General features: G+C 71.7%; 51 protein-coding genes, 7 tRNA genes and 3 pseudogenes (1 of these 61 cut by a window edge). 15 read left to right on the top strand and 46 right to left on the bottom strand.

From position 1 onward, the window contains the following. The 9 genes from aroB to ABZV94_RS16215 form a co-directional block, all read right to left on the bottom strand. On the bottom strand, positions 1–590 hold the 5' portion of the coding sequence (aroB, locus tag ABZV94_RS16255) for a 3-dehydroquinate synthase (RefSeq protein WP_356340921.1). The gene continues 502 nt to the left of window position 1, outside the view; 590 of the gene's 1,092 nt are visible here — the first part of the coding sequence; the start codon lies at positions 588–590; its stop codon lies beyond the left edge, outside the window. Continuing rightward, positions 587–1,069 carry a shikimate kinase gene (locus ABZV94_RS16250; protein ID WP_356340923.1) on the bottom strand — a complete coding sequence of 161 codons (483 nt, stop codon included), beginning with the start codon at positions 1,067–1,069 and terminating at the stop codon, positions 587–589. The genes aroB and ABZV94_RS16250 overlap by 4 nt, the downstream gene beginning before the upstream one ends. Before the next feature lie 32 nt (positions 1,070–1,101). Then, positions 1,102–2,286 carry a chorismate synthase gene (aroC, locus tag ABZV94_RS16245; protein ID WP_356340920.1) on the bottom strand — a complete coding sequence of 395 codons (1,185 nt, stop codon included), beginning with the start codon at positions 2,284–2,286 and terminating at the stop codon, positions 1,102–1,104. A 165-nt stretch (positions 2,287–2,451) separates the two neighbouring features. Continuing rightward, a complete protein-coding gene (locus ABZV94_RS16240) occupies positions 2,452–3,279 on the bottom strand; it encodes a shikimate dehydrogenase (protein ID WP_356340919.1) in 828 nt (275 codons plus the stop codon). Then, complete coding sequence (gene mltG, locus ABZV94_RS16235; RefSeq protein WP_356340918.1) at positions 3,279–4,955, bottom strand: endolytic transglycosylase MltG; 1,677 nt, start codon at positions 4,953–4,955, stop codon at positions 3,279–3,281. The genes ABZV94_RS16240 and mltG overlap by 1 nt, the downstream gene beginning before the upstream one ends. 121 nt (positions 4,956–5,076) lie before the next feature. Further along, on the bottom strand, positions 5,077–5,541 hold the full coding sequence (gene ruvX, locus ABZV94_RS16230; RefSeq protein ID WP_171158151.1) for a Holliday junction resolvase RuvX: 465 nt from the start codon (positions 5,539–5,541) through the stop codon (positions 5,077–5,079). Positions 5,542–5,554: 13 nt separating this feature from the next. Further along, positions 5,555–8,227: an alanine--tRNA ligase gene (gene alaS, locus ABZV94_RS16225; RefSeq protein ID WP_356340917.1), complete on the bottom strand. Its 2,673-nt coding sequence runs from the start codon at positions 8,225–8,227 to the stop codon at positions 5,555–5,557. Next, positions 8,227–8,574 (bottom strand): hypothetical protein, encoded by a 348-nt coding sequence (locus tag ABZV94_RS16220; RefSeq protein ID WP_356340915.1) that lies wholly within the window; start codon positions 8,572–8,574, stop codon positions 8,227–8,229. Before ABZV94_RS16220 ends, alaS begins: the two co-directional genes overlap by 1 nt. A 16-nt stretch (positions 8,575–8,590) precedes the next feature. Further along, positions 8,591–9,019 (bottom strand): DUF948 domain-containing protein, encoded by a 429-nt coding sequence (locus ABZV94_RS16215; RefSeq protein WP_014671537.1) that lies wholly within the window; start codon positions 9,017–9,019, stop codon positions 8,591–8,593. A gap of 162 nt (positions 9,020–9,181) precedes the next feature. Here ABZV94_RS16215 and ABZV94_RS16210 point away from each other — a divergent pair, with 162 nt between their 5' ends. After that, positions 9,182–11,353 (top strand): regulator, encoded by a 2,172-nt coding sequence (locus tag ABZV94_RS16210; RefSeq protein WP_356340914.1) that lies wholly within the window; start codon positions 9,182–9,184, stop codon positions 11,351–11,353. A gap of 21 nt (positions 11,354–11,374) precedes the next feature. On the opposite strand, the gene rpsD is transcribed toward ABZV94_RS16210, so the two are convergent. The 5 genes from rpsD to ABZV94_RS16185 all read right to left on the bottom strand — a co-directional run bounded on the left by rpsD (position 11,375) and on the right by ABZV94_RS16185 (position 16,563). Further along, a complete protein-coding gene (gene rpsD / locus ABZV94_RS16205) occupies positions 11,375–11,989 on the bottom strand; it encodes a 30S ribosomal protein S4 (protein ID WP_228618885.1) in 615 nt (204 codons plus the stop codon). Between the two features lie 306 nt (positions 11,990–12,295). Further along, positions 12,296–13,651: a replication-associated recombination protein A gene (locus ABZV94_RS16200; protein ID WP_356340913.1), complete on the bottom strand. Its 1,356-nt coding sequence runs from the start codon at positions 13,649–13,651 to the stop codon at positions 12,296–12,298. 43 nt (positions 13,652–13,694) lie between these two features. Further along, the gene (locus ABZV94_RS16195; RefSeq protein ID WP_356340911.1) at positions 13,695–14,351 is read right to left on the bottom strand and encodes a vitamin K epoxide reductase family protein; all 657 of its coding nucleotides are present in this window, start codon (positions 14,349–14,351) and stop codon (positions 13,695–13,697) included. A gap of 219 nt (positions 14,352–14,570) precedes the next feature. Beyond that, the gene (gene hisS, locus ABZV94_RS16190; protein WP_356340910.1) at positions 14,571–15,833 is read right to left on the bottom strand and encodes a histidine--tRNA ligase; all 1,263 of its coding nucleotides are present in this window, start codon (positions 15,831–15,833) and stop codon (positions 14,571–14,573) included. 13 nt (positions 15,834–15,846) lie between these two features. Continuing rightward, entirely contained in the window at positions 15,847–16,563 is a 717-nt protein-coding gene (locus tag ABZV94_RS16185; RefSeq protein ID WP_356340909.1) for an MBL fold metallo-hydrolase, read from the bottom strand. 169 nt (positions 16,564–16,732) lie between these two features. Between ABZV94_RS16185 and ABZV94_RS16180 the strand changes: the two genes are divergently transcribed. Both ABZV94_RS16180 and ABZV94_RS16175 read left to right on the top strand, forming a co-directional pair. Beyond that, positions 16,733–17,557: a peptidylprolyl isomerase gene (locus ABZV94_RS16180; RefSeq protein WP_356340907.1), complete on the top strand. Its 825-nt coding sequence runs from the start codon at positions 16,733–16,735 to the stop codon at positions 17,555–17,557. Positions 17,558–17,734: 177 nt separating this feature from the next. Continuing rightward, complete coding sequence (locus ABZV94_RS16175) at positions 17,735–18,964, top strand: DUF349 domain-containing protein (protein WP_356340906.1); 1,230 nt, start codon at positions 17,735–17,737, stop codon at positions 18,962–18,964. Between the two features lie 79 nt (positions 18,965–19,043). On the opposite strand, the gene ABZV94_RS16170 is transcribed toward ABZV94_RS16175, so the two are convergent. The 15 genes and pseudogenes from ABZV94_RS16170 to pgsA form a co-directional block, all read right to left on the bottom strand. Then, positions 19,044–21,626: a bifunctional (p)ppGpp synthetase/guanosine-3',5'-bis(diphosphate) 3'-pyrophosphohydrolase gene (locus ABZV94_RS16170; RefSeq protein ID WP_356340904.1), complete on the bottom strand. Its 2,583-nt coding sequence runs from the start codon at positions 21,624–21,626 to the stop codon at positions 19,044–19,046. A gap of 316 nt (positions 21,627–21,942) precedes the next feature. Next, positions 21,943–22,482: an adenine phosphoribosyltransferase gene (locus ABZV94_RS16165; RefSeq protein ID WP_356340903.1), complete on the bottom strand. Its 540-nt coding sequence runs from the start codon at positions 22,480–22,482 to the stop codon at positions 21,943–21,945. Further along, positions 22,479–23,591 (bottom strand): protein translocase subunit SecF, encoded by a 1,113-nt coding sequence (secF, locus tag ABZV94_RS16160; RefSeq protein WP_356340902.1) that lies wholly within the window; start codon positions 23,589–23,591, stop codon positions 22,479–22,481. The genes ABZV94_RS16165 and secF overlap by 4 nt, the downstream gene beginning before the upstream one ends. A gap of 3 nt (positions 23,592–23,594) precedes the next feature. Continuing rightward, complete coding sequence (gene secD / locus ABZV94_RS16155; protein WP_356340900.1) at positions 23,595–25,385, bottom strand: protein translocase subunit SecD; 1,791 nt, start codon at positions 25,383–25,385, stop codon at positions 23,595–23,597. A 142-nt stretch (positions 25,386–25,527) separates the two neighbouring features. Then, complete coding sequence (yajC, locus tag ABZV94_RS16150; RefSeq protein WP_356340899.1) at positions 25,528–26,031, bottom strand: preprotein translocase subunit YajC; 504 nt, start codon at positions 26,029–26,031, stop codon at positions 25,528–25,530. Positions 26,032–26,209: 178 nt separating this feature from the next. Continuing rightward, positions 26,210–27,304 carry a Holliday junction branch migration DNA helicase RuvB gene (ruvB, locus tag ABZV94_RS16145; RefSeq protein WP_356340897.1) on the bottom strand — a complete coding sequence of 365 codons (1,095 nt, stop codon included), beginning with the start codon at positions 27,302–27,304 and terminating at the stop codon, positions 26,210–26,212. Positions 27,305–27,329: 25 nt separating this feature from the next. Further along, the gene (gene ruvA / locus ABZV94_RS16140; RefSeq protein ID WP_356340896.1) at positions 27,330–27,935 is read right to left on the bottom strand and encodes a Holliday junction branch migration protein RuvA; all 606 of its coding nucleotides are present in this window, start codon (positions 27,933–27,935) and stop codon (positions 27,330–27,332) included. Continuing rightward, entirely contained in the window at positions 27,932–28,471 is a 540-nt protein-coding gene (gene ruvC / locus ABZV94_RS16135) for a crossover junction endodeoxyribonuclease RuvC (RefSeq protein ID WP_356340895.1), read from the bottom strand. The genes ruvA and ruvC overlap by 4 nt, the downstream gene beginning before the upstream one ends. 121 nt (positions 28,472–28,592) lie before the next feature. Next, positions 28,593–29,345: a YebC/PmpR family DNA-binding transcriptional regulator gene (locus ABZV94_RS16130; RefSeq protein ID WP_014671555.1), complete on the bottom strand. Its 753-nt coding sequence runs from the start codon at positions 29,343–29,345 to the stop codon at positions 28,593–28,595. 65 nt (positions 29,346–29,410) lie between these two features. After that, positions 29,411–30,010, bottom strand: coding sequence for a pyridoxal 5'-phosphate synthase glutaminase subunit PdxT (pdxT, locus tag ABZV94_RS16125; RefSeq protein WP_356340893.1), 600 nt, complete (start codon positions 30,008–30,010; stop codon positions 29,411–29,413). Between the two features lie 13 nt (positions 30,011–30,023). Continuing rightward, the gene (gene pdxS, locus ABZV94_RS16120) at positions 30,024–30,929 is read right to left on the bottom strand and encodes a pyridoxal 5'-phosphate synthase lyase subunit PdxS (protein WP_356340891.1); all 906 of its coding nucleotides are present in this window, start codon (positions 30,927–30,929) and stop codon (positions 30,024–30,026) included. Positions 30,930–31,044: 115 nt separating this feature from the next. Next, positions 31,045–31,587 (bottom strand): hypothetical protein, encoded by a 543-nt coding sequence (locus tag ABZV94_RS16115; RefSeq protein WP_356340890.1) that lies wholly within the window; start codon positions 31,585–31,587, stop codon positions 31,045–31,047. A gap of 158 nt (positions 31,588–31,745) precedes the next feature. Further along, positions 31,746–32,909: a glycosyltransferase family 4 protein gene (locus ABZV94_RS16110; RefSeq protein WP_356340888.1), complete on the bottom strand. Its 1,164-nt coding sequence runs from the start codon at positions 32,907–32,909 to the stop codon at positions 31,746–31,748. Continuing rightward, complete coding sequence (locus tag ABZV94_RS16105) at positions 32,906–33,814, bottom strand: phosphatidylinositol mannoside acyltransferase (RefSeq protein ID WP_356340886.1); 909 nt, start codon at positions 33,812–33,814, stop codon at positions 32,906–32,908. The genes ABZV94_RS16110 and ABZV94_RS16105 overlap by 4 nt, the downstream gene beginning before the upstream one ends. Continuing rightward, positions 33,811–34,531: pseudogene (pgsA, locus tag ABZV94_RS16100) on the bottom strand (phosphatidylinositol phosphate synthase). Before pgsA ends, ABZV94_RS16105 begins: the two are co-directional and overlap by 4 nt. Positions 34,532–34,809: 278 nt before the next feature. Between pgsA and ABZV94_RS16095 the strand changes: the two are divergent. After that, entirely contained in the window at positions 34,810–37,011 is a 2,202-nt protein-coding gene (locus ABZV94_RS16095) for an elongation factor G-like protein EF-G2 (protein WP_356340885.1), read from the top strand. Between the two features lie 210 nt (positions 37,012–37,221). After that, positions 37,222–38,868 carry a hypothetical protein gene (locus ABZV94_RS16090; RefSeq protein ID WP_356340883.1) on the top strand — a complete coding sequence of 549 codons (1,647 nt, stop codon included), beginning with the start codon at positions 37,222–37,224 and terminating at the stop codon, positions 38,866–38,868. A gap of 129 nt (positions 38,869–38,997) precedes the next feature. Here the strand turns inward: ABZV94_RS16090 and ABZV94_RS16085 are convergent, their stop codons facing one another. Continuing rightward, positions 38,998–39,561 (bottom strand): HIT domain-containing protein, encoded by a 564-nt coding sequence (locus ABZV94_RS16085; RefSeq protein WP_356340881.1) that lies wholly within the window; start codon positions 39,559–39,561, stop codon positions 38,998–39,000. 67 nt (positions 39,562–39,628) lie between these two features. On the opposite strand from ABZV94_RS16085, the gene ABZV94_RS16080 reads away from it, so the two are divergent. Next, positions 39,629–40,303 (top strand): ion channel, encoded by a 675-nt coding sequence (locus ABZV94_RS16080; RefSeq protein ID WP_356340880.1) that lies wholly within the window; start codon positions 39,629–39,631, stop codon positions 40,301–40,303. A 35-nt stretch (positions 40,304–40,338) separates the two neighbouring features. On the opposite strand, the gene thrS is transcribed toward ABZV94_RS16080, so the two are convergent. The 3 genes from thrS to ABZV94_RS16065 form a co-directional block, all read right to left on the bottom strand. Next, on the bottom strand, positions 40,339–42,315 hold the full coding sequence (thrS, locus tag ABZV94_RS16075; protein ID WP_356340878.1) for a threonine--tRNA ligase: 1,977 nt from the start codon (positions 42,313–42,315) through the stop codon (positions 40,339–40,341). 113 nt (positions 42,316–42,428) lie between these two features. Further along, complete coding sequence (locus tag ABZV94_RS16070; RefSeq protein WP_356340877.1) at positions 42,429–43,646, bottom strand: hypothetical protein; 1,218 nt, start codon at positions 43,644–43,646, stop codon at positions 42,429–42,431. Then, positions 43,643–44,209, bottom strand: a complete 567-nt coding sequence (locus tag ABZV94_RS16065) for a DUF4365 domain-containing protein (protein ID WP_356340876.1) — start codon at positions 44,207–44,209, stop codon at positions 43,643–43,645. The genes ABZV94_RS16070 and ABZV94_RS16065 overlap by 4 nt, the downstream gene beginning before the upstream one ends. A gap of 168 nt (positions 44,210–44,377) precedes the next feature. Here ABZV94_RS16065 and ABZV94_RS16060 point away from each other — a divergent pair, with 168 nt between their 5' ends. Beyond that, complete coding sequence (locus ABZV94_RS16060) at positions 44,378–45,103, top strand: 3'-5' exonuclease (protein WP_356340874.1); 726 nt, start codon at positions 44,378–44,380, stop codon at positions 45,101–45,103. 55 nt (positions 45,104–45,158) lie between these two features. Here ABZV94_RS16060 and ABZV94_RS16055 read toward each other — a convergent pair. The 6 genes and pseudogenes from ABZV94_RS16055 to ABZV94_RS16030 form a co-directional block, all read right to left on the bottom strand. Next, a tRNA-Val gene (locus ABZV94_RS16055) sits at positions 45,159–45,230 on the bottom strand. A gap of 39 nt (positions 45,231–45,269) precedes the next feature. Next, on the bottom strand, positions 45,270–45,716 hold the full coding sequence (locus ABZV94_RS16050) for an SRPBCC family protein (RefSeq protein ID WP_356340873.1): 447 nt from the start codon (positions 45,714–45,716) through the stop codon (positions 45,270–45,272). A gap of 230 nt (positions 45,717–45,946) precedes the next feature. Next, positions 45,947–46,329, bottom strand: a pseudogene (locus tag ABZV94_RS16045) (extracellular solute-binding protein); the annotation flags it as partial. 143 nt (positions 46,330–46,472) lie between these two features. After that, positions 46,473–47,178 (bottom strand): annotated as a pseudogene (locus tag ABZV94_RS16040) (alpha/beta hydrolase); the annotation flags it as partial. Between the two features lie 362 nt (positions 47,179–47,540). Next, a tRNA-Val gene (locus tag ABZV94_RS16035) sits at positions 47,541–47,612 on the bottom strand. Positions 47,613–47,696: 84 nt separating this feature from the next. Next, complete coding sequence (locus ABZV94_RS16030; protein WP_356340872.1) at positions 47,697–48,173, bottom strand: TIGR02611 family protein; 477 nt, start codon at positions 48,171–48,173, stop codon at positions 47,697–47,699. A 191-nt stretch (positions 48,174–48,364) separates the two neighbouring features. Between ABZV94_RS16030 and ABZV94_RS16025 the strand changes: the two genes are divergently transcribed. Further along, positions 48,365–48,778, top strand: coding sequence for an SsgA family sporulation/cell division regulator (locus ABZV94_RS16025; protein WP_004002642.1), 414 nt, complete (start codon positions 48,365–48,367; stop codon positions 48,776–48,778). 319 nt (positions 48,779–49,097) lie between these two features. Beyond that, the gene (locus ABZV94_RS16020; RefSeq protein ID WP_356340870.1) at positions 49,098–49,658 is read left to right on the top strand and encodes a CGNR zinc finger domain-containing protein; all 561 of its coding nucleotides are present in this window, start codon (positions 49,098–49,100) and stop codon (positions 49,656–49,658) included. Positions 49,659–49,756: 98 nt separating this feature from the next. Here ABZV94_RS16020 and ABZV94_RS16015 read toward each other — a convergent pair whose 3' ends face one another. Both ABZV94_RS16015 and ABZV94_RS16010 read right to left on the bottom strand, forming a co-directional pair. Next, positions 49,757–49,960: a hypothetical protein gene (locus ABZV94_RS16015; protein ID WP_356340925.1), complete on the bottom strand. Its 204-nt coding sequence runs from the start codon at positions 49,958–49,960 to the stop codon at positions 49,757–49,759. Positions 49,961–50,064: 104 nt separating this feature from the next. Then, positions 50,065–50,517, bottom strand: coding sequence for a hypothetical protein (locus ABZV94_RS16010; RefSeq protein WP_356340869.1), 453 nt, complete (start codon positions 50,515–50,517; stop codon positions 50,065–50,067). 234 nt (positions 50,518–50,751) lie between these two features. Between ABZV94_RS16010 and ABZV94_RS16005 the strand changes: the two genes are divergently transcribed. Further along, positions 50,752–51,276: a DsbA family protein gene (locus ABZV94_RS16005; protein ID WP_356340867.1), complete on the top strand. Its 525-nt coding sequence runs from the start codon at positions 50,752–50,754 to the stop codon at positions 51,274–51,276. Positions 51,277–51,389: 113 nt separating this feature from the next. On the opposite strand, the gene ABZV94_RS16000 is transcribed toward ABZV94_RS16005, so the two are convergent. The 3 genes from ABZV94_RS16000 to ABZV94_RS15990 are packed head-to-tail and all read right to left on the bottom strand — an operon-like array spanning position 51,390 to position 54,138. After that, positions 51,390–52,214, bottom strand: a complete 825-nt coding sequence (locus ABZV94_RS16000) for a GNAT family N-acetyltransferase (RefSeq protein ID WP_356340866.1) — start codon at positions 52,212–52,214, stop codon at positions 51,390–51,392. A 50-nt stretch (positions 52,215–52,264) separates the two neighbouring features. Then, positions 52,265–53,086 carry an aminodeoxychorismate lyase gene (locus tag ABZV94_RS15995; RefSeq protein WP_356340864.1) on the bottom strand — a complete coding sequence of 274 codons (822 nt, stop codon included), beginning with the start codon at positions 53,084–53,086 and terminating at the stop codon, positions 52,265–52,267. Further along, positions 53,083–54,138, bottom strand: a complete 1,056-nt coding sequence (locus ABZV94_RS15990; protein WP_356340862.1) for a chorismate-binding protein — start codon at positions 54,136–54,138, stop codon at positions 53,083–53,085. The genes ABZV94_RS15995 and ABZV94_RS15990 overlap by 4 nt, the downstream gene beginning before the upstream one ends. A gap of 178 nt (positions 54,139–54,316) precedes the next feature. On the opposite strand from ABZV94_RS15990, the gene ABZV94_RS15985 reads away from it, so the two are divergent. The 5 genes from ABZV94_RS15985 to ABZV94_RS15965 all read left to right on the top strand — a co-directional run bounded on the left by ABZV94_RS15985 (position 54,317) and on the right by ABZV94_RS15965 (position 54,787). Further along, a tRNA-Gly gene (locus tag ABZV94_RS15985) sits at positions 54,317–54,389 on the top strand. Positions 54,390–54,427: 38 nt separating this feature from the next. Further along, positions 54,428–54,501, top strand: a tRNA-Cys gene (locus ABZV94_RS15980). 1 nt (position 54,502) lies between these two features. Continuing rightward, a tRNA-Val gene (locus ABZV94_RS15975) sits at positions 54,503–54,574 on the top strand. Between the two features lie 40 nt (positions 54,575–54,614). Next, positions 54,615–54,686: transfer RNA gene (locus ABZV94_RS15970), tRNA-Val, on the top strand. A 29-nt stretch (positions 54,687–54,715) separates the two neighbouring features. After that, positions 54,716–54,787, top strand: a tRNA-Val gene (locus ABZV94_RS15965). A 65-nt stretch (positions 54,788–54,852) separates the two neighbouring features. Here ABZV94_RS15965 and ABZV94_RS15960 read toward each other — a convergent pair. Then, on the bottom strand, positions 54,853–55,146 hold the full coding sequence (locus ABZV94_RS15960) for a zf-TFIIB domain-containing protein (RefSeq protein WP_356340861.1): 294 nt from the start codon (positions 55,144–55,146) through the stop codon (positions 54,853–54,855). A gap of 80 nt (positions 55,147–55,226) precedes the next feature. Then, positions 55,227–55,810: phosphotransferase (locus ABZV94_RS15955; protein WP_356340859.1), on the bottom strand; the 584-nt coding region annotated here is incomplete at its 5' end.

The raw sequence follows: 55,810 nt of genomic DNA, 5'->3' as shown, positions 1-55,810 counted from the left end.
TCGGCGATGAACCCCGCCTTGATGATCTCGGCCAGTCCGGAGACGTAGTCGTGCACCGGGAGGGAGTCCAGCGCGGCCAGGTCGCACAGCACACCGGCCGGCGGGTGGAAGGCACCGACCAGGTTCTTGCCCTCGGCGGTGTTGATACCGGTCTTGCCGCCGACCGCCGCGTCGACCATGGCCAGCACGGTCGTCGGGACGGCGATCCAGCGCACCCCGCGCAGCCAGGTCGCGGCGACGAATCCGGCCAGGTCGGTGGTGGCGCCGCCGCCGACGCCGACGATCACGTCGGTGCGGGTGAAGCCGCACTGGCCCAGCGCCTTCCAGCAGTAGGCGGCGACCTCGGCGGTCTTGGCCTCCTCCGCGTTGGGCACCTGGATCGCCACGGCCTCGTAGCCCTGCCCGGCCAGGTCGGCGCGCAGCGCCTCCCCGGTCTCGTCCAGCGCCTCCGGGTGGATCACGGCGACCCGCTTGGCCCGCGTGCCGATCAGCCCGGCCAGCTCGCCCAGGAGCTGCCGGCCCACCAGCACCTCGTAGGAGTCGGTGCCCGCGGTGCCGGCGACCTGGATCCGGGTGACTGCCTCGCTCATACCTGCTTCAACTCCAGTGCGTCCAGCGCCGCCTGCGCGACCTCTTCGGGGGTGCGGCCGTCCGTCGCGACGACGGCGGTGGCGACCTCCTCGTACAGGTGCCGGCGCGCCTCCATCAGCTCCCGCCACTGCTTGCGCGGGTTGACCGCGAGCAGCGGGCGGGCCACGTTCAGACCGGTGCGCTTGACGGCCTCCTCGACCTCCATGGAGAGGTAGAGCACCCGCTGCCCGGCCAGCGACGCGCGCGTGTCCGCGTCCAGGACGGCCCCGCCGCCCAGCGCGACGACGCCCCGGTGCTCGGCCAGCGCGGCCCGCACGGCGGCCTTCTCCAGAGCTCGGAAGGCGGCCTCGCCCTCGTCCACGAAGATCTCGGCGATGGTGCGGCCCTCGGCCGCCACGATGTCGTCGTCGGTGTCCCGGTAGCCGACGCCGAGGCGTTCGGCGAGCAGCCGGCCGACGGTGGACTTGCCCACGCCCATCGGCCCGACCAGGACGACCGCCGGCACGCCGCTCACCGGATGGCCAGGTTGTCGAGGTACGACCGGACGTTGCGGCGGGTCTCCGCGACGGAGTCACCGCCGAACTTCTCGGCGACCGCGTCCGCGAGGACGAGCGCCACCATGGCCTCGGCGACGATGCCGGCCGCCGGGACGGCGGAGACGTCGGAGCGCTGGTGGTGGGCCTGGGCGGGCTCGCCGGTGGTGACGTCCACCGTCCGCAGCGCGCGCGGCACGGTGGCGATCGGCTTCATCGCGGCGCGCACCCGCAGCAGCTCACCCGTGCTGAGGCCGCCCTCGGTGCCGCCCGCACGGCCGGAGACGCGCCGGATGCCCTCCGGCGTGCCCACGATCTCGTCGTGGGCCTGGGATCCGGGCACGCGGGCCAGTTCGAAGCCGTCGCCGATCTCGACGCCCTTGATCGCCTGGATGCCCATGAGCGCGCCGGCGAGGCGGGCGTCCAGCTTGCGGTCCCAGTGCACGTGCGAGCCGAGGCCGACCGGGACCCCGTAGGCCAGCACCTCGACCACGCCGCCCAGGGTGTCGCCGTCCTTGTGGGCCTGGTCGACCTCGGCGACCATCGCCTTCGAGGTGTCCGCGTCCAGGCAGCGCAGCGGGTCGGCGTCGAGCTTCTCGACGTCGGCCGGGGTGGGGTAGACGCCCTTCGGGGCCTTCACGGAGCACAGCTCGACCACGTGGGAGACGATCTCGATGCCGGTCGTCTCCTTCAGGTACGACCGGGCGACCGCGCCCAGCGCCACCCGGGCCGCCGTCTCGCGGGCCGAGGCGCGCTCCAGAATGGGGCGGGCCTCGTCGAAGCCGTACTTCTGCATGCCCGCCAGGTCGGCGTGGCCGGGGCGGGGGCGGGTCAGCGGGGCGTTGCGGGCCAGGCCCGCCAGCACCTCGGGGTCGACCGGGTCGGCGGCCATGACCTGCTCCCACTTCGGCCATTCGGTGTTGCCCACCATGATCGCCACCGGGGAGCCCAGGGTCAGTCCGTGCCGGACTCCGCCGAGGAACGTGACCTCGTCCCGCTCGAACTTCATCCGGGCACCGCGGCCATAGCCGAGCCGCCGCCGCGCCAGGTGGTCCGCCACCATCTCCGTGGTGATCGGCACGCCGGCGGGAAGACCCTCCAGCGTCGCGACAAGTGCGGGACCGTGGGACTCCCCCGCGGTCAGCCAACGCAGCCTGCTCAACGGTGCTCCTCAGTGCTCGCGCCCGGTACTGCCCGGCGTACACGCGTCCTCGCGTACGGCGACGGCGCTGCCGGGTGCGCGACCCCGGTGCGCCACCTCCGATCCTCCCATGTCCGGGGCCGGTGTCCGGTCGCCGGTCCAGCAGGCGGACGCGACGGTGGCGGTTCAGCGGGCGGCGAGCGCCTTCTCGCCGGCGTGGCGCATGGCCTCCAGCGGGGCCGGGGAGCGGCCGGTGAACCGCTCGACCTGGAGGACGGCCTGGTGGACCAGCAGGTCGAGGCCGCTGACCACGGCACCGCCGAACATGGACCAGCGGGCCGCCAGCTCGGTGGGCCAGGGGTCGTAGAGCACGTCGAAGAGGGTGGCGGGGCGTTCGGGGACGGCGACGGCGAGGGCGTCGGTGGTACCGGCCGGCGTGGTGGCGATCACCAGCGGGGCGCGCAGGGCCTCGGCCGCGTCCGCCCAGTCCGCCGTGCGCACGTCCACGTCCAGCCGCTCGCCCCACCGCCGCATCTCGGCGGCGCGGGCCTCGCTGCGGACGTAGGCGACGACCTCCCCGGTGCAGACCCGGGACAGCGCGGCGAGCGCGGAGGAGGCGGTGGCGCCGGCGCCGAGAACGGCGGCGGAGCCGACCTGTTCGATGCCGTGCTCGCGCAGGGCGGCCACCATGCCCGGGATGTCGGTGTTGTCGCCGAGCCGGCGGCCGTCCTCGGTGAAGACGAGCGTGTTGACCGCGTCGACGGACGCGGCCGTGTCGCTGATCTCGTCCAGCAGCGGGATGACCGCCCGCTTGAGCGGCATGGTCAGCGACAGCCCCGCCCACTCCGGCCCGAGCCCGTCGAGGAAGCCGGGCAGTTCGGCCTCGCCGACCTCGAAGCGCTCGTACGACCAGTCGGTGAGACCGAGTTCGTCGTACGCGGCCCGGTGCAGCACCGGTGAGAGGGAGTGGGCGATCGGCGAGCCGAGCACGGCGGCTCGGCGGGTCACTGTCATCAGTTCTTCTTCCTCGACGCGTTCCACTCCTCGACCAGCTTGTTGTGCTCCTCCAGCGTCCTGGTGAACTTGCTGGTCTTGCCGTCCATCGAGATGAAGTAGTACCAGCCGTCGTCGGTCGGGTTGAGCGCGCCCCTGAGCGCGTCCTCGCCGGGGTTGTCGATGGGGCCCGGCGGCAGGCCCTTGGAGAAGTACGTGTTGTACGGGTTGTCGTACCTGCGCAGCTCGGTGATGCTGAGGTCCAGCTTGCTCTGGTTCTTCACGTAGTTGTAGGTGGAGTCGAACTCCAGCCGCCCGGCGGTCTGCGGGTTGCCGGGCTCCAGGCGGTTGTAGACGACCTCGGCCATCTTGCGGAAGTCGTCGTGGCTCGTCCCCTCGGCCTGCACCAGGCTCGCCACGGTGAGCAGCTGCCACGGACCGTCGAGGCCGAGGGTCTGTGCCTTCTTCTCCAGGCCGAGTTCCTGGTACTTGGCGGTGGCCTGCGCGACCATGTTCTTGAGCACGGCCTCGGGCTTCTGACCCTTGGTGACCCCGTAGCTGGAGGGGTAGAGGAAGCCTTCCAGCGGGTCCTTGAGGTTCGGGTGGTTCAGCGCCCAGGAGGGCAGGCCGAGGTGCTTGTACTCCTTCTTCGCGACACGCGCCGTGGTGCCCGCCGGCACCTCCAGACGCTTGTCGATCAGGCCGTAGATCTCCACGTTGCGCCGGCCCTCGGCGATGATCAGGTTGCTGCGGCTCTTCGGGCTGAGCATCAGTTCCACCGCGCTCGCGGCGGACATCTCCTTCTCCATCGTGTAGACGCCGTCCTGGAGCGCCTTGCCCTTGGGGTTCGCCTGCAGCGCGGAGACGAACGCGGCCGCGCTCTCGACCACGCCCGCGTCCTTCAGCTTCTGACCGATGGCCCAGCCGCCGTCGCCCTTGTTGATGGTGACCGTGACGTGCTGGCCGTTGCCGCTGCCCGCGTAGTCCGGGGCCGCGCCGAAACGATTTTGGTAGAACTTGTAGCCGAAGTACCCGACACCGCCGAGGCCTCCGCCGAACACCAGGACGACCACCATGCAGGCGCAGCCGGTGCGCCCTTTCCTGCTCTTGACGGGCTTGCGGCCCTTGCCGCGCCTCTCGCGCCGGCTCTGGAGCTCGTGCTCCTCCTCGCCGGCGTCGCCGTCGGCGCCGCCCCCCGGGAAGAAGGCGTGCTCCTCCTCGTCGGCCCCGGGCTCCGGCTGCGGTTCCGGCTCGGGACGCCGGCGGCCGGGCGGCACCGGCGGCGGGTAGGCGTCCTCGGTGCCGTAGAGGTCCGGCTGCTCGCCGTACGCCACGGGCTGCTGGTTGTGCGGATCACCGGGGTCGGCGGCGTAGGGGACCGGGCCGTGGGTGCCCGTCCCGTCCCACGCGCCCTGGTGGAAGTGCTGCTGGCTCTGACCGACGAACTGCTGGTCGTACGCGGGCTGGGACTGTCCCTCGTGGTACGGGTACTGCTGTCCGTCGTAGCCGGACTGCTGCTCGTGACTCCAGGCCCCGTACTGCGGCTGGTGCGGCTGCGGGTAGTGCTGCTGCGGCTGGCCGCCGTAGCCGGACTGCCGGCCGACGTGCGCCTGCTGCCCTTCCCATCCGCCGTCCCCGTACAACGGGTCCTGCGGATGCCACGGTTCGGAGCCCTGGCCCCGGCCATACTCAGTCATCGATCCCCTAGAGCCGCGAGGCCGACGGTCACGCGGCCGGGGGCCGGCTTCCGCTCCGCCTCTTGCTGTGCCCCGGCTGTTCGAACACCGGAGCATCGCGCGGAACGTTACCGTATCGCGATCAGATGACCACTTCGACGCCTTCGCCGGGTGGTTCACCTGACACCCGTTCGGATTCCAGGGCCTGCTGCAAAATGATGACGGCGGCGGCCTGGTCGATGACCGCGCGGCCCTTCTTCGACCGCACGCCCGAGGCGCGCAGTCCCTGACTGGCCGTCACGGTCGTCATCCGCTCGTCCACCAGCCGCACCGGCACCGGCTTGATGCCCCTGGCCAGCTCCTGGGCGAAGGCGCGGACCTTGACCGCGGCCGGCCCCTCGCCCCCCTTGAGGGAGCGCGGGAGGCCGACGACGACCTCGATCGGTTCGTACTCCTCCACCAGCTGCCGCAGCCGGCGGTGGGCGGCGGGGACGTCCCGCCCGGGAACGGTCTCCACCGGGGTGGCGAGGATCCCGTCGGGGTCGCACGAGGCGACCCCGATCCGGGCGTCCCCGACGTCGATCGCGAGCCGACGTCCTCTGCGCATGTCTCGGCCGTTCCTACTTGGCGGTCTCGGCGACCAGGCGCTCGACCGCCTCGACGGCCTCGCCGACGGCGGCCGGGTTCTGGCCGCCGCCCTGGGCGACGTCCGGCTTGCCGCCACCGCCGCCGCCGAGCGTCTTGGCGGCCGTACGGACCAGGTCACCGGCCTTGAGACCGCGCTCGCGGGCGGCCTCGTTGGTGGCGACGACCGTCAGCGGCTTGCCGTTGCTGACCGTGAACAGGGCGACCACGGCGGCCCGGCCGCCCTGGATCCGGCCGCGCACGTCCAGGACCAGCTTGCGCAGGTCGTCCGGCGTGGTGCCGTCCGGGACCTGGCCGGTGACCAGGGCGACGCCCCGCACGTCCTTGGCGGACTCGGCGAGACCGGCGGCGGCCTGGAGCACCTTCTCGGCGCGGAACTTCTCGATCTCCTTCTCGGCGTCCTTCAGCTTGCCGAGCATGGCGGAGACCTTCTCCGGCAGCTCCTCCGGGCGGCCCTTGAGCAGCTCGGTCAGCTGGTTGACGACCGTGTGCTCGCGGGCGAGGAAGTTGTAGGCGTCCACGCCGACCAGGGCCTCGATGCGGCGCACACCGGAGCCGATGGACGACTCGCCGAGCAGCTTCACCAGGCCCAGCTGGGCGGTGTTGTGCACGTGCGTGCCGCCGCACAGCTCCTTGGAGAAGTCGCCGATCGTCACGACACGGACGCGGTCGCCGTACTTCTCGCCGAACTCGGCGATGGCGCCCTGCTTCTTGGCCTCGTCGATGCCCATGATCTCGGCGCGCACGTCGAGGTCGCGGGCGAGCACCTCGTTGATCTTCTGCTCGACGTCGGTCATCACGGCCGTCGGCACGGCGGACGGGGATCCGAAGTCGAAGCGGAAGCGGCCGGGCTGGTTCTCGGAACCCGCCTGGGCGGCCGTCGGGCCGAGGGCGTCGCGCAGGGCCTGGTGGGTGAGGTGGGTGGCCGAGTGGGCGCGGGCGATGGCCGTACGGCGGCGGGCGTCGATGGCGGCGTGGGCCTTGGCGCCGACGGTCACCTCGCCGACCTGGACGACGCCCTTGTGGACGTACACGCCCGGGACCGGCTTCTGGCAGTCGCGGACCTCGATGACGGCACCGGAGTCGACCCTGATCCGGCCGGTGTCGCCGATCTGGCCGCCGCCCTCGGCGTAGAACGGGGTGCGGTCCAGGACGATCTCGACCTCGTCGCCCTCGGTGGCCGCCGGGGAGGAGACGCCGTCGACCAGGATGCCGACGATCGTGGACTCGCCCTCGGTGTCGGTGTAGCCGATGAAGTCGGTCTCGCCGGCGGCGTCGGCGATCTCGCGGTAGGCGCCGAGGTCGGCGTGGCCGGTCTTCTTGGCCTGGGCGTCGGCCTTGGCCCGCTCCCGCTGCTCCTTCATCAGGCGGCGGAAGCCCTCCTCGTCCACGGAGAGGCCCTGTTCGGCGGCCATCTCCAGGGTGAGGTCGATCGGGAAGCCCCAGGTGTCGTGGAGCAGGAAGGCCTTGTCGCCGGGCAGGACGGCGGAGCCGGCGGCCTTGGTCTCGGTGACGGCGGTGTCGAGGATGTTGGTGCCGGCCTTCAGCGTCTTGAGGAAGGCGTTCTCCTCGGCGACGGCGACCTTCTCGATGCGCTCGCGGTCGGTGATCAGCTCCGGGTACTGCTGGCCCATCATGCGGATGACGACGTCGATGAGGTCCTTGACGACCGGGCCGGTGGCGCCGAGCAGGCGCATGTTGCGGATGGCGCGGCGCATGATGCGGCGCAGCACGTAGCCGCGGCCCTCGTTGCCGGGGGTGACACCGTCGCCGATGAGCATGGTGGCGGTGCGCATGTGGTCGGTGACCACGCGGAGGGACACGTCCGAGGAGTGCGAGTCGCCGTAGTGGACACCGGTCAGCTCGGTGGCCCTCTCGATGACGGCCATGGAGGTGTCGATCTCGTACATGTTCTGCACGCCCTGCAGAATCATGGCGAGCCGCTCCAGGCCGAGGCCCGTGTCGATGTTCTTGCTCGGCAGGTCCCCGAGGATCTCGAAGTTGTCCTTGCCGGTGCCCTCGCCGCGCTCGTACTGCATGAAGACGAGGTTCCAGATCTCCACGTACCGCTCGTCGTTGACGGCGGGGCCGCCCTCGACGCCGAACTCGGGGCCGCGGTCGTAGTTGATCTCGGAGCAGGGGCCGCAGGGGCCCGGGACGCCCATGGACCAGAAGTTGTCCTTCATGCCCAGGCGCTGGATGCGCTCCTTGGGTACGCCGACGACCTCGTGCCAGATCTGCTCGGCCTCGTCGTCGTCCTGGTAGACGGTGATCCACAGGCGCTCGGGGTCGAGGCCGTAACCGCCCTTGTCCTGGGGCGTGGTGAGCAGCTCCCAGGCGAGCTTGATGGCGCCTTCCTTGAAGTAGTCGCCGAAGGAGAAGTTGCCGCACATCTGGAAGAAGGTGCCGTGGCGCGTGGTCTTGCCGACCTCTTCGATGTCGGGCGTGCGCACGCACTTCTGCACGCTGGTGGCGCGCGGGAACGGCGGCTTGACCTCACCCAGGAAGTAGGGCTTGAAGGGCACCATGCCGGCGGGGACGAGGAGCAGAGTCGGGTCGTCCGCGATGAGCGACGCCGAAGGGACGACGGTGTGCCCGCGCTCCTCGAAGAAGCTCAGCCAGCGGCGGCGAATCTCGGCCGACTCCATCAGTGGTCCTCATTCCGGTTGTACGAGTACGCCGTGTTCTCGACGTACTGCGGGTTGCTGCGGTTGTTCTCGATGGCGGCGAGCCGCCGGGGCGCGGGGAGCTCGGGGCTGTCCTGGATGCCCAGTGCCTCCTCCAGCTCTGCCTCCCGCTGGGCCATGTTGTCGCGGACGTCGAGCGCGAAGCCGACCGCGCGGTCCTTCAGCCGCTGACCGGTCTCCAGGGCCTTGTTCGCCGCGGTGGCGGCCAGGCTCTCCGGGGTGAGCTGCTTCAGCTTGCGGTTGACCTTGGTGGTGGCCCACACACCGGCGGCGACACCTGTGGTGAACCAGAACGTACGGCGGAACATCGCTCGGTCTCAGTCCTTACTTCCGCTTGCGTCGTGCGGCGGGGACCGTCCGGCCCACGATCACGGTACGCCGGGGCGACTTCCCAGGCACGTCCTCCTCCTTGCGTCCGCCGAGCGCCCGGCGGACGCCGTAGCCGAAGGCCGCGACCTTGACCAGCGGGCCGCCGAAGGTGGAGGCGACGGTGGTGGACAGCGCGGAGGCGTTCGACGTGACCTCCTGGACGTCGGAGGCGATCGCGTCGACCCGGTCGATCTGCGTCTGCGCGGAGCGCACCGCCTGGGAGGCGTCGGCGAGCAGCGGGACCGCCTGGTCGGTCACGTCCGCCACGAGCTTGGTGGTCGCCTTGAGCGTCTGGGCCAGCCTCGCCAGTGCGACCGCGAGGAAGGAGACCAGGATCGCCCAGAAGACGGCCACCAGGATCCCGGCCACCTCACCACCGGACACTGTGCGCACCCGCTCCCTGAAACGTGCCTGAGCATCGGAAAAGTCGTGCCCCGAGCCTATCGCGCCGGGGCGGAGGCTCCGTACCGGATTACCGGGCGCGGGCGGTGGAGTTGCGGGAAGCGATTGTACGGAGTGAACACGGTTCAGTACGCTCCGTGTCCCATGCGAGGTCCTCACAGCCCCGGCTCCTGGGCGGACGGCGATCCGCCCCTCGAACTCACCGCCTTCGTGGGGCGCTCGGCCGAGCTGGCCGAGCTGACGACGGCGCTCGGTCAGGCACGGCTGGTGACCGTGACCGGGGTGGGCGGGGTCGGCAAGTCCCGGCTGGCGGCGCGGGCGGCGGCGCGCTGGGCGTCCGGTGCCCCGGCGGGCGGCCCGGGCTGGGGGCGGGTGGAGCTGGCGGCGGTGCGGGACCCGCAGTTCGTGGAGTACGCGGTCGCGGAGGCGCTCGGGCTGACCGACCACACCACGCGCCTGCCCCGGGACACGCTGCTGGAGCATCTGGCCGGGCGGCGGGCGCTGTTGGTGCTGGACGGGTTCGAGCACCTGGTGGCCGCCTGTGCCGATCTGGCGGCGGAGCTGCTGCGCAAGCTGCCGGAGCTGCGGGTGCTGGCCGTGGGCCGGCGTCCGCTGGGCCTCGCGGGCGAGCGGCTGTTCCCGCTGGCGCCGCTCGGTGAGGACGAGGCGGTGGAGCTGTTCACGGACCGGGCCCGGGTGCAGGGCGTGCCGGTGGCCGACGGCGCCGAGGTGCGGGAGCTGTGCCAGCGGCTGGAGGGGATCCCGCTGGCGCTGGAGCTGGCGGCCGGGCGGCTGCGGGCGCTGTCCCCGGCGCAGTTGCTGCAGCGTCTCGACGACCGGTTCCGGCTGCTGACCGGTGGCGGCCGGGACGTGCTGCCCCGGCACCAGACGCTGCGCACGGCGATCGGCTGGAGCCATGAGCTGTGCTCGCCGGCCGAACGGCTGCTGTGGGCACGGCTGTCGGTGTTCGCGCACTCCTTCGACCTGGAGGCGGCCGAGTACGTGTGCAGCGGGGACGGGCTGGCCGCCGAGGACCTGCTGGACGTGCTGTCGGAACTGCTCGCCCAGTCGGTCGTCTCCCGCGAGGAGACACCGGCGGGCCCGCGCTACCGGATGCTGGACACCGTCCGCGCCTACGGCGCCGAGTGGCTGGAGGCGACCGGGGACGCGGGCCGGCTGCGCAGACGGCACCGGGACTGGTACCTGGGCCTCGCCACCATGTGCGAGCTGGACTGGTTCTCGCCCCGGCAGCGGGAGGTGGCCGCGCGGGTCGAGGCGGAGCTGCCGAATCTGCGGACCGCGCTGGAGTTCTGCCTGACCGAGCCGGAGGAGGCGCATCTCGGCCAGCACCTGGCGGGCTCGCTGTGGTTCTGCTGGGTGGGGTGCGGCCGGCTCGCGGAGGGGCGGCGGTGGCTGGAGCGCAGCCTGGAGCTGGACTCGGAGTACGAGCGCTCCCGGCTGAAGGCGCTGTGGGTGCTCGGCTATGTGTCGATCCTCCAGGGCGACACCGTGCCCGCGCTCCAGGCGCTGCGGATGTGCCGGGAGCAGGCGGAGCGGTCGGCCGACGCGACGGCGGTGGCGTACGCCGAGCACCGCACCGGCTGTCTGGCCCTGGTGACGGATGACATGGCCCGCGCAGAAACGCTGCTGCGGTCGGCGCTGGACCGCTACCAGGAGATCGGCGAGCTGAACAGCAACGTCCTGATGGGCCAGGTGGAGCTGGCGATGACACGGGCGTTCCAGGGCGATCTGCCGGACGCGGTGCGATTGTGCGAGGACGTGCGCCGGATCTGCGACGACCACGGGGAGCGCTGGGCCCGGTCGTACGCCCTGTACGTGCTGGCGTACGCGGCCTGGCAGGGCGGCGACGCGGCCCGCGCCCGGGAGCTGCTGGCGGACTGCCTGGACAACGCGCACGGCTTCCGCGACCTGCTGGGCACGGTGCTGTCGATCGAGCTGCTGGCCCTGGTGACGGTCACGCAGGGCGATCCGGTGGAGGCGGCGGTGCTCCAGGGCGCGGCCGGGCGGATGTGGCCCTCGGTCGGGCTGCCGCTGTTCGGCTCGGCCTACTACAACGCCCCGCACGAGCGGTGCGAGGCCGCGGCCCGGGAGGCGCTCGGCGACGAGCGGTACGAGGAGTGGGTGCGCCGGGGGGCGCGGCTGGACCGGGAGACGGCGGTGGCGCGGGCGCTGCGGAAGGACGGACGGCCGCTGCCGGCGCTGCCCGCGCCCCGGGGGCCGGTCCCGCCCTCGCGCCCCGGACAGCGCGAACCCGCCGCCTCGCCCACCCGGAAGGGCGGGGAGACGGCGGGCTGAGGACCTACGCCGTGACCGGGGTCAGCGGGCGTAGTACTCGACGACGAGCTGCTCGTCGCAGATGACCGGAACTTCCTTGCGGTTCGGCTCGCGGTCCAGGCGGAACGCCAGGGCCTTGAGGTTCACCTGGAGGTAGCGCGGGGTCTCGCCCTCGGGGGCGAAGCCGCCCTCACGGGCGATCTGGAAGAGCGTCTTGTCCTTGGAGCGGTCGCGGACCTGCACGACGTCGTCCGGGCGGACGCGGAAGGACGGCTTGTCGACCTTCTGGCCGTTGACCTGGATGTGGCCGTGGACGACCATCTGGCGGGCCTGGTAGATCGTGCGGGCGATGCCCGAACGCAGGACCAGCGCGTCGAGGCGGCGCTCCAGCTCCACGATCAGGGCCTCGCCGGTCTTGCCCTGGACCTTGGACGCACGCTCGTAGGCGCGGACCAGCTGGCGCTCGGAGATGTCGTACTGAGCGCGCAGGCGCTGCTTCTCGAGCAGACGGACCTTGTAGTCCGAGTTCTGCTTGCGGCCGCGGCCGTGCTCACCCGGCGGGTAGGGGCGGGCCTCGAAGTACTTGACGGCCTTCGGGGTCAGCGCGATACCGAGGGCACGCGACTTCTTGACCTTGGGGCGGGACTGGTTCGCCACTGTCTTTCGTCTCTTTCGTAGTGTTCGGCTCGTCAGTGTTCAGGGAGGTCGCATCCGCAGCCGGGAAAACCCGCCGGGTCCGCAGGGGACCTGCCGGGCAGCCGCTTCCCTGGTCTGGGCACATACGTGCAGCACGCGAGTGGCCCACCGACCGTTCCCGGGGCTCCGGGTGGTGGTGGGCTGCCCGCGACACCGTTCGACGGTGCGCGACGCTCCTGGAGCCGGTCCGCGCGGGACCGGGCCTCCGGCTGGTTGTCCCGCTCTGACAGCACGGGACTCAGCACTTCGGAGCAGTCTACAGGGTGCTCAGGACCGCCTGCGACCGAGGCGCTTGCGGGTCCACTCCACGGCGTCCGCGTAGCGGGCCTCGGCTCCGTGCCGGCTCGGCGTGTAGTACTCGCGGTCCTTCAGGGCGTCCGGTGCGTACTGCTGCTCGGCGATGCCCTCGGGCAGGTCGTGCGGGTACACGTACCCCTGGGCGTGGCCCAGCTTGGCCGCGCCCTTGTAGTGCCCGTCGCGCAGATGCGGCGGCACCGGGCCGGCCAGGCCCGCCCGTACGTCCTCCAGGGCGGCGCCGATCGCGGTCGTCGCGGCGTTGGACTTGGGGGCGAGGGCCAGGGCGATCGTGGCGTGGCTGAGGGTGAGCGCGGCCTCCGGGAAGCCGATCATGGCGACGGCCTGGGCGGCGGCCACGGCGATGGGCAGGGCGTTCGGGTCGGCGAGGCCGATGTCCTCGCTGGCGGAGATCATCAGGCGGCGGGCGATGAACCGGGGGTCCTCGCCGGCCTCGATCATGCGGGCCAGGTAGTGCAGGGCCGCGTCCACGTCGGAGCCGCGGATGGACTTGATGAGCGCGCTGGCGACGTCGTAGTGCTGGTCGCCGTCGCGGTCGTACTTCACGGCGGCCCGGTCGACCGTCTGCTCCAGCGTCCGCAGGCCGATCTCGCTCTCGCCCTGGTCCAGGGCGGCCCCGGCGGCGGCCTCCAGCGCGGTCAGGGCGCGGCGGGCGTCGCCGCCGGCGATGCGGAGCAGATGCTCCTCGGTGTCCGCGGGGAGGGCGACGGCGTCCTTGAGGCCGCGTTCGTCGCTCAGCGCGCGGCGGAGCAGCGAGCGGATGTCGTCGTCGGTGAGCGGTTCGAGCGTGAGCAGGAGGGAGCGGGACAGCAGCGGGGAGATCACCGAGAAGTACGGGTTCTCCGTGGTGGCCGCGATCAGGGTCACCCAGCGGTTCTCCACGGCCGGGAGCAGGGAGTCCTGCTGGGCCTTGCTGAAGCGGTGGATCTCGTCCAGGAAGAGGACGGTCTCCTTGCCGAAGGCGCCGGTGGCACGGCGGGCGCCGTCGATGACCGCGCGGACCTCCTTGACGCCCGCGGTGATCGCGGACAGCTCCACGAACCGCTTGTTCGTCGCCTTGGAGACGACGTAGGCCAGGGTGGTCTTGCCGGTGCCGGGCGGGCCCCACAGGATCACCGAGGACGGGCCGGCGGGACCGCCGTTGCCCTCGCCGACCAGCCGGCGCAGCGGGGAGCCGGGCCCGAGCAGATGCTGCTGGCCCACGACCTCGTCGAGCGTGCGCGGGCGCATGCGCACCGCCAGGGGGCTGGCTGCCGGATCCTTCTCCTGGCGTTCTTCTGCTGCTGCGGTGAAGAGGTCGGGTTCCACGCTGAAACCCTAGAACACCGCACTGACAATCCGGCCGGGACCGTCAGCTGGTCCAGAAGTCCCACCAGCGGGTGAGGACCAGCATGCCGATGACGCCGACGTGCACGACCGGCAGCACCCAGGTGAACTCGCCGAAGAAGGACTTCAGCCAGCGCGGGGACGGCAGGAAGTCGTTGCGGACGTTGAACGAGGTGACGTACCAGAACATGGTGATCGTGGCGACCCAGGCCAGCGAGCACCACAGGCACAGCGCGTTGATCCGGTACAGGGACTGGAACTGCAGCCAGGTGCAGAACGCCACCCCGAAGAGCGTGCCGAAGTTGAAGGTCAGCCAGTACCAGCGCGGGAACCGGGCGCGGGCCAGCAGGCTCATGCCGACGCAGATGACGATGCCGTAGGCGACCAGGCCGAGCATCGGGTTGGGGAAGCCGAAGGCGGCGGCCTGCTTGCTCTCCATGACGCTGCCGCAGGAGACGACGGGGTTGAGGCTGCACCCGGGGGTGAACGTCTTGCCGGCGACCTTGGCTTCCAGCAGCTTGAACTTGTCGATCGTGATGACCCAGGCGGCCAGCAGTCCGGCCGCGCCGGTGATCACCAGCAGGATGGCGAAGGCGCGGCTGCCGCCCACCGCGCGCGGGGCGTCGGCGGCGCGCTCCGGGCCGGGCTCCGTGGAGACGTCTTTGACTGTCGTCTTGCTCATCACGCCGATTCCGTCACTCGAGACTGGGACCATCTTCGGGCACGGGTCATTGTGCCGCACACGCCTGTGTGCGCACCGTTCGCTCCGCATAAGGATGTACGTGCGACGGGTACCGCCTGTTCGGTTCCGGACAGGCCGGCCGCGTCGGGGGCCCGTACGACGAAGGCGCCGGACGGCCCCCTCGGGGAGGGTGTCCGGCGCCCACGCGCGCGTGTGCCGCTAGCCGAGCCGCGCTTCCAGCTCCGCCACGATCTCGTTCACGCCGATCGCCGCCTGCTCGCCGGACTCCATGTCCTTGAGCTGGACGACGCCCTCGGCGAGGTCGCGCTCACCGGCGACGATCGCGTAGCGGGCGCCCGAGCGGTTGGCGTTCTTCATGGCGCCCTTCAGGCCCTTGCCGCCGTACGCGAAGTCCGCCGCGATGCCCACCTTGCGCAACTCGGTGATCTTGGCGAACAGCACCCGGCGGGCCTCCTCGCCGAGCGGGACGGCGTAGACGCTGGTCGACGCCGGGACGTCCGGTTCCACGCCCTCGGCCTCCAGCGCGAGCACCGTGCGGTCGACCCCGAGGGCCCACCCGACGGACGGCAGCGCGGGGCCGCCGATCATCTCGGACAGGCCGTCGTACCGGCCGCCGCCGCCCACCGCGGACTGCGAGCCGAGACCGTCGTGCACGAACTCGAAGGTGGTGCGGGTGTAGTAGTCCAGGCCGCGCACGAGCTTCGGGTCGTCCTCGAAGGAGACGCCCGCGGCGGTGATCAGCTCACGGACCTCCTCGTGGTACGCCTTGCACGCGTCGCACAGGTAGTCGCGCAGCAGCGGGGCGCCGGTCAGCTGCTTCTGGACCGACTCGCGCTTGTCGTCGAGGACCCGGAGCGGGTTGATGTCGACGCGGCGGCGCGTGTCCTCGTCCAGGTCCAGGCCGCGCAGGAACTCCTGCAGCGCCGTCCGGTACACCGGGCGGCACTCCTTGTCGCCCAGGCTGTTCAGCAGGATGCGGAAGTTCCTCAGGCCGAGCGAGCGGTAGGCCTGGTCGGCCAGGATGATCAGCTCGGCGTCCAGCGCCGGGTCCTCGGCTCCGATCGCCTCGGCACCGACCTGGGAGAAGTGCCGGTAACGGCCCTTCTGGGGGCGCTCGTAGCGGTAGTAGGAGCCGGAGTACCAGAGCTTGACCGGGAGGTTGCCCGACTTGTGCAGGTTGGCCTCCAGGGCCGCGCGCAGCACGGACGCGGTGCCCTCGGGGCGCAGCGCGAGCCTGTCGCCGCCCTTGGTCTCGAAGGCGTACATCTCCTTGGTCACGATGTCGGTGGACTCGCCGACACCGCGCGCGAAGAGCTCGACGTTCTCGAAGCCGGGGGTCTCGATGTAGCCGTAGCCGGAGTGGCGCAGCGGAGCGGCGATCGCCTCACGGACCGCCAGGTACTTCGCCGAGTCCGGCGGGATCAGGTCGTACGTGCCCTTGGGGGCCTTGAAGGTGCTCACGGAAGGTCTCTCGTCACATTCCTCGTCGGGGAGCCTCGGCGGCGCCGCGCTCCTGGCGGCCCGCGGCCACCTCCCGCAGATAGGGGTTGGTGGCGCGCTCCTGGCCGATGGTCGTCTGGGGGCCGTGGCCGGACAGCACCACGGTGGAGTCGTCGAGCGGCAGGCACACGCGCGCCAGCGACTCGAGCATGTCCGCCATGGATCCGCCCGGCAGATCGGTGCGTCCGATGGAGCCGGCGAACAGCAGATCCCCGGAGAAGAACACCGACGGGATGTCGGCGGTCTCGGGCATCCGGAAGGTCACCGACCCCTTGGTATGGCCCGGCGCGTGCGCGACGGAGAACTCCAGGCCCGCCAGTTGGAAGGTGGTGCCGTTCGTCAGCTCCCTGACGTCGTCCGGCTCCCCCACGGTCAGCTCGCCCATCAGCGGCATGCCGATGGAGCGGCCGAGCGCCTTCTCGGGGTCGCTCAGCATGTAGCGGTCCTCGGGGTGGATCCAGGCCGGGACGTCGTGGGCCCCGCACACGGGGACGACCGAGGCGACATGGTCGATGTGGCCGTGGGTGAGGACGACGGCGACGGGCTTGAGCCGATGCTTCTTCAGTGCTTCCTCGACGCCTTCGGCGGCCTGGTGGCCGGGGTCGATGATCACGCACTCCTCACCGGCGGCGGGGGCGACGAGATAACAGTTCGTCCCCCAGGCCCCGGCGGGGAACCCGGCAATGAGCACGATCGTCCTTCGTTGTGTCGATTACAGGCGGCTTCCGCTGCAGTCAGAGCCTACCGGCGCTGCCGTTTCCTCAGCGAACCCATATACGGTACGGGGCTACACGCAGCGGTCGGATCACGAGGACGCACGCGTACCGCCCGACACACGACACGCATGAGGAGAGAACCCGGTGGTCAGCCAGGAGCAGCGGCGGCGTCAGCTCGCCCGGGAGAAGTTCTTGCGGCAGCAGCAGCGGCGCACCCAGGCGCGGCGCAAGGCCCGCCTGCGCAACTCCGTGATCGCGTCGGTCCTGGGCGTGGTCGTGATCGGCAGCGTCGCGCTGTACACGACCGGGGTGCTGAAGGACGACGGCGGCAAGAAGGAGAACGCGAGCGCCGAGGTCACCCCGAGCGCGACGCCGACCAGCAAGGCTCCGGACCCGTGCCGGAAGCCGGCGCCCGGCAAGGCGGAGAAGCTGAGCTGGAAGAAGGAGCCGGCGATGACGATCGACACGTCGGCGAAGTACACGCTGAAGCTCGCGACGACGTGCGGTGACATCGGCATCGCGCTGAAGACGTCGGCGGCCCCGCACACGGTGAACTCGTTCGACTTCCTCGCGGGCAAGGGCTACTTCGACCACACCAAGTGCCACCGCCTGACCACCCAGGGCATCTACGTCCTGCAGTGCGGCGACCCGCAGGGCACCGGCATGGGCGGTCCGGGCTACACGCTCCCGGACGAGAACCTCAAGGACAAGAGCCTGAAGAACAACACCTACCCGGCGGGCACGGTGGCGATGGCCAACACCGGCCAGAAGCACACCGGCGGCAGCCAGTTCTTCCTCGTCTACAAGGACAGCCCGCTGCCGCCCAGTTACACCCCCTTCGGCACGATCGACGCGGCGGGCATGAAGGTGCTCGACAAGATCGCCGCGGCCGGCGAGAGCACGGGCGCCGGCGACGGTGCGCCGAACGCGACGGTCGTGATCGACAAGGCGACCGTCACCAAGTCCTGAGGCCGGCCGTCGTCAAGTCCTGAGGTCAACGGGGGCCGGGAACGGCCGACTGCCGAATTTCGGTCGCGCTGGATGCGGACAGGCAACCCGCTGGTCGCCTATGTTGGCCGTGACGAAACTGTGGACGATGCCCGGGGGTGCTGAGGCCCCCCGCAGGCATCATGTGGAGGAGGCGCTGTGAGCAGCGACCCGTGGGGCCGCGTCGACGAGACGGGGACCGTGTACGTGCGTACGGCCGACGGCGAGAAGGTCGTCGGTTCCTGGCAGGCCGGCTCCCCCGAGGAGGCGCTGGCCTACTTCGAGCGCAAGTACGAGGGCCTGGTTGTCGAGATCGGCCTCCTCGAAAAGCGAGTGCGGACCACCGACCTGTCGGCGAAGGACGCCCAGGCCGCCATCGACCACCTGCGCGAGCAGGTGGACGCGCACCACGCGGTCGGCGACCTGGACGCGCTGCGGGTGCGGCTGGACAAGCTGGTCGAGACCGTCGAGGCGCGCCGCGAGGAGCGCAAGCAGCAGCGGGCCCGCCAGTCCGACGAGGCCCGCAAGGCCAAGGAGGACCTGGTCGCCGAGGCCGAGCAGCTGGCGCAGTCCGACCAGTGGCGGGCCGCCGGAGAGCGGCTGCGGGCGCTGGTGGACACCTGGAAGGGGCTGCCGCGCCTGGACCGCAAGTCCGACGACGAGCTGTGGCACCGCTTCTCGCACGCGCGGTCGGCGTTCTCCAAGCGCCGCAAGGCGCACTTCGCGCAGCTGGACGCGCAGCGCGAGGAGGCCCGCCGGACCAAGGAGCGGCTGGTCGCCGAGGCCGAGGCGCTGTCGGACTCGACGGACTGGGGTCCTACGGCCGCCCGGTACCGCGAGCTGATGGCGGAGTGGAAGGCCGCGGGCCGCGCCCAGCGCGAGCACGAGGACGACCTGTGGAACCGCTTCCGCGGCGCCCAGGACGTCTTCTTCGCCGCCCGCAGCTCGGTCTTCGCCGAGCGGGACGCCGAGCAGTCGGAGAACCTCAAGCTCAAGGAGGAGCTGGCCGAGGAGGCCGAGAAGCTCCTGCCGATCAGCGACCTGAAGGCCGCGCGGGCCGCCTTCCGCTCGATCAACGAGCGCTGGGAGGCCATCGGTCACGTCCCGCGGGACGCGCGGCCGAAGGTCGAGGGCCGGATGCACGCCGTCGAGCGGGCGATCCAGGAGGCCGAGGAGGCCGAGTGGCGCCGGACGAACCCGGAGGCACGCGCGCGTGCCGAGGGTCTGACCGGTCAGCTCCAGGCCGCCGTGGACAAGCTGAGGGCGCAGATCGAGCAGGCGCGCGCCCAGGGCAACACCGCCAAGGCCGACAAGCTGGAGAAGGAGCTGGAGGGCCGCCAGGCGCTCCTGGACCAGGCTCTGAAGGGCCTGCAGGAGTTCGGCGGCTGATCTCCCCGTCACGCACCGCGAAGGGCCCCGTACGAGCGTACGGGGCCCTTTCCTTGTGCGGGGTGCGCGCGGAGCCCCGCTACGAGCGGCTGCGGCCCGACGTCACGCGGTAGACGTCGTACACGCCCTCCACGCCCCGGACGGCCTTGAGGACGTGGCCGAGGTGCTTCGGGTCGCCCATCTCGAAGGTGAAGCGGGAGGTGGCCACGCGGTCGCGGGACGTCTGGACGGCCGCCGACAGGATGTTGACGTGCTGGTCGGACAGGACCCGGGTCACGTCGGAGAGCAGCCGGGAGCGGTCCAGCGCCTCGACCTGGATGGCGACCAGGAACACCGAGGACTGGGTGGGCGCCCACTCGACGTCCAGGATGCGCTCCGGCTCACGGGACAGGGAGTCGACGTTGACGCAGTCGCTGCGGTGAACCGATACGCCGCTGCCGCGCGTGACGAAACCGATGATCGGGTCGCCGGGCACCGGCGTGCAGCAGCGGGCCAGCTTGACCCACACGTCCTCGACGCCCTTGACGACGACGCCCGGATCGGCGCTGGAGCGGCGCTTGCGGCCCCGGGTGCGGGACGGCGGGACCGTCTCGTCGATCTCCTCGGTGGCCGCCTCCTCGCCGCCGAGGGCCTGGACGAGCTTCTGCACGATGTTCTGCGCGGAGACGTGGCCCTCGCCGATCGCCGCGTACAGCGCGGAGATGTCCGAGTAGCGCATCTCGTGCGCGAGCGTGACGAGCGAGTCGCCGGTGAGGATCCGCTGGATCGGCAGGTTCTGCTTGCGCATGGCCCGCACGATGGCGTCCTTGCCCTGCTCGATCGCCTCGTCCCGGCGCTCCTTGGAGAACCAGGCACGGATCTTGTTGCGCGCCCGGGGCGACTTGACGAAGCCGAGCCAGTCCCGGGACGGGCCGGCGCCGGGCGCCTTGGAGGTGAAGACCTCCACCAGGTCGCCGTTGTCCAGGGTCGACTCGAGGGGGACGAGCCGCCCGTTGACGCGCGCCCCTATGGTGCGGTGGCCGACCTCGGTGTGGACGGCGTACGCGAAGTCCACCGGGGTGGCACCCGCCGGCAGCGCGATGACGTCGCCCTTGGGGGTGAAGACGAAGACCTCGTTGCGGGACAGGTCGAAGCGCAGGGACTCCAGGAACTCGCTGGGGTCCTCGGTCTCCTTCTGCCAGTCCAGCAACTGCCGCAGCCACGCCATGTCGTTGATGGCGGCCGCGTCCTTGCCGGCCTTGCCGGAAGGCTTCGGCGCGTCGGTGCGGATCTTGGAGGCGCCCGCGACGGCCTCCTGCTTGTACTTCCAGTGCGCGGCGATGCCGTACTCGGCGCGGCGGTGCATGTCGAAGGTGCGGATCTGCAGCTCGACCGGCTTGCCGTTGGGCCCGATGACCGTCGTGTGCAACGACTGGTACATGTTGAACTTGGGCATGGCGATGTAGTCCTTGAACCGGCCGGGGACCGGGTTCCATCGCGCGTGCACCGTGCCGAGGGCGGCGTAGCAGTCGCGGACCGTGTCGACGAGGACGCGGATGCCCACCAGGTCGTAGATCTCCGCGAAGTCGCGGCCTCGTACGATCATCTTCTGGTAGACGCTGTAGTAGTGCTTCGGGCGGCCCGTGACGGTCGCCTTGATGCGGGCGGCGCGCAGGTCGGCCTGCACCTCGTCGGTCACTATGGCCAGGTACTCGTCACGCTTCGGCGCCCGCTCGGCCACCAGCCGTACGATCTCGTCGTACATCTTGGGGTAGAGGATCGCGAACGCGAGGTCCTCCAGCTCCCACTTGATGGTGTTCATGCCGAGGCGGTGGGCGAGCGGCGCGTAGATCTCCAGCGTCTCGCGCGCCTTCTTCTCCTGCTTCTCGCGCTTGAGGTAGCGCATGGTGCGCATGTTGTGCAGGCGGTCGGCGAGCTTGATGACCAGGACGCGGGGGTCCTTGGCCATGGCGACGACCATCTTGCGCACGGTCTCGGCCTGCGCGGCCTCGCCGAACTTGACCTTGTCCAGCTTGGTGACGCCGTCGACGAGCAGGGCCACCACGTCGCCGAAGTCGCGGCGCAGGTCCTCCAGGCCGTACTCGGTGTCCTCGACGGTGTCGTGCAGCAGCCCGGCCATCAGGGTGGCCGGGTCCATGCCCAGCTCGGCGAGGATGGTCGTGACGGCGAGCGGGTGCGTGATGTACGGGTCGCCGCTCTTGCGCTTCTGGCCGCGGTGCCAGCGCTCGGCGACCTGGTAGGCGCGCTCGATCTGGCGCAGCGTGGAGTTCTCGATCTTGGGGTCGTTGCTGCGCACTATCCGCAGCAGCGGCTCCAGGACCGGGTTGTACGGGTTCGCGCGCTGGACACCGAGGCGGGCGAGGCGGGCCCGGACGCGGTTGGAGGATCCGGTGCGGGTGGGCGGCGTGGCCGGCTGGCGGACCACGGGCGGCTGCGCCGGGCGCTCGGGAGAGGGTGGTCCCCCGGCGCGGGCGGAGCCGAGCGTGGGAGACGGCTTGGGGCGCGACGACTCGGCGCTCTTCTCGACCGGCGCCGCCTGGGCGTGCTCGACCGTCCCGCGGGTGTCGTTCTTCACGTGGGAAGCGTTCGGCGCGGGCTTCGCCGCGGGCGCCGAGGCGGGCTCGGGCTTGGCGGCGGTCAGTGGCTGGGCCTCGTCTGGCAAGAGGGCTCCTCGTGCGCGATCCGGGTCCCCCGGTCAGGCTCCGGAAACCCCATGGTAGCGATCCTGCGCCCACTCATCGCCTGGAGGCGGCTGTGAGGACCGTCTATCCGTGCAACGCGGGGGGCCGCCGGGGGATTCCGGCAGGTGACCTCGGGGGGTTCTCCGGGTGTGCGGCGCGTGTCCGTACGGCGACGGCGCCGCGGTGAGCGGATGTCCGTACGGCGACGGCCGCCCCGGTGCTGTCCGGGGCGGCCGTCGCGCTGTGCGGATCTGCCGGTGCTGGTCGGGCGGGCCCGAGCCGGCCGGAACCGCTCGGTCAGACCTGGAGGAGGGCCGTCAGCGGGGCTCCGCCGAGGGCCGGTTCCAGGCGGGACCGGCCGTCCAGGAAGCCCAGCTCCATCAGGACCGCGAGGCCGGAGACCTCGGCGCCCGCGCGGTGGATGAGCTGGATCGCGGCCTCCGCGGTGCCGCCGGTGGCCAGCACGTCGTCCACGATCAGGACCCGGTCGCCGGTGACCAGGTCCTCCGCGTGGACCTCGATCTCCGCCGAGCCGTACTCCAGGTCGTACGCCTGGCGCAGGGTGGCCCCGGGCAGCTTGCCCGCCTTGCGTACGGGGATGAAGCCGAGGCCGGCGCGGACGGCGACCGGGGCGCCCAGGATGAAGCCCCGGGCCTCCAGGCCGACGACCTTGGTCGCGCCGGTGCCGGCGGCGATCGCGGCCAGCTCGTCGGTGAGCGCGGTGAAGGCCGCAGGGTCGGCCAGGAGCGGGGTGATGTCCTTGAACATCACCCCGGGCTCCGGGTAGTCGGCGACGTCGCGGATGCGGCTGAGCAGCAGCTCCTGGATGCCGGTCATCGGCGCTTCCCCGAGGTACGGCCGCGGCCCCGGCCACGGGGGGCGGACTGGTTGCGCGGGCCCACCACGGCGGGAGCGGCGTCGGTGTCGTCACCGGTCTCGGCAGCCCGGGCCTGGGCGGCGGGGCCCTCCTCCGCGCCGGCCTGGGCGCGCTTGGCCAGGACCCGCTTGGTGAGCGCCCTCATCGCGGGCTCGCGCTCCTTGAGGTCCGCGACGAGCGGCGTGGCGATGAAGATCGACGAGTAGGCACCGGCCGCGAGGCCGACGAACAGCGACAGGGAGATGTCGTTGAGCGTGCCCGCGCCGAGGAACCCGCCGCCGATGAAGAGCAGACCGGCGACCGGCAGCAGGGCGACGACCGTGGTGTTGATGGAACGGACCAGGGTGCCGTTGATCGACCGGTTGGCGATCTCGCTGTAGGTGAACCGGGTCTGCTTGGTGATGTCCTTCGTCTGCTCCTTGAGGCTGTCGAAGACGACGACCGTGTCGTAGAGCGAGTAACCGAGGATGGTCAGCAGACCGATGACCGTGCCGGGCGTGACCTCGAAGCCGACGAGGGCGTAGATGCCGGTCGTGATGGTGATGTCGTGGATCAGGGCGACCAGCGCCGCGACGGCCATGCGCCACTCGAAGGCGATCGCCAGGTAGATCACGACGAGGACCATGAAGATCGCCAGGCCCTCCCAGGCCTTGTTGGCGATCTGCTCGCCCCAGCTCGGGCCGACCAGGTCGGCGGCGAGCTTCTCGGGGTCGAGGTTCAGGTCCTTGGCCAGCTCCTGCTTGATCCGGTCGGACTGGTCGGTGTCGATGCCGGCGATCTGGATGCGCAGGCTGCCGTTGCCCAGCTTCTGCACGATCGCCTCGTGACCGGAGGCCTCCTTGGCGTACTCCTCCGCCTGCCCCACCGACGTGCTCATGCTCGTGGGCGTCGTGAAGACCGCGCCGCCCTGGAACTCGATGCCCATGTTCAGGCCGCGCACCGCCAGGCCGACGATGGCCGTGATGGTGATCAGGATCGAGACGCCGTACCAGATCTTGCGCTTGCCGACGAAGTCGTAAGAGATCTCGCCGCGGTGCAGTCGAGCGCCGAGGTTGCCGAGTTTCGACATCGCTCACGCCTCCTTCGGGTCGACAGGGCCGGCGACGGGACCGGCGGGACGGCGGGTGCGGCGCAGCGGCGGCTTGGCACCCAGGCTCTTCGGGTCGAGTCCGGACCACTTGTGGCCGTTCGCGAAGAACTTGCGGCGGGCCAGGAGCGTCATCAGCGGCTTGGTGAAGAGGAAGACGACGACCACGTCGAGCAGCGTGGTCAGGCCCAGGGTGAAGGCGAAGCCCTGCACCTTGCCGACCGTGACGATGAACAGCACCGCGGCGGCGAGGAACGACACGAAGTCGGAGACCAGGATGGTGCGCCGGGCGCGCGGCCAGGCCCGCTCGACGGCGGGGCGCAGCGTGCGGCCCTCGCGGATCTCGTCCCGGATGCGTTCGAAGTACACGATGAACGAGTCCGCGGTGATGCCGATGGCGACGATCGCGCCGCAGACGGCGGGCAGGTTCAGCGCGAAGCCGATGGCCGGGCCGAGCAGCGACATGATCACGTAGGTGAGGATCGCGGAGACGACCAGGGACGCCATGGCCACGACGGACAGGCCGCGGTAGTAGACCACCAGGTAGATCACGACCAGCGCGAGACCGATCGCGCCGGCGAGCAGACCGGCGTGCAGCTGCTCACCGCCGAGCGCGGCGGTGACGGTGGTGACGGACTGCTCCTGGAAGGACAGCGGCAGGGCGCCGTACGACAGCATGTTGGCGAGGCTCTGCGCCTCCTCCTGCTTGAAGCTGCCGGAGATCTCCGCCTGGCCGCCGGTGATGGCCGAGCTGACGTACGGGCTGGAGACGACCTCGCCGTCGAGGACGATGCCGAACTCGTTCTGCGGGGGCTGGTTCTTGGCGAGCTCGCCGGTGATGTCGGCGAACTTCTTGGCACCGCTGCCCGTGAAGGTCATCTGGACCTGCCAGCCGGCGGCGCCCTGGGTGTCGAAGACCGCCTGGGCCTTCTTCACCTCGGTGCCGTCCACGGCGGCGGGGCCGAGCAGGTACTTGTACCAGGCCTTGTCGATCTGACCGCAGGCCACGGTGCTCTCACCCGGCTTGGCGTTCTTGCCGGCGTTGGCGCGGTCGGTGGCCTTGCCGCAGTCCAGGGCCGCGTACTGGGCCTGGAGCTTGGAGTCCGCGTTCGTGCCGCCGCTGGGGGTGGCCGAGGGGGTGGCCGACGGCTTGCCGCTGCCGGAGGCGGAAGCGCTCGGCGAGGGGGTGGAGTCGGCCTTCAGCGCGTCGGTGACGGCGCGGCCCTGGGAGGTCGCCGTGGCCGAGGGGGACCCGGAGCCGGAGGAGGAGGCCTTCTGCGGCGAGGACGCACTGGACGACGGGCTCGTGCTCGGCTTCGGCGAGGAGCCGCCGCTGGAGGACGCGCTCGGCGAGGGGCTCTGCGCGGCGGCACCGCTGGGCTCGCTGGCCAGGACCGGCCGGAAGTACAGCTTTGCGGTGGTGCCGACCTGCTCCTGCGCCTCCTTGGAGTTGGTGCCCTTGGGGATGTTGACGATGATGTTGTCGTTCCCCTGGGTCTGCACCTCCGCCTCGGAGACACCCAGGCCGTTGACACGGCGGTTCATGATGTCGACCGCGGTGTCCATGTTGGCCTTGTTGATCGCGGACCCCTGGTCGGCCTTCGCCTTGAGCGTGATGCTCGTACCACCGGCGAGGTCGATACCGAGACGCGGAGTGGTGTGCCCGGAGAGGAACATCCCTCCGGTGAGCGCCACGATGGCGATCAGGATGAGGGCCAGCGAGCGCCCTGGCTTGCTCTGGGCGCTCGCGCTTCGGCCCCTCTTAGGTGCTGCCACCTTCTCGTACTCCCTCTCGGGCCGCCCCGCGCCCCGTCGGCGCGGTCGGCCATGACATGGTGTCGGGCTCCCGTGCGGGAAACAGACGCGCCCGGGATGCGCGGGGCGTCATCATGCCGCCGTCGCGCCTCCCGGGGCGTGACTACTTCGCGTCGGAGTCGCCGTCGGACTTCTTCGGCTCGTCCTCCGCCTTGGCCTCGGCGGCACCGGCCGCGTCGGCGTCCTCGGCGGCGTCCTTCTTCCCGAGGTCGATCTTGTCGTCGGAGGCGGCGGCAGCGGCGGCGGATCCGTCGGTCTCGTCGGTCTCGGTGAGGGAGGAGGCGTCGTCCGGGACCAGGCCGGCGTCGGACTTGAGGTCGTGCTCGACGCCGTGGACGATGCGGTTGTACTCGTCGTCGGTGAGGACGGCGCCGATGGCGTTCTTGGCGAAGAGGAGCTCGACGCCCGGTCCGGCGTCGAGGAGGACCGTGTCCTCGTTGACCTCCTTGACCGTCGCGTACATACCCCCGATCGTGCGGACACCGGAGCCGGGCTGCATCTCGTTCCGCATCTGGGCGGCCTGCTGCTGCTTCTTCTTGGCCGAACGCGTCATCAGGAACATCGCCGCGATGAGCACGATGAACGGGAGAAGGGTATAGGCATTCACGGGACGGAATTTCCTTCGCGCGACCGCGCGGGTGAGCGGCCAGTTGGATGGGGGTGTGGTCGGCGCCGCCCGCAAGGGCGGCATCGGCGGAGTCTAAGCGAGTCCGCTCGCATGGAACAACGCTCAGCATGGCACCTGGGTTCCTGCCCGTGCCATTGCCCTCGCCGGGCGGTGACCATCACGCCCCGAACAGGTCCTGTTGTCCGTTTCCCGCACCGGACGAGCGCGGTGGCGTGAGGCCGAGATGCGACCATGCCGCGGGCGTGGCGACCCGGCCGCGCGGGGTGCGGGCGAGCAGGCCCTCCCGTACCAGGAACGGTTCGGCGACCTCCTCGACGGTCTCCCGCTCCTCCCCCACCGCGACGGCGAGCGTGGACAGGCCGACCGGTCCGCCGCCGAACAGCTTCAGCAGGGCCTGAAGGACCGCGCGGTCGAGCCGGTCGAGGCCGCGCGCGTCGACCTCGTACACGGCGAGGGCGGCGGCCGCGATGTCGCGGGTGATCACCCCGTCGGCCTTGACCTGCGCGTAGTCACGGACCCGGCGCAGCAGGCGGTTGGCGATGCGGGGCGTGCCCCGGGAGCGGCCGGCGATCTCGGCGGCGCCGTCCGGCTCGATCTCGACGTCCAGCAGGTGCGCCGAGCGGTGGACGACGCGCTCCAGCTCGTGCGGCTCGTAGAACTCCATGTGCGCGGTGAAGCCGAAGCGGTCGCGCAGCGGCGGCGGCAGCAGGCCCGCGCGCGTGGTGGCGCCGACCAGGGTGAACGGCGGCAGCTCCAGGGGGATCGCGGTGGCGCCGGGGCCCTTGCCGACGATGACGTCGACGCGGAAGTCCTCCATCGCCATGTACAGCATCTCCTCGGCGGGCCGGGACATGCGGTGGATCTCGTCCAGGAAGAGGACCTCGCCCTCCTGGAGGGACGACAGGATCGCGGCGAGGTCGCCGGCGTGCTGGATGGCGGGGCCGGAGGTGATGCGGATGGGGGCGCCCATCTCCGCGGCGATGATCATCGACAGGGTGGTCTTGCCCAGGCCCGGCGCACCGGAGAGCAGCACATGGTCGGCGGTGGCGCCCCGCGCGCGGGCGGCCCGCAGGACGAGGTCGAGCTGTTCGCGGACCTTCTCCTGGCCGATGAACTCGCCGAGGTCCTTGGGGCGCAGGGCGGCCTCGACGGCCTGGTCCTCCCGGTCGGCGACAGAACCCACCAGCCGCTCCGCCGCCGGCCCGGCGAGCCGGTCCTCGGCGGCGCTGTCGGTCGTGTCGTCCCAGTTCACGAAGTTCTCCTAGCGGTGGCGCAGGTCAGCGGGCGCGGTTCAGGGTCTGCAGGGCTGCCTTGAGCAGCTGCCCGACCTGGGGGGTGCCGCCCGCGGCCTCGGCCTGCGGGGCGACGGCGGCGACCGCCTCGTCGGCGTCGCGGGTGGCGTAGCCCAGGCCGATCAGGGCCGCGTGCAGCTGGTCGCGCCAGCCCTGGCTGACCGGCACGCCGACGGCGGGGGCGCCCACGGGTGCGCCGAGCCGGTCCTTCAGCTCCAGCAGCAGCTTCTGGGCGCCCTTCTTGCCGATGCCGGGGACGGCGGTGAGGGCCTTCTCGTCACCGGTGGCGACCGCGCGGCGCAGCGCGTCCGGGGCGTGCACGGCGAGCATCGCCTGGGCCAGGCGCGGGCCCACACCGCTCGCGGTCTGGAGCAGTTCGAAGACCTGGCGCTCGTCGTCGTCGGCGAAGCCGTACAGGGTGAGCGAGTCCTCGCGGACGACGAGGGAGGTGTGCAGCCTGGCCGGCTGACCGATCCGGAGCGTCGACAGCGTGTTCGGGGTGCACTGGACGGCCATGCCGACACCGCCGACCTCGACGACCGCGGCGTCGGGGGCGAGCGCGGCGACCGTGCCGCTGACGAAGGCGATCATGCCGTACGGCCTTTCGTTGCGTGGACTGCGTGCCGGGCGACGGCCTGCTGGAGCCGGTTCTGGGCGGGGGCCCGCCAGATGTGGCAGATGGCCAGCGCTAGGGCGTCGGCGGCGTCGGCCGGCCTGGGCGGCGCGGCGAGCCGGAGCAGCCGGGTCACCATGGCTCCGACCTGTGCCTTGTCGGCGCGCCCGGTACCGGTGACGGCGGCCTTGACCTCGCTGGGGGTGTGCAGGGCGACGGGGATGCCGCGGCGGGCGGCGCACAGCATGGCGACGGCGCTGGCCTGGGCGGTGCCCATGACCGTGCGCACGTTGTGCTGGCTGAAGACGCGCTCCACGGCGACGAACTCGGGGCGGTGCTCGTCCATCCACTGCTCGATGCCCTGCTCGACGGCGAGCAGCCGGTGGCTGAGGTCGGCGTCCACGGGGGTCCGGACGACCCCGACGCCGAGCATGGTGAGCGGGCGGCCCGCGACCCCCTCGACGACACCGACCCCGCACCGGGTCAGGCCGGGGTCCACCCCCAGTACGCGCACGCGCCCTCCCTCCGATCACCCGGTCGCCTGTTCGTGCAGGCTATCGGGTGCCACTGACAACGCCGTACAACGCGACGGGCCGACGGGTGTGTCCCGTCGGCCCGGTCAGCCAGTGGGGGCGTTACGCGTCGACCTTCTCCATGATCTCGTCGCTCACGTCGAAGTTGGCGAAGACGTTCTGCACGTCGTCGCTGTCCTCCAGGGCGTCGATCAGCTTGAAGATCTTCTTCGCGCCCTCCTCGTCCAGTTCGACCTGCATGGTCGGGACGAAGTTGGCCTCGGCGGAGTCGTAGTCGATGCCCGCCTCCTGGAGGGCGGTGCGGACCGCGACCAGGTCGGTGGCCTCGCTGATGACCTCGAAGGTCTCGCCGAGGTCGTTGACCTCCTCGGCGCCCGCGTCCAGGACGGCCATGAGGACCTCGTCCTCGGTCAGCTCGCCCTTGGGGACGATGACGACGCCCTTGCGGTTGAACAGGTACGACACCGAGCCCGGGTCGGCCATGGAACCGCCGTTGCGGGTCATGGCGACGCGGACCTCGGAGGCGGCGCGGTTGCGGTTGTCGGTGAGGCACTCGATGAGCACCGCGACGCCGTTCGGGCCGTAGCCCTCGTACATGATCGTCTCGTAGTCGGCGCCGCCGGCCTCCAGGCCCGCGCCGCGCTTGACCGCGGAGTCGATGTTCTTGTTCGGGACCGACGACTTCTTCGCCTTCTGGATGGCGTCGTACAGCGTCGGGTTGCCCTCGGGGTCCGCGCCGCCCATCCGCGCCGCGACCTCGATGTTCTTGATGAGCTTCGCGAAGAGCTTGCCGCGCTTGGCGTCGATCACGGCCTTCTTGTGCTTCGTCGTGGCCCATTTAGAGTGGCCGGACATCTGCCTGTCTCCTTCGCGTAACCCATCCAGATACGAACGCCAGAGATCCTACAAGGACTCTCGTCCTACTCCGGTGTCCGGTGCGCGCGCACCATGTCGACGAACAGGGAGTGCACGCGGTGGTCGCCCGTCAGTTCCGGGTGGAACGACGTGGCGAGCGCGTTGCCCTGGCGTACGGCGACGATGTGGCCGTCGTGCTCGGCGAGCACCTCGGCCCCGGCGCCCACGGACTCCACCCACGGGGCGCGGATGAAGACGCCCTCCACAGGATGGCCCGGGATGCCCTTGACGTCGACCGCGGCCTCGAACGACTCGTTCTGCCGTCCGAAGGCGTTGCGGCGCACGATCATGTCGATGCCGCCGACGGTCTCCTGGCCCGAGCGCGGGTCGAGGATCTTGTCGGCGAGCATGATCATGCCCGCGCAGGTGCCGTAGACCGGCATGCCGTCGCGCACGCGCGCGCGGAGGGGTTCCATCACGCCGAACAGGATGGCCAGCTTGGAGATGGTGGTGGACTCGCCGCCGGGCAGGACGAGGCCGTCGACCTCGGCGAGTTCCTCGGGGCGCCGCACCGGCCTGGCCACGGCGTCGGCCGCGGCCAGGGCGATGAGGTGCTCCCGTACGTCGCCCTGGAGGGCCAGGACGCCTATGACGGGGGTGTTCATGGGTTCCAGTGCCTTACCAGCCGCGGTTCGCGTAGCGCTCGGTCTCGGGGAGGGTGTCGCAGTTGATGCCGACCATGGCCTCGCCGAGGTTCCGGGAGGCGTCCGCGATGATCTTCGGGTCGTCGTAGAAGGTGGTGGCCTTGACGATGGCGGCGGCGCGCTTGGCCGGGTCGCCCGACTTGAAGATGCCGGAGCCGACGAAGACGCCCTCGGCGCCGAGCTGACGCATCAGGGCGGCGTCGGCCGGGGTGGCCACGCCACCGGCGGAGAACAGCACCACGGGGAGCTTGCCCAGCTCGGCGACCTCCTTGACCAGCTCGTACGGGGCGCGCAGCTCCTTGGCGGCGGCGTACAGCTCGTGGTTGTCGAAGCCGCGCAGGCGGGCGATCTCGTTCTTGATCTGGCGCAGGTGGCGGACGGCCTCGACGACGTTGCCGGTGCCGGCCTCGCCCTTGGAGCGGATCATCGCGGCACCCTCGGCGATGCGGCGCAGGGCCTCGCCCAGGTTGGTGGCGCCGCAGACGAAGGGGGTGGTGAAGGCCCACTTGTCGGAGTGGTTGACCTCGTCGGCCGGGGTGAGCACCTCGGACTCGTCGATGTAGTCGACACCGAGGGACTGGAGAACCTGGGCCTCGACGAAGTGGCCGATGCGGGACTTGGCCATGACCGGGATCGAGACGGCGTCGATGATGCCCTCGATCATGTCCGGGTCGGACATGCGGGCCACGCCGCCGTCCTTGCGGATGTCGGCCGGGACCCGCTCCAGGGCCATGACGGCGACGGCGCCCGCGTCCTCGGCGATCTTCGCCTGCTCCGGCGTGACGACGTCCATGATCACGCCGCCCTTGAGCTGCTCGGCCATGCCGCGCTTCACGCGGGCGGTGCCGGTCTCGGGAGCCTGGTTCTCGTTGGTGGACACGGATGACCTCACTGAAAGGGAAGAGGGTTTTCTGCACCGACGAGGAAACGCGAGTGGACCAGGCCACAGCAAGGGCCAATGACAAGCCGGTGGATCCTTTTGGCTCGCCCGGCGTTCAGCCGGCCCGCTCGACCAGGGCCGCGGGCGGCTCGTCGTCCATCTCGAAGGCCAGTGGGAACGGGGCGTGGCCGGCCAGCCGGAACCAGCGGACCTTGCGGTGCTCGCGGAGTCTGCGGGCGGCCCCCACGGCGTCGTTGTGGAAACGGCGGGCCATCGGCACCCGGCGCACGGCCTCGGCGAGCTCACGGGCGGCCTCCTCGCCGCCGGGTGCCTCCCGTACGGCCTCCACCTGCGCCGGGTCCTCGAAGACCGCCCGCAGCGCCTGGGTCAGCTCGCTCTCGGCGACCTCCCGCTGCTCCTCCTCCGCCTGCCGGGCCGCGTGCGCGGCCTCGTAGAGCACGATCGAGGCGGCCGGGTCCAGCACGCCCGAGGTCGCCAGTTCCTGCGCCACGGAGGCCCGCCGCAGCAGCTGGGCGTCGAGCGCGGCCCGGGCGGCGTCCATCCGCACGTGCAGCCGGTCCAGCCGCCCGGCCGTCCAGCTGAGGTACACACCGACGGCGAGCAGCGCGACGAGGATCCAGATGAGGGTTGCGGTCACGCCGGAAGGCTATCGGCTGCGCGGACGCCCCCCACGAGCCGTCCCACGGCTCCGGCCGGGCACGCTCCACGGTGCCTGCGCGAACGGCGCCCGCCGCTGCCCTGCACCGAAGAACGTCCGTTCGGTCCGAGGCCCCCCGCCGCCGGAGAACCCCCGTCTCAGTCCCGCGCCAAGCCGAACCGTGCCCTCAGCCCCGTCGTGCGTTCGTCCGCACGTACCGCCGCCGCGCCCGCCGTCACCGTCTCGTAGACGGACAGGATGTCCGCGCCGACCGTCGACCAGTCGAACCGCCGTACATGGGCGCTGCCGCGCGCGCGCAGTTCGCCGCGGCGGGCCGGGTCGTCCAGCAGGCGTACGGCCGCCTCGGCCAGCGCGTCGGCGTCCTCGTTGGCGAAGACCTCCCCCGCCTGCCCCTGGTCGAGGACCTGCACGAACGCGTCCAGGTCGGAGGCGAGCACGGGGGCGCCCGCGGACATCGCCTCGACCAGGATGATGCCGAAGCTCTCCCCGCCGGTGTTGGGGGCGACGTACAGGTCGACGCTGCGCAGCAGCCGGGCCTTGTCCTCGTCGCTGATCATGCCGAGGAACTCCACGCGCGAGCGCAGCTCCTTCGGCAGGTCCTCGACGGCCGCTTCCTCGTCGCCGCGGCCGGCGACCAGCAGCCGGGTCCGCGGCCGGGCGCCGAGGATCTTCGGCAGGGCCTTCATGAGGACCGGCAGGCCCTTGCGGGGCTCGTCGATGCGGCCGATGAAGCCGATGGTGTCGCCCTGCCACTCCGGCTTCGGCTCGGCCTTGGCGAAGAAGTCCACGTCGACGCCGTTGGGGATGACCACCGCGTCCCCGCCGAGATGCTCCACCAGCGTGCGGCGGGCGTACTCGCTGACCGCGATGCGGGCGCTGATCTTCTCCAGCGCGGCCTGGAGGATGGCGTACGCGGCGATCATCGCGCGCGAGCGCGGGTTGGAGGTGTGGAAGGTGGCCACGATCGGGCCGGACGCCGCCCAGCAGGTCAGCAGGCCCAGCGAGGGTGAGGTCGGCTCGTGGATGTGCACGACGTCGAAGGCGCCCTCGTGCAGCCAGCGCCGCACCCGCGCGGCCGACAGGAACCCGAAGTTCAGCCGGGCCACCGAGCCGTTGTACGGCACCGGGACCGCGCGGCCGGCCGAGACGACGTACGGCGGCAGCGGGGTGTCGTCGTCGGCCGGGGCGAGGACGGACACCTCGTGGCCGAGCCGGAGGAAGTACTCGGCGAGGTCGCGGATGTGGAACTGGACGCCACCGGGCACGTCCCAGGAGTACGGGCAGACGATCCCGATTCTCACGCGGGTCCCTTCGCGGGGTCGAGGTCGGCGAGCCACAGCCGCTGGAGCATGTGCCAGTCCTCCGGATGGTCGGCGATCCCGGTGGCGAAGGCGTCGGCCAGCGCCTGTGTCATGACGGACGTCCTCTCGGCGCGGGTGCCTGACGCGGGCACCTCGATCGCCGGGTGCACGCGGCCCTTCATGACGGGCGAGTCGTCGTACCAGAGGGTGACGGGCAGCAGCAGCGCGCCGGTCTGCTGGGCCAGCAGGGCCGGTCCGGCCGGCATCCGGGCCGTCTCGCCGAAGAAGTCGACCTCGACGCCGGAGGCGGACAGGTCGCGGTCGGCGACCAGGCAGACCAGGCCGCCGTCGCGCAGCCTGCGGGCCAGGGTGCCGAAGGCGGAGCCACCGCTGTGCGGCAGGACCTCCATGCCGAGGCCCTGGCGGTAGGCGACGAACCGGTCGTAGAGCGTCTCGGGCCTCAGACGCTCGGCGACCGTCGTGAACGGCGTCTTCAGCTCCGTGGTGACCCAGGCGCCGGCCAGGTCCCAGTTGGCCAGGTGGGGCAGCGCGAGGATCACGCCCCGGCCGGAGGCGAGCCCGTCGGTCAGGAGATGTATGTGCTTCGGCTCGAAGCCCGTCCGCACCCGCTCGGCGCTCCAGGCCGGCAGCCGGAAGGACTCCATCCAGTAGCGCAGGTACGAGCGCATCCCCGCGCGGGACAGCTCGGCGAGCCGCTCGGGGGTGGCGCCCGGCACCACGCGCGCGTAGTTGGCCTCCAGGCGCAGGACACCCTTGCCGCGCTGCTTCCAGGCGAGGTCGGCGATGGTCCGGCCGAGGCGCACCGCGACGGGCTCGGGGAGCTTCTTGACGGTGCTCCAGCCGAGTCCGTAGAGGGCGTCGGTGAGCCGGTCGGCGGTGCTCACTGCGTCGCCTCGCTCGTGCTCTGCCGGGCCGCCTCCTCCGCCTCGGCGGACTCGCGGCGGACGGTGACGACCCGCTGGACCAGCGTGACGAGGCTGCCGACGGCGACGATCCACAGCGCGATGGGCAGCAGCCACTGGATGCCCGGCACACCGAACTTGTGCAGGCCCGCGAAACCGGCCGCGACCAGCGAGATCACCAGCCGCTCGGCGCGCTCGACGAGCCCGTTGACGGCGACCGGCAGCCCGATCGACTCGCCGCGCGCCTTGGTGTACGACACCACCTGGCCGCTGGCCAGGCAGAAGATCGACACCGCGCACAGCACGTTGTCGTTCCCGTTGCCCGCGTACCAGAGCGCGAAGCCGCCGAAGATCGCGCCGTCGGCGACCCGGTCCAGGGTGGAGTCCAGGAAGGCGCCCCAGCGGCTGGAGCGGCCCAGCTGACGGGCCATGTTGCCGTCGACCAGGTCGGAGAAGACGAACAGGGTGATCACGACCGTGCCCCAGAAGAACTCGCCCCTGGGGTAGAAGACCAGTGCGCCCGCGACCACTCCGGCCGTGCCGAGGAGCGTGACCGTGTCGGGGCTCACGCCCCGGCGGATGAGAAACGCGGCGAACGGTGTGAGGACACGCGTGAAGAATGCACGCGCGTACTTGTTCAGCATGGCCTTCCCGACGGTCGGTGTCGCCACGGCCCCTGGTGGCCGTCGGCTGGCCCATCGTAGCCACGCGTGCGCGTGCGTGACGGGCGGGCACCCACAGCCGCGCCGTCGACCGGGGCGGGCCGTCGCGCGCGGGGCGTGCGTCACGCGACCGGTGCCGGGTGCGCACCCTGCGCACCCTTCGCGCCCTTCGCGGTCCTTCGCGGTCCTTCGTATGGACGCGACGTGACGGGAGTGGAAAGCTCGAATAACCGCGGGCGTCGCCGGAGCCGCCGCACACGCGGATCCCGCGTGTCCGCGCCCACAGTGACCTCACCGTGCACGGGAGGCAGGATCATGGGCGACAAGGCACAGACACACCACCCCGGAGCCGCCGGCAGGGCTCTGGCGGCCGACCGACCCGCGTCCGTCCGGAACGTGGTGCTGGTCGGCCACTCCGGCTCGGGAAAGACGAGCCTCGTGGAGGCCCTCGCGCTGACCGCGGGGGCGGTGAACCGGGCGGGGCGCGTCGAGGACGGCGGCACCGTCTCCGACTACGACGACATCGAGCACCGGCAGCAGCGCTCGGTACAGCTCTCCCTGGTGCCGGTCGAATGGGACGGCATCAAGATCAACCTCCTGGACACCCCGGGCTACGCCGACTTCGTCGGTGAGCTGAGGGCCGGTCTGCGGGCCGCGGACGCGGCCCTCTTCGTCGTCTCGGCCTCCGACGGCGTGGACGGCTCGACCAGGATGGTGTGGGAGGAGTGCGCGGCGGTCGGCATGCCCCGCGCGATCGTGATCACGCACCTGGAGGCCGCCCGCGCGGACTTCGAGGAGATGACCCGGATCTGCGCCGAGGCCTTCGGCGGTGACGACCCCGACGCCGTCCTGCCCCTGTACCTGCCGCTGCGCGGCCCCGAGGGCCCTGACGGGCACGCGCCCGTGACCGGGCTCGTCGGACTGCTGTCGCAGAAGCTGTTCGACTACTCGACCGGGGAGCGCAAGGAGTCCGAGCCCGGCGAGGACCAGCTGCCGGACATCGAGGAGGCCCGCAACCGGCTCATCGAGGGGATCATCGCGGAGAGCGAGGACGAGACCCTCATGGACCGCTATCTGGGCGGCGAACAGGTCGAGGTCAAGACGCTGATCGAGGACCTGGAGCGGGCCGTGGCACGCGGTTCGTTCTTCCCCGTGCTGGCCGCCGCCCCCGCCGCCGAGGGCGCCAGGCAGGGCCTCGGCACCGTCGAGCTGCTGGAGCTGGTCACGCGCGGCTTCCCGACCCCGTTCGAGCATCCGCTGCCCGGGGTGGCCACCATCGACGGCGAGCCGCGCGAGCTCAAGCCGTGCGACACGGACGGCCCGCTGGTCGCCGAGGTCGTCAAGACCTCCTCCGACCCGTACGTCGGCCGGCTCTCGCTGGTCCGCGTCTTCTCCGGCACCCTGCGCCCGGACCAGACGGTGCACGTCTCCGGGCACGGCCTCGCCGACCGCGGCCACGAGGACCACGACGTGGACGAGAAGGTCGGCGCGCTGTCCATGCCCTTCGGCAAGCAGCAGCGCCCGGTCACCCACGCCGTCGCCGGCGACCTGGTCTGCGTGGCCAAGCTCGGCCGCGCCGAGACCGGCGACACCCTCTCCGCCAAGGACGACCCGCTCCTGATGGAGCCCTGGCAGATGCCCGACCCGCTGCTGCCGCTCGCCATCCACGCGCACAGCAAGGCCGACGAGGACAAGCTCTCCCAGGGCCTGGCCCGGCTGGTCGCCGAGGACCCGACCATGCGCCTGGAGCAGAACCAGGACACCCACCAGGTCGTCCTGTGGTGCCTGGGCGAGGCCCACGCCGACGTCGCCCTGGAACGGCTGCGCAGCCGCTACGGCGTGCAGGTCGACGTGGTCCCGCACAAGGTCTCCCTCCGGGAGACGTTCGCGACCCGGGCCACCGGGCGCGGCCGGCACGTCAAACAGTCCGGCGGCCACGGCCAGTACGCCATCTGCGAGATCGAGGTCGAACCGCTGCCGGGCGGCTCGGGCATCGAGTTCGTGGACAAGGTGGTCGGCGGCGCGGTGCCGCGCCAGTTCATCCCGTCCGTCGAGAAGGGCGTGCGCGCCCAGGCCGCCAAGGGCGTCGCCGCGGGCTACCCCCTGGTCGACGTGCGCGTCACGCTGGTGGACGGCAAGGCCCACTCGGTGGACTCCTCCGACGCCGCCTTCCAGACGGCGGGCGCGCTCGCGCTGCGCGAGGCCGCGGCGGACGCGAGGATCCATCTGCTGGAGCCGGTCGCCGAGGTGACCGTCCTGGTCGGCGACGAGTACGTGGGGGCCGTGATGAGCGACCTGTCCAGCCGTCGCGGCCGGCTGCTCGGCACCGAACAGGTGGGCACGGGACGGACGCTGATCCGCGCGGAGGTACCCGAGTTCGAGATCGGGCGGTACGCCGTCGACCTGCGCTCGCTCTCGCACGGCACCGCCCGCTTCGACCGGAGCTACGCCCGGCACGAGCCGATGCCTCCGCAGATCGCCGAACGCGTCCGCGAACAGGCCGGGGACGAGGCGTAGTACGCCGGCGCACCACGGCGCACGGGCGGGCGGCTTCGGCCGTCCGCCCCCGCGCTGTCGGTGCCGGCGGATACGCTGATCACCTGATGTCGCCGTGCCGCAACCGACCGGCAGCCGACCGGTGTCGGCACGGCGACCTGTTCAACAGGTGTGCGGAGCAGGGAAGTCGGGAAGGCCGCAGGAACGGCACCGGCGGCGATGGGGGCGGGAATGTCGTTTGGAACGGAGTGGGACGGGCCCCAGGTACCCGTCTCGGGCGACGAGGGGCAGGCGGCGACCTCCGCGCTGGCCTCCGCGGCGTACCGGGACAGCCCGATCGAGGAGATCAAGAAGGCCGACAACGAGTGGCACCAGTCGACCGTGAAGCCCGGCCGCATCAAGCTGTTCCGGCCCAATCTCGGTGAGGCGTTCTCCCGGGCCCTCGTCGACCGGATGCTCGCCCCCGGCCGCAAGCCGCTCATCCAGTCCTTCGGCTCCGAACCGCAGTTCGTCGTCGAGCACGCCCTGGCCGCCAACAACATCCGCCGGGAGCGCGACAACCGCCTGACCGCCATCACCGTCGTCTGCGGCCTGCTCTTCCTGCCCGGGATGATCGGCTGGCTGCTCGTCTTCCAGCTGCGCACCCTCGTCGCCAGGCGCGACGACAAGCGGGCCGGGGCCCTGGCCACCGCGCTCCTGCTGGGCGTCGGCGTGCTGGCCGCGCTGTTCCTGATCAAGATGCCGTTCTCCGGCTTCTGGGCGTGGTACGCCCGCGCGGCCGTCGTCGTCCCCGTGCTCGGCTGGCTCTGGGCCAAACAGATCTGCGAGCGCACCGCCAAGGACCTGCGGGCCCGCTGGGACGGCCTGCTGTCCGGCACCAGCGTCGGCGCCAAGGTCCCGGAGGCCGTGCCGCGCGGCCCCGGCCAGACCGCCGCGGAGGAGCTGCGCCAGTCACTGGCCCGGCTGAGCGCCGAGCAGCAGTCCAACTCGGTCTTCTACGCCGGCCCCAAGGGCATACTCGGCATGGGCACCCGCTGGGGCGCCTGGCAGCTCGCCGAGGACCTCGTGCCCGCCGACCCCGGCCGGGAGATCCACCCCTTCCGCAGCTGGGACGTCATACGCGCGATCCACGACCAGCTGGCCCTCCTGGAGCGCGGCCCGCTGAACACCGGCGGCTTCCCCAAGCCGTCGATACGGCACTGGATCGTCACCCCGATCGGCGAGAAGGCCACGGCGGTGTCCCGGCCCGAGGGCACCGACGTCGAGGCCTTCCAGGTCAAGCCGCACGCCATACAGGACATCTGCAACAAGCAGCAGTTCGGCAGCGGCGACCGGCACTACCTGGGCGTGCAGTGGACCCTGTGGGACGGGCAGCTGGTGATCACCATGCTGATCACCGTCACCGTGCTGCACGAGACCCTGCGCATCGAGGTCACCGGGCACGCGCTGGGGCCGGTGAACCCGCTGTTCACCAGCAAGCCGGAGGCGCCGACCAAGGAGGTCGCCAAGTCCTTCAAGCCCTGGGAGAACCGCACGGTCAAGCTGCCGCTGGTCACCACCGACGAGGTCGTACGGCTCGCCGTGCGCGCCCCGCTGACCTGGTACCCGCCGCTGCTGAACTGGCTCGGCGGCTCCCTCGGCCTGCCCGAGCCGTTCGGCCTGCGGCACGCCTGGGCCGACCAGCCGTGGCGCCACCGCTTCATGGCCGACGACGCGCTGCGCGCGGCCACGCCGGTGCTGCGCGTGGTCCACTCGGCCGCGATCAAGCTGCTGGAGGAGAACGGCGTGAACACGGAGAAGTTCGGCGCCCGCTCGGCCTTCCTCAGCGGCAACGTCCAGGACCCGATGCCGAAGAAGGCCGACGTCTACGACGCGTAGGCCCCCGGCGGTGCGGCCGGTGCGGGTGCGTGGGGGCTGCGGCCCCGGGCACCGCACCGGCCGTGAACGGCGAACGGTCTCCTCCTCGCCCGCCGGACGGGCTCCTTCCTCAGCCGCCGGACGGGCTCCTCACGCCGCCGTCGGCCATGCCTCCGCCAGCATCTTCCGGGTGTCCGCCAGCAGCTGCGGCAGCACCCGGGTGTGGCCCACGACCGGCATGAAGTTCGTGTCGCCGCCCCAACGCGGGACGATGTGCTGGTGCAGGTGCGCGGCGATGCCGGCACCCGCGACCCCGCCCTGGTTCATGCCGATGTTGAAGCCCTGCGCGCCGGACGCGGTCCGCAGAGCGGTCATCGCCTGCTTCGTCAGCTCCGCCAGCTCGGCCGTCTCCGGCGCGGTCAGATCCGTGTAGTCGGCCACGTGCCGGTACGGCACCGTCATCAGGTGGCCGCCGTTGTACGGGTACAGGTTGAGGACGGCGTACACATGCTCGCCGCGCCGGACGATCAGCCCGTCCTCGTCCGACTTGGCCGGGATCGAGCAGAAGGGGCAGCCGTCGCCGGCCCCGGGGCCGGTCGGCTTGTTCTCGCCCTGGATGTAGGCCATCCGGTGGGGCGTCCACAGGCGCTGGAACGCGTCCTGCGTCCCCACTCCGATCTGCTGCTCCGGCTCACTCGTCATGCTAGGCAGCATATGGCTTCACCCCTTCCCGGCGTGTCGCCGGGGCGGCCGGTGGACGGTCTCCGGCCAAGCTTGGCCGGTGGACGACGACAGCCGCACGCGTCGCTGGGAACGCTGGGAGGGGCGCGCCGTGCTGCCTCTCGGCATCGCGTCGCTGCTCTACCTCGCCGGTTACGCGGCGCACGTCCTGGCGCGGGGCCTGTCCCCGACCGGGCACGACGTCCTGCGGGCGGTCATCGGGGCCGCCTGGGCGGTGTTCGTCGTCGACTACGCGGTGCACTGGCGGTTGAGCGGCCGCGGACTCGGCTTCGTGACCCGCCACTGGCTGGACACGGTGGTCATGCTGCTGCCGTTGCTGTGGCCGCTGCGCATCGTGCGGCTGTACGACGTGGTCCGGCGCAGACGGGGCGGCGCCCGCCTCACGCTGCACGCGCGGGTGGTGCTCTACGCCGGCGTGTCCGCGCTGCTGCTGGGCTTCTCCGGATCGCTCGCCGTGTACCAGCAGGAACGAGGGGCTCCGCACGCCACGATCCGCACGTTCGGCGACTCGGTGTGGTGGACCTGCTCCACCCTGGCGACCGTCGGCTACGGCGACGTGACCCCGGTCACCCCCTGGGGCCGCACCATCGCCGTCGCCCTCATGGCCTGCGGCCTCGCCCTGCTGGGAGCGGTGACGGGGTCGTTCTCGTCGCTGCTGCTCCAGCGGTTCTCCCAGGAGGGCGACGAGGACGCGCGAAGGCCCCCGGGACCGTGATCCCGGGGGCCTGGCGGTTCAGGCGGTCAGGCGGTTCAGACCTGGGTCCGCTCCTCGACCACCTTGGCGATCTTCGCGATGGCCTCGTCGAACGGGATGCCGTTCTCCTGCGAGCCGTCGCGGTAGCGGAAGGACACCGAGCCGTTCGACATGTCCTCGTCGCCCGCGATGACCATGAAGGGCACCTTCTGCTTCTGGGCGTTGCGGATCTTCTTCTGCATGCGGTCCGAGGAGGAGTCCACCTCGACGCGCAGGCCCCGCTTCTTGGCGGCGGCCGCGAACTTCTGCAGGTACTCCACGTGCGCGTCGCCGATCGGGATGCCCAGCGCCTGGACCGGCGCCAGCCACGCCGGGAACGCACCCGCGTAGTGCTCCAGCAGGACGGCGAAGAAGCGCTCGATGGAGCCGAACAGCGCGCGGTGGATCATGACCGGGCGCTGCTTGGAGCCGTCCGGGCCCGTGTACTCCAGGTTGAACCGCTCGGGCAGGTTGAAGTCGAGCTGGATGGTCGACATCTGCCAGGTCCGGCCGATGGCGTCCTTGGCCTGGACGGAGATCTTGGGGCCGTAGAAGGCGGCACCGCCCGGGTCGGGGACGAGGGGCAGCCCCTGCTTCTCGGCGACCTGGCGCAGGGTCTCGGTCGCCTCCTCCCAGACCTCGTCCGAACCGACGAACTTCTCCGGGTCCTTGGTGGACAGCTCCAGGTAGAAGTCGGTCAGGCCGTAGTCGCGCAGCAGGCCGAGGACGAAGGTGAGCGTCTTGTCCAGTTCCTCGGACATCTGCTCGCGGGTGCAGTAGATGTGCGCGTCGTCCTGGGTGAAGCCCCGCGCGCGGGTCAGGCCGTGCACGACGCCCGACTTCTCGTACCGGTACACGGTCCCGAACTCGAAGAGGCGCAGCGGCAGTTCGCGGTAGGACCGGCCGCGCGCGTCGAAGATCAGGTTGTGCATCGGGCAGTTCATGGGCTTGAGGTAGTAGTCCACGCCCTCGTCGAGCTGCATGGGCGGGTACATGCCCTCGGCGTACCAGTCCAGGTGCCCGGACGTCTCGAAGAGCTTCCCCTTCGTCGCGTGCGGGGTGTAGACGAACTCGTAGCCCTCTTCCTCGTGGCGGCGCCGCGAGTAGTCCTCCATGACCCGGCGGACGATGCCCCCCTTGGGATGGAAGACGGCGAGGCCGGAGCCGATCTGCTCCGGGATGGAGAACAGGTCCAGCTCGGTGCCGAGCTTGCGGTGGTCGCGCTTCTCGGCCTCGGCGAGGAAGTCCAGGTACGCCTTCAGCTCGTCCTTGGACGGCCAGGCGGTGCCGTAGATGCGCTGGAGCATGGGGTTCTTCTCGCTGCCGCGCCAGTAGGCGGCCGCGTTGCGCATCAGCTTGAACGCGGGGATGAGGCGGGTGGAGGGCAGGTGCGGACCCCGGCAGAGGTCCTTCCAGCACAGCTCCCCGGTCTTGGCGTCCAGGTTGTCGTAGATCGTCAGCTCACCGGCGCCGACCTCGACGTCCGCGCCGTCGTCGTGGGAGGCCGCGCCCTTGAGACCGATCAGCTCCAGCTTGTACGGCTCGTCCGCCAGCTCCTCGCGGGCGGCCTCGTCGGTGACGACACGGCGGGAGAAGCGCTGCCCGCGCTTCTGGATCTCCTGCATCTTCTTCTCGATGGCCTTGAGATCCTCGGGCGTGAACGGCTTCTCGACGTCGAAGTCGTAGTAGAAGCCGTCCTTGACGGGCGGGCCGATGCCCAGCTTGGCCTCGGGGAAGAGCTCCTGCACGGCCTGCGCCATGACGTGCGCGGTGGAGTGGCGCAGGATGTTCAGGCCGTCCTCGGAGGAGATCTCGACGCCCTCGACCTCGTCACCGTCGGACAGTTCGTACGCGAGGTCCTTCAGCTCGCCGCCCACGCGCGCGGCGATGATCGAGCGCTCGCCCGCGAAGAGGTCGGCGGCCGTAGTGCCCGTCGTCACCACGCGTTCTTCCCGCTCGGAATCGCGTTGGATGATCACACGGACGTCTGACACCGGTCTCTCCTGACTGAAGGTGGGTGCGGCGCCATACCAGGAGCGCGCGCACAGGCGATCGTACCGACCCGACGGCGCCGACCGCGAAACGGTCACCCTCGGTCGCCCCGCGCTCACTCTTCCCCGCACGCCTCCTCGAAGAAGTCGAGGTTCTCCTGGAGGGACTTCAGCAGCCGGTCCCGCTCGGCCTCGTCCACCTGCACGGGGACGACCCCGGAGGCGCCGGTGAGCCTGCGGAAACCGCCCCTGCGCTCCAGCCGGCCGTGCACGCGGACGGGGAGGCCGACGAGGTGGGCGTGGCCGGCGATGCGGTAGTCCTCCTCGTCCAGGGTGACGCGGATGTGCGGGACGTCGGCGCCGGCGAGGACGCGCAGGCGTACGGTGCCCTCGCCGCCGGGCCCGGAGCGGCGCATGCGGACGACGGCGCCGGTGACGCTGACCGGGACGGAGGGTTCGGCGCGGAGGTAGCGGGCGGCGGCCTCGCGGAGCGCGGGCAGGTCGCCGGGTGAGAACTCGACGGGTTCGGCGGAGGGGGCGCAGCCTTCCGGGACGCCGGCTCCGGGCGCCCAGGCGACGGCGACGCGGGCGCCCTCGGTGCCGCGGACGAGCGTGGCGAGCGCCTCGGTGAGCTCCCGGCTGACGCCGGCCTCGACGGCGCCGTCGAAGGCGTCCATGCCGCCGGTGGCCCGCTGGTAGTCGACGGCCTCGCGGGCGGCGTGGAGGGCCTGGTGGAGGCGGACGGCGAGGGCCCGGCCGGTGGGCACGGGGACGAAGGCGGTGAGGGTGCCGGCCTCGGTGGCGGGGCCGACGAGGACGTCGTCCAGGAGGGCGGCGGCGGAGCGGCGGTGGCGGGCCCCGTAGTAGCCGGCACGCGCGCGCGTGGCGAGCGCGGCGGCGAGCAGCGTCTGCCGCGCGGCTGCGCGCAGGTGGTCGTCGGCCGTCCACTGGGCGGCGCCGGCGGGTCCGCCGGGGGTGTCGCGCCACCAGCGGATCTCGTCGCTGGGCACGGCGAGGGAGATCAGGACCTCGCGCGCGGAGGGGGTGTGGCTGCGGGCGAGGGCGTCGAGGGCCTCGCCGAGCAGGTCCTCACTGTCGGGGAAGGCGCGGCTCTCGGGAACGAGCAGGCTGGTTCCGCCGCCGCCCGGGCCGGGCGGGGTCCAGCGGCCGTACCGGCCGGGTGCTCCGCCGCGCCGCTGCCAGCCGTGCCGGTGCAGCAGGGCGCCGAGTACCGCGGGGTCGACGTCGGCGGGCCGGGGCGGCCGGTGCCCGGGGAGGTCGTCGGGGTGCGCCCGGACCTGCCGTACCGGCTCGTCGTAGGGACGGTTCCTCATGGTCTGCCTCCCGTCCCGACCCGCGTCATGATCTCGCAGAGCGCCCGGTCGTCGAAGATGCGCGAGGTCGGTATCCGCACGGTGGTCCGGTTCCGGCCGGTGACGGGGTGGCCGGCGAGGTTGATCCAGTAGCAGCAGTGCCTGAGGTCGAGGCGGTCGTGGCCGGCGCGCAGCCAGTCGTCCTGGGAGCGCGGCACGAGCATGACGACCAGGATCTTGTGCACCGAGACGGGGGTGCGGGCGAGCTTGCGCAGGTGGTCGTTGTCGAGGGTGAAGGAGAAGGAGCGCCCCGGGGGGTTGGGCGGGATCTGGTAGGTGGCCTTCAGCTGCACCTTGATCGTGACCTCGTCGTCGACGGTGTGTCCGGGCGCGCTGTGGCTGACGTGCCAGTCGATGCCGTTGTCCGGAAAGGGCTGGGACAGCGAACAGCCGGCCGCGGCGGCGACCGCGTGCAGATAACCGACCTGCAGTGTCTCCATGCAGGCCGTGGTGGCGAGCGAGCCGCGGAGGTGACCCGGGCGTTCGGGCAGCAGCCCGCCCCGCTCGGGCTGCGCTATGGCCATGACCAACAGCCTTCCAAGGCAGGGGTTTCCCCGTTGTGGGCCGCTGAACTGCAAAGACCCGTACTGCTGTTGTGTCCTCCCGGCGTACGGCGCAAACGGCCCGGGTATCACCAAACGGGCAGAAGACGGAACGTCACCTGCCGTCGGTGAGCGAGGAGTTGGGTTGGGATGACGACCTGGTACGAGGGGCCGCTGGCCGCTTTCGACACGGAGACGACGGGCGTGGACGTCGAGACCGACCGGATCGTGTCGGCCGCCGTCGTCGTCCAGGACGCGCCGGGGACCCGGCCCCGGGTCACCCGGTGGCTGGTGAACCCGGGTGTGCCGGTGCCGGAGGCGGCGACGGCGGTGCACGGGCTGACGGAGGAGCACCTCCAGCGCAACGGTCGCTGGCCGGCTCCGGTGATGTACGAGATAGCCGAGCAGCTGGCCGAGCACGCCGCGCTGGGCCGGCCGCTGGTGGTGATGAACGCGCCGTTCGATCTGACGCTGCTGGACCGGGAGTTGCGCCGGCACCGGGCGTCGTCGCTGGACCGCTGGTTCGAGTCGGTGCCGCTCAGGGTGCTGGACCCGCGGGTGCTGGACAAGCATCTGGACCGCTACCGTAAGGGCCGGCGCACGCTGACGGACCTGTGCGCGCACTACGCCGTGACCTTGCAGGACGCGCACGACGCGGCGGCGGACGCGCTGGCCGCGATGGAGGTCGTACGGGCGCTGGGCCGCCGGTTCGCGGCCCGGCTGGAGCGGCTGTCCCCCGCCGACCTGCACACGCTGCAGGCGAACTGGCACGCGGCGCAGGCACGCGGCTTGCAGGCGTGGTTCGCGCGCAGCGGCTCGGACGAGGTCGTCAGCACGGAGTGGCCGCTCAGGCCGGAGCTGCCGGCGGCGGCGTGAGGGGCCCGGTGGCATGAAGAAGGCCGGTCCGCGACGGCGGACCGGCCTTTCCCGGTGGGCGATACTGGGTTCGAACCAGTGACCTCTTCGGTGTGAACGAAGCGCTCTCCCACTGAGCTAATCGCCCGGGAACGCACTGAACAATACAGGTCCGGGCGGGGTTCCTTCAAACCGCTTCCAGGTGGCGCAGCAGTCCCCGCCGTCCGGCCCGCATCATCAGCCGGTGATTGAGGCGGAAGAGCGGCCGTCCCGGTACGGCGAGCCGCCTGAGCAGGGGCTTGCGGACGCGGACCTCCTGGTCGTACCGGGCGAGCGTGCCGGGCCCGCCGGGGGTGACGGTCCAGCGGGCCCAGCCGTCGATGTCGCCGGACAGGGTGACCTCCAGGACGCCGGCGGCCGGGTCCCGGCGGGTCTCGCGCACGGTGGGCCTGAGGGCGTACGGCAGCGCGGACCGGATGGTGATCACGCCGGTGCCGTCGTCCCGCCGGGTCACCGCCCGCACCTGCGGCCACCAGCGGGGGTAGTCCTCGGCCCGCTCCAGTGCCGCGTACACGGTGGCCGGCGGGACGGGCAGGGGCCACACGCTGCGGAAGCGGTAGTGGTTCCAGTCCATGGGTCGAGTGTGGCGCGAAGACGTGCGGAGATCTGAGTACGGGTACTCATGCGCCCCGGCCGTGGCCGGCGTCACCCTGGGGGCGCGAGCGCCGCCGCCCGTGCAGCGGCGCTCCCCCACTCCCGGTCAGGCCGGCATCCTGTCGCCGAGCAGGGCCAGGTTCTCGATGGCGGCGAGGCCGTACAGGGCGGTGTCGTCGGGGAGGACTCGGAGCCGACGGGAACGCCGACCTTCGTGACGCCCTCGCGGAAGTGACCCGGGCTCAGATTTCCGGCCCGCACCTGAGACGTCAGATCGAGGAGAATTCCTCTCTTGTCGTACTTCCTGAGGAATGTGACGGCGTCTTGGAAAACGTCCAGTGGATTTCCGCCGACGGCCCGCGTCTGGAACTTCTCCCAGAAGGACTGGCACGTCCGGAAGTCCGTCTTGACCTTGATCTTCGGATACTTCCGCTCGCAGAGCGCGACGCTCTGGTTGATCTTTTCGGCCCGCTCCTCGGCACCCCACCAGAAGTAACGGATCGTCACCCCCCCCCCGAGCCGCTGTCGCCCCCGCACCCGGTCGCCGCGCCGAGCCCCGGCGTGGCCGCCGACGCCCCGGCCGTCTTCAGGATCTACGCCTGTATTTCCTGGTTCCCACAGCCGGGCCCTCCCCGCAGCGTCACTGGTGAGGGGGACTGGGGCCGGCGAGGCAAGCACCGATCGCGCCGGCAGGGACGCGAGCCAGCCGAGCAGGATCAAGGTTGGTCTCGTCGGGGCTTCCGAGCAGTCCCGGCAGGGCCTCGGGAAAGGCCTTCAGGGCGCCGGCCAGCCAGCGAGGGAGGCGTCCCGCTCGCCCCCGATGAACAGCGACGGCTGCGTGAGGGGGGCGCCCGCGTGACCGGTCAGGTCGGCCCAGTCGCGGTCCATGGTGCGGTACCTGTTCAGGGCTCCGGTCCTCCCGGTCCGCTAGAACTCCCCGGCGCAGACGTCCAGGTCCCGCTCCCCCAGCCAGGACGGCAGTACGCCGGCCGGGAAACGGTCGGGGGCGTCCTGCGCGGGCATGGCGTCCGCGGACAGGGCCGCGTAGAAACCCGCGAGCCACCCGCGCACATCGGGCTCGATCTCGGCCTCCGCGCGGCCCGGCCGCTGGAAGTACGAGACGTAGAACTCCTCCCCGGCCCCCCGCCATCGCCGCGAAGACCTCGCTGGGCCGCGGGCCACCCGGCGGGGCGTACGGCACGCTCAGCAGCCCCACGGCCCGGAACCGCGGACCCCTCACCCAGGGCCTCCACCACGGCGACGTTGTCCGCGACCAGGTCCAGCATCCGGTACGCGTCCATGGACGCCGGCTTGGACGAGCGGCCGTAACCGCGCACGTCGATCGCCACCGCCCGGTAACCCGCGGCGGCGAGCACCGGCAACTGGTGACGCCAGGCGTACCAGGACTCCGGGAAGCCGTGCAGGAGCAGCACGAGGGGGCCGTGGCAGGAGGTGGGTGGGGGTCGGCGCGTCGGTGGCGGAAGTGCCGGTCGGCGATGCCTGGGCGACGGCTCCCAGGGGCCGGCCCCGGGCCGGCGTGGGACTGCCGAGCGGGCCTTCAGGCGGTCCCGGGAGCGGCTCGCACCTCGCGCTGCCGGTCGGGGCCCGCGTCACGATGGTCCGGTGAGCGGGCCGGCAGGCACGAGGGTTGTTGCCGGTTCGGCAAAACGCCGGCAGGGAACGGGAGGGCTGTTGTCCGCTCGGCGGAACGCGAGGCTGCGGGAGCCCCGGGCCGCCCACCACCGGCGGGGCGTGCACACGCCGACGGCCCACCTGCTGGTCGCAGATGGGCCGTCGGTCCGGGTGGGCGATACTGGGTTCGAACCAGTGACCTCTTCGGTGTGAACGAAGCGCTCTCCCACTGAGCTAATCGCCCGGGCGCAGGAAGAACATTACCCCATGTCAGCGGGTGCTTCCGACCGGGGCGGCCCGGCGGACGCCGCCCGCCTGGCAGCCCGCGTCACTGGTCCTTGATCTTCCAGGGCATGACGAGGCCGAACTTCCACAGGTAGATCCCGGCGAGCACGCCGATGATCACCAGCCCGATCACGGTCAGGGTGATGTTGCGGCGGCGCACCTTGGGGTCGAGGGCCCGGTGGGCCGCCTCGGTGACCTTGCGTTTGGTCCAGCGGAGCACGAGCTGGGCCCAGACGAACTCGGTCGCCCAGATGGCCATGCCCCCGAAGATCACGACCCAGCCGGGTCCGGGCAGCGGCAGCATGACGATCCCCGCGCCGACCACCGCGAGCCCGACGACGAAGACCCCGACCTGCCAGCTCAGGTGCAGGAGCCGACGGGCCTTGACGAATTCCGGGGCCCGGGAGCCGAGCCCGCGCTCGGCCTCGTGCCCGGACCCCTGCCCGGCCCCGGGCCGGTCCGTCCCCGCCTTGTCCGCTGCCACGGCGACCTCGCCCGGCTCGTCACTCCCCGTATTCATACAGACAAACCCTACCCGAGTGAATCCGGTCACCGGAATGGTCGTAGGTCTGGTACGAGTTCTCGGCCGTAAGAGTTACGTAAACCCACGCAAAACTCTCAGAGGGGTTTACAACGGCACCGTAGGTGGCATGTCGATTTCGCCGACGTGCGAATCCCCGAGCGCACACTGAGCGAAAGGCCCTGGCGCTTATGAACACCACGGTCAGCTGCGAGCTGCACCTGCGCCTCGTTGTGTCGAGCGAGTCCTCCCTGCCTGTCCCCGCAGGCCTGCGGTACGACACGGCCGACCCCTACGCCGTGCACGCCACCTTCCACACCGGAGCCGAGGAGACCGTCGAGTGGGTGTTCGCCCGCGACCTCCTCGCCGAGGGGCTTCACCGGCCCACCGGCACCGGCGACGTCCGCGTCTGGCCATCCCGCAGTCATGGTCAGGGCGTCGTGTGCATCGCCCTCAGCTCCCCGGAGGGGGAGGCGCTGCTCGAGGCCCCGGCGCGGGCCCTGGAGTCCTTCCTGAAGCGAACCGACGCCGCCGTGCCGCCCGGCACGGAACACCGGCACTTCGACCTGGATCAGGAGCTCTCGCACATCCTGGCGGAGAGCTAGGTCGCGGCCCCTACAAGCAGCCCGGCGCCGTCCACTCGGGGAGACGGCTCGGGCCAAGACAACCGCATACGGCACAGGCCGGCGCCGTCACCGTGAGCGTCACGGAGGCGGCGCGCGGCTGTGCGCGTCCGGCTGCCCTCCGTGTGCGTCCGACTGCGCACCGTCCGGACGGGGCGGCCCCGGGAACCACCGGTGGGCCGACGGCGTTCTACCAGCAGGCGAGAGGTCGGGCACATACGGGTGCGGTGGGCGCGGTTGTCGCTACCATCGGCCAGCATCGGCGGGCGTCCGCCCGACCCCCCAGGCCAGGGAGCGAAACGTGCTGATCACCCACGACACCCGGTGCGCCCTCGACACCGTGGTGGATCTGGTGAACACCGCGCCGGAGGACGACGCGGCGGCGGACGGACTGCCCGATGTCCCGGCTCTTTCGGATTTCGTACGAAGCCACAAGATGAGCGATGTCGGCCTCCTGTCGGAGTTCGACCTCTCCGCGGTGCGCAGGGTGCGGGCGCGCTTCGCGGCGATCTTCGCGGCTCCGGACGCCCGGTCCGCCGCCATGATGATCAACGAACTGGTCGCCGCGGCGGGCACCACGCCCCGTCTGACCGACCACGACGGCTATGACTGGCATGTGCACTACTTCGCCCCCGGAGCCTCCGTGGCCGACCACCTGGCCGCGGACTGCGGGATGGCGCTCGCCTTCTTCGTCGTGGCCGGCGAGCAGGAACGGCTGCGGCGCTGCGAGGCACCGGACTGCCGGCGCGCCTTCGTGGACCTGTCCCGCAACCGTTCGCGCCGCTACTGCGACAGCCGCACCTGCGGCAACCGGCTGCACGTCGCCGCCTACCGGGCCCGGCGCAAGGAGGCGACGGGCTGAGGGAAGGCGGCCGGGGGAAGCGGCGGTCCGGGGTGTCCTCCGCCCGTCCCGGTGCGACGTCGGTCCCGGCGGGTGGCGCCGGGACGGACGTGTACGGCTCACAGCAGCAGCAGGTCGTGCAGCGCAGCCGTGAGCAGCAGACACCCGATCACCGCAAGGAAGATCATCAGCGGTGGCTGGGAAAGGGCGAAGAGGCATCCGCGCGGCTCGTCCTTCGGCGGCGCGGCCTCGCTCTGTTGCGTGTCCAGCATCTCGAGGCCGATGATGGCGCACCCGGCGGGCCGTCCGCGATCAACGCTCACGGATCTTGCGGGAGTTCGCCGAATGCCGCGAGGTCTCGTTCGGCTCGTGAACGATTCCGGACGTCCGGGGACCCACTGTGTCGTTTCAGCGAGTCATGTGACTGTCATATGCCGTGCTTCTTGAGGATGGCCTCGATGTCGCTGAAGTCCTCGGCCGAGTCGGCGGCCCGGGCTGCGCCTGTCCGGGGCCCGGCGGTGGGACGTGAGGTGGACCGGGGCGCCTGGCCGAGGGACGGCGCCGAGGCCGCGGGCGCCACGGCGTCCCGCTCGGCCCGCCCGGCCGCCCCGCGCCCCGCACCTCCGCGCCGTCGCTCCACAGCGCGCGTGCCGGCGAAGAGGAGCCAGGCCGCGCCCAGCACGCCGAAGCCCGCCCAGGCGGTGGGGCTCAGGGCGGTGTCGGCGAGCCAGCCGACGACCCCGGTCATGACCAGGCCGACCGGCACCAGCGAGTAGGCCGCGAGGCGTGCCGCCGCCAGGAAACGCTTGCGGTAGGCCGTGACCACCGCGATACCCAGGCCCGCCGCGGACACGGCGGAGCAGACTGTCTCGGCAATCATCCGTCCTCCTGGCGGGCTCGTTCGTCGCTTCCATCGTGCACCGCCCGGTCCCCGTGATGCCATGCCCCGGGCAGACATCAGGGACATCTCCGGGTCTCCTCCTACTGGAGTGCCGGTCCAGGTCAGAGCCAGGGGTGCCGGCCAGGTCGGAGCCCACGGCGCCGGTCCCGGCCCCCACGGGCGGGCCCGGGTCCCGATTGGGTCGCCCGGGCCCGGCCTGGAAGACTGGTGGGCATGAGCGACTCCTCCCCCGCGCGCACCGAACCCCTCGTCGTCGACGTCTGGTGCGAACTGCAGTGCCCCGACTGCCGCACCGCCCTGGACGACGTCCGCGCCCTGCGCGCCCGCTACGGCGACCGGCTGGAGCTGCGGCTGCGGCACTTCCCGCTGGAGAAGCACAAGCACGCCTTCGCCGCCGCCCAGGCCGCGGAGGAGGCGCTGGAGCAGGGCAGGGGCTGGCCGTACGTGGAGGCCGTGCTGGAGCGGGTGGCGGAGCTGGACCGTCAGGGAGAACCCTTCCTGGTCGAGGTGGCCCGGGAACTCGGCCTGGACGCGGAGGAGTTCGACACCGCGTTGATCGACGGCCGGCACATCCTGGCCGTCGACGCCGACCAGGCCGAGGGGAAGGCGATCGGCGTGACGGGCACCCCGACGTACGTCATCGACGGCGAGCGCCTCGACGGCGGCAAGAGCCAGGAGGGCCTGCGCGAGCGCATCGAGGAGATCGCGGACCGGCTCCTGGCCGAGCGGGGGGCCTGACCGGGACCGGGCGCGGGTCCGGGACCGTTTCCGAGGGGCTCCGAGGGGGCTCGGGCCCGGGGTTCGGAGGCGGGCGCCGTCGCTCCACGGCACCGACTCGGGCGGGCGCGGTCCTACAGCAGGGGCTTGCTCAGGGAATGGGTCACCGTCTCGTAGCCGAGTGACGCGTACAGGCGCTCGCCCGGGGTGTTGCCCGCGAACACGTTCAGCCCGAGGACCGTCCGGCCGGCCTCGATCGCCTGGCGTTCCGCCAGCAGCATGAGCGTACGGCCGTGTCCTCGGCCGCGGTGGGCGGCGCCGGTCTCCACGTCGAACACGAACGCCTTGGCGTCCTCCAGGGCCAGCCAGAGGGTGCCCACCGGGACGCCCTCGTGCTCCAGCACGCTGAAGAGGACGCCCTCGGTCGCGAGTCCGTGCGGCAGCAACCGCGCGTGGTCGTCGCGTGCCTTGGCCCTTGCCGCGGCCTCGGGGACGCCCCGCGCGATCCACCCGCGCGCGTACCGCTCGCTCTCCGCCTCCTGCCAGGCCGCGAACTCCGCCTCGCTCATGGGGCGGGCGTGGCTCCCGGGCGGCAGCGCGGGCGGGGTGGCGCCGAGGCGTTTCTCCATCCCGCGGTTGCGCACCGTGTAGCCGAGCGCGCCGAACAGGCGCAGGGCGGCGTCCGCCGGGGCGGGCACCACCGCCTCCATCTGCACGCAGCCCCAGCCCCGGGCCACCTCCTCCGCGGCGAGCGCGGCCACGGTGCCCCGGCCGCGCCGCCGGTCGGGCTCGGCGATCCGCAGGTCGACGACGCGGGCCACCGAGGCGCCCAGGGACGGTGAGGTGCCGAGGTGGACCTCGCCGACGGGACGGCTGTTCACGCACACCGCGTAGCGCCGGGAACGGGATCCGTCGGGATGCTGCTGGAGCGGCTCGGCCGGCCGCAGGGTCGTGGTCATCACAGGTGTTCTACCCACGACGACCACCCGGCGTCAGCCCGTTTTCCGGCTCAGGGGTCCAGGTCCCGCCCGGCCTGCTCGTCGAAGATCCGCATGGCCTCGGCGGTCACCGGGCCTCCGGTGCCGGGCAGTTCGCGGTCGTCGATCCGGTGCAGGGCCTGTACGTCGCGCAGGGTGGAGGTCAGGAAGACCTCGTCGGCGCTCTGGAGGACGTCCAGCGGCAGGTCGGTCTCCTTGGCGCCGGCCCACTCGACGACGAGGGCCCGGGTGATGCCGGACAGGCAGCCGGAGGTGACCGGCGGGGTGTGGATCTCGCCGTCCAGGACGACGAAGACGTTGGACCCGGTGCCCTCGCAGAGCTGTCCGACCGTGTTGCCGAACAGTGCCTCGGAGGCGCCGTGCCGATGGGCGCGGGCCAGCGCGACGACGTTCTCGGCGTACGAGGTGCTCTTCACGCCGGCGAGGGCGCCGCGTTCGTTGCGGGTCCACGGGACGGTGATCGCCGCCGTGGAGTCCGGGCGGCGGCTGGTCTCACCGACGGCGACCACGAGGGTCGGGCCCTGGTCGCCGCGGTCGGAGCCGAGCGGGCCGTGACCGCCGGTGTAGGTGATCCGCAGCCGGCCCAGCGGTACCGGATTCGCCTCCAGGACGGCCGTACAGGCGCGGCGCACCTCGTCGTGGTCCGGGTCGGGCAGGCCGAGGCTGCGGGCCGAGCGGGTCAGCCGGTCCAGGTGCCGGGTCAGCGCGAACGGTGCGCCATGGACCGCCTTGACGGTCTCGAACACGCCGTCGCCGACGGTCAGCCCGTGGTCGAGGACGGAGATCCTGGCGGTTTCCAGGTCCCGCAGCTCGCCGTCCAGCCAGATCCTCACAGGAACGCCCCCTCGCTCTCGTCGTAGGTCCCCGACGCTACCGCGAGCAGCCGGGACGCCTTCAGCTCGGTCTCCCGCCACTCCCCCTCCGGGTCGGACCCCCAGGTGATGCCGGCTCCGGTGCCGAAGCGCAGGGCGCCGGCGGCGCGGTCGATCCAGAAGGTGCGGATGCCCACGGCCAGCTCGGCGGTGCCCCGGTCGGCGTCGACCCAGCCGATGCCGCCGCAGTACGGGCCGCGCGGTGCCGTCTCCAGCGCCTCGATGATCGTCAGGGCGCTCGGCTTGGGGGCGCCGGTGACCGAGCCGGGCGGGAAGGCCGCGGCCAGCAGCTCCGGCCAGCCGGCGTCCGCCCGCAGCTCGCCGCGGACGGTGGAGACGAGGTGGACGAGCCCCGGGTGCTTCTCGACGGCGCACAGGTCGGGGACGGTCACGCTGCCGGTCGCGCAGACCCGGCCGATGTCGTTGCGGACCAGGTCCACGATCATCACGTTCTCGGCGTAGTCCTTCTCCAGGAGGTCCGCCTCGGTGCGCCCGGTGCCCTTGATCGGTCCCGACTCGACGGTGCGGCCGTCCCGGCGCAGGAACAGTTCGGGCGAGGCGGTGGCGATCTCCACACCGTGCTCCGGCAGCCGGATCGTTCCCGCGTACGGCGCCGGGTTGCCGCGCGCCAGCAGCGCGGTCAGGGCGTCCACGTCGGCGCCGGGGCCGACCGGCGCGCTGAGCACCCGGCAGAGATTGGCCTGGTAGACCTCGCCGGCCGCGATGTGCTCACGGATGCGGTGGACGGCCGCCGTGTACGCGGCGCGGTCCAGGGAGGAGGCCCAGTCCCCCGGCCGTGGTCCCCGCCATCCGCCGGGCACCGGCGCGGGCACCGGCTCCTCGTGTACGTCCGCGAAGCGCGCGCAGGTCAGGCGGCCCTCGAAGTCGGCGCAGACGGCCCAGAAGCCGGTGGAGTCCAGGGCGGCCGGATCGCTGGTGACGTCGAGGAGGCCCGTGGCCACGCGGTCGCCGAAGCGGGCCAGCGGGGGGAGGCCGGAGGGGTGGTGGAACACGTGGTCGAGTCTAGGGCGGGTGTCCGCAAGGTGGCTCCGGGATGTCCCGGCGGGGGCCCTGACCACGGGGTCGGCCGGGTGCACCGCAGCACGCTGCGCAAACGCGTTTTTGTACTGGCCCGGGAATCCGCTAGAGTTCAACACGTCGCCGGGACGCGGAAGCGGAACGAAACGACAAGCGGACGTAGCTCAGTTGGTAGAGCGCAACCTTGCCAAGGTTGAGGTCGCGAGTTCGAGCCTCGTCGTCCGCTCGAAGGAGAAGGGGTCGTCCCGATCCCCTTACACTCCTGGTGGAGTGGCCGAGAGGCGAGGCAACGGCCTGCAAAGCCGTCTACACGGGTTCAAATCCCGTCTCCACCTCCAAGGACGATTAGCTCAGCGGGAGAGCGCTTCCCTGACACGGAAGAGGTCACTGGTTCAATCCCAGTATCGTCCACTGGATCTTCGGATCCTGGGTCTTCTCGAAGATCCCACCCGCGCGATTAGCTCAGCGGGAGAGCGCTTCCCTGACACGGAAGAGGTCACTGGTTCAATCCCAGTATCGCGCACTGCCTGTGACTCATGGGTCACGGTCCGCGGACGATTAGCTCAGCGGGAGAGCGCTTCCCTGACACGGAAGAGGTCACTGGTTCAATCCCAGTATCGTCCACACAGCAAGAAGCCCCCCGGCCGTCTCGAACGGCCGGGGGGCTTCTGCGTGTGCCCGGCCGGAGGTCAGCTGGAGAAGAGCATGTGGCCGAAGCTCTTGTGGCGGTGGTGGCCGTAGTGACCGTGACCGCCGTGGCCGCCGTGCGGGGCGCCCCAGGCGGGCGCGGACGGGGCCGGGTAGGCCTGCGGGGCGGCGGGCGGGGGCGGCGGGGCCGGCTGCGACCACTGGGACTCCAGACGGGTCAGCGCCTCCAGCTCGCCGTAGTCGAGGAAGATGCCGCGGCAGCCGCTGCACTGCTCGATCTGGACGCCGTTGCGGTTGTAGGTGTGCATCGGCGCATGGCACTTCGGACACTGCATGGTCGGCTCAACTCCTCGCCGGTCGGTCCTGCTTCGTGTTTCCCCTGGACAGACTCCGTCCGGCCCCGGGCGGTTGCAGCCTAGCCCGGGAATCCGTGCGCGGACCGAGGGGGACGCGGCAGACCGGCGGGGACGGACGGCATGCGCGCGCAGGCGTCCACCACGGCCTGTTCCACCTCGTCCAGCGGGCGGTCCGCGGCCAGCGCCTTGGTGACCGCCAGGGCGGCCGTCTGCACGGTGAGCGCGCGGGCCGGGACGTCCAGGACGGTCCAGGGGTCGCCGTCCGCGGGCACGGCCGGGCCGCCGGCCCCGCGGTAGGCGGTCAGGAAGCGGGTCCACTCGTCGGGCGGGAGGAGTCCGCAGGCGTACCAGGCGGCGGGGCGGGCGAGGTCCCAGGCCGGGACGCCGGCACCGAGGTCGTCCACGTCGATCAGCTTCCACGGGCCGTCCGGCGCCGGGTGCCGGACGAGCTGGCCGAGGTGCAGGTCGCCGTGGCAGAGGGCCGGCGGGCCGGGCATCGCCGCCTCCGCGCGGGCCCAGGCGGGCAGGGCGGCCCAGGCGTCCAGGACGGGACGGGCGCCCGGGTGGGCGGCGCCGGGTGCGGCGCGCAGGGCCGCGCGGAGGCGGCCGAGCGCGCGGGCGGCTTTGGCGGGGCCCCGCATCG

This window comes from Streptomyces sp. NPDC004658 (genome assembly GCF_040609555.1).
GTDB lineage: Bacteria > Actinomycetota > Actinomycetes > Streptomycetales > Streptomycetaceae > Streptomyces.
The sequence above is the reverse complement of the archived record's forward strand: the minus strand, read 5'-3'. Positions and strand labels throughout refer to the sequence as shown.

What these genes read in the sequence shown, in the direction of transcription:
- ABZV94_RS16250 (WP_356340923.1), bottom strand. Translation starts at nt 1,069, where the DNA reads ATGGGCGTGGGCAAGTCCACCGTCGGCCGGCTGCTCGCCGAACGCCTC.
- ABZV94_RS16240 (WP_356340919.1), bottom strand. Translation starts at nt 3,279, where the DNA reads ATGACAGTGACCCGCCGAGCCGCCGTGCTCGGCTCGCCGATCGCCCAC.
- mltG (WP_356340918.1), bottom strand. Translation starts at nt 4,955, where the DNA reads ATGACTGAGTATGGCCGGGGCCAGGGCTCCGAACCGTGGCATCCGCAG.
- ruvX (WP_171158151.1), bottom strand. Translation starts at nt 5,541, where the DNA reads ATGCGCAGAGGACGTCGGCTCGCGATCGACGTCGGGGACGCCCGGATC.
- alaS (WP_356340917.1), bottom strand. Translation starts at nt 8,227, where the DNA reads ATGGAGTCGGCCGAGATTCGCCGCCGCTGGCTGAGCTTCTTCGAGGAG.
- ABZV94_RS16220 (WP_356340915.1), bottom strand. Translation starts at nt 8,574, where the DNA reads ATGTTCCGCCGTACGTTCTGGTTCACCACAGGTGTCGCCGCCGGTGTG.
- ABZV94_RS16210 (WP_356340914.1), top strand. Translation starts at nt 9,182, where the DNA reads ATGCGAGGTCCTCACAGCCCCGGCTCCTGGGCGGACGGCGATCCGCCC.
- ABZV94_RS16195 (WP_356340911.1), bottom strand. Translation starts at nt 14,351, where the DNA reads ATGAGCAAGACGACAGTCAAAGACGTCTCCACGGAGCCCGGCCCGGAG.
- ABZV94_RS16165 (WP_356340903.1), bottom strand. Translation starts at nt 22,482, where the DNA reads ATGACCGGCATCCAGGAGCTGCTGCTCAGCCGCATCCGCGACGTCGCC.
- secF (WP_356340902.1), bottom strand. Translation starts at nt 23,591, where the DNA reads ATGTCGAAACTCGGCAACCTCGGCGCTCGACTGCACCGCGGCGAGATC.
- ruvA (WP_356340896.1), bottom strand. Translation starts at nt 27,935, where the DNA reads ATGATCGCCTTCGTCAGCGGCACGGTCGCCGCGCTCGCCCCCGACGCC.
- ABZV94_RS16130 (WP_014671555.1), bottom strand. Translation starts at nt 29,345, where the DNA reads ATGTCCGGCCACTCTAAATGGGCCACGACGAAGCACAAGAAGGCCGTG.
- pdxT (WP_356340893.1), bottom strand. Translation starts at nt 30,010, where the DNA reads ATGAACACCCCCGTCATAGGCGTCCTGGCCCTCCAGGGCGACGTACGG.
- ABZV94_RS16095 (WP_356340885.1), top strand. Translation starts at nt 34,810, where the DNA reads ATGGGCGACAAGGCACAGACACACCACCCCGGAGCCGCCGGCAGGGCT.
- ABZV94_RS16090 (WP_356340883.1), top strand. Translation starts at nt 37,222, where the DNA reads ATGTCGTTTGGAACGGAGTGGGACGGGCCCCAGGTACCCGTCTCGGGC.
- ABZV94_RS16085 (WP_356340881.1), bottom strand. Translation starts at nt 39,561, where the DNA reads ATGCTGCCTAGCATGACGAGTGAGCCGGAGCAGCAGATCGGAGTGGGG.
- ABZV94_RS16070 (WP_356340877.1), bottom strand. Translation starts at nt 43,646, where the DNA reads ATGAGGAACCGTCCCTACGACGAGCCGGTACGGCAGGTCCGGGCGCAC.
- ABZV94_RS16065 (WP_356340876.1), bottom strand. Translation starts at nt 44,209, where the DNA reads ATGGCCATAGCGCAGCCCGAGCGGGGCGGGCTGCTGCCCGAACGCCCG.
- ABZV94_RS16060 (WP_356340874.1), top strand. Translation starts at nt 44,378, where the DNA reads ATGACGACCTGGTACGAGGGGCCGCTGGCCGCTTTCGACACGGAGACG.
- ABZV94_RS16050 (WP_356340873.1), bottom strand. Translation starts at nt 45,716, where the DNA reads ATGGACTGGAACCACTACCGCTTCCGCAGCGTGTGGCCCCTGCCCGTC.
- ABZV94_RS16030 (WP_356340872.1), bottom strand. Translation starts at nt 48,173, where the DNA reads ATGAATACGGGGAGTGACGAGCCGGGCGAGGTCGCCGTGGCAGCGGAC.
- ABZV94_RS16025 (WP_004002642.1), top strand. Translation starts at nt 48,365, where the DNA reads ATGAACACCACGGTCAGCTGCGAGCTGCACCTGCGCCTCGTTGTGTCG.
- ABZV94_RS16010 (WP_356340869.1), bottom strand. Translation starts at nt 50,517, where the DNA reads ATGATTGCCGAGACAGTCTGCTCCGCCGTGTCCGCGGCGGGCCTGGGT.
- ABZV94_RS16005 (WP_356340867.1), top strand. Translation starts at nt 50,752, where the DNA reads ATGAGCGACTCCTCCCCCGCGCGCACCGAACCCCTCGTCGTCGACGTC.
- ABZV94_RS16000 (WP_356340866.1), bottom strand. Translation starts at nt 52,214, where the DNA reads ATGACCACGACCCTGCGGCCGGCCGAGCCGCTCCAGCAGCATCCCGAC.
- ABZV94_RS15960 (WP_356340861.1), bottom strand. Translation starts at nt 55,146, where the DNA reads ATGCAGTGTCCGAAGTGCCATGCGCCGATGCACACCTACAACCGCAAC.